At 61.6% G+C, this 57,671-nt stretch carries 53 protein-coding genes (1 of these 53 running past the window's edge); 28 read left to right on the top strand and 25 right to left on the bottom strand.

Features of this window, described 5'->3' with window-relative positions; translation table 11 throughout:
* Positions 1–391, bottom strand: the start of a protein-coding gene (locus EI969_RS11020) for a cytochrome P450 (protein WP_160387824.1). Its footprint begins 731 nt before the window's first position; 391 of the gene's 1,122 nt are visible here — the first part of the coding sequence; it begins with the start codon at positions 389–391; the stop codon falls past the left edge of the window.
* Between the two features lie 79 nt (positions 392–470).
* Between EI969_RS11020 and EI969_RS11015 the strand changes: the two genes are divergently transcribed.
* Positions 471–1,232, top strand: coding sequence for a helix-turn-helix transcriptional regulator (locus EI969_RS11015; protein ID WP_160387823.1), 762 nt, complete (start codon positions 471–473; stop codon positions 1,230–1,232).
* A gap of 169 nt (positions 1,233–1,401) precedes the next feature.
* On the opposite strand, the gene EI969_RS11010 is transcribed toward EI969_RS11015, so the two are convergent.
* The 5 genes from EI969_RS11010 to EI969_RS10990 form a co-directional block, all read right to left on the bottom strand.
* Positions 1,402–2,421 (bottom strand): branched-chain amino acid aminotransferase, encoded by a 1,020-nt coding sequence (locus EI969_RS11010; RefSeq protein ID WP_160387822.1) that lies wholly within the window; start codon positions 2,419–2,421, stop codon positions 1,402–1,404.
* A 201-nt stretch (positions 2,422–2,622) separates the two neighbouring features.
* On the bottom strand, positions 2,623–4,005 hold the full coding sequence (gene lpdA, locus EI969_RS11005) for a dihydrolipoyl dehydrogenase (RefSeq protein WP_160387821.1): 1,383 nt from the start codon (positions 4,003–4,005) through the stop codon (positions 2,623–2,625).
* Between the two features lie 3 nt (positions 4,006–4,008).
* Positions 4,009–5,280 carry a dihydrolipoamide acetyltransferase family protein gene (locus EI969_RS11000; protein WP_160387820.1) on the bottom strand — a complete coding sequence of 424 codons (1,272 nt, stop codon included), beginning with the start codon at positions 5,278–5,280 and terminating at the stop codon, positions 4,009–4,011.
* Positions 5,281–6,339 (bottom strand): alpha-ketoacid dehydrogenase subunit beta, encoded by a 1,059-nt coding sequence (locus tag EI969_RS10995; protein ID WP_015095444.1) that lies wholly within the window; start codon positions 6,337–6,339, stop codon positions 5,281–5,283.
* Between the two features lies 1 nt (position 6,340).
* A complete protein-coding gene (locus EI969_RS10990) occupies positions 6,341–7,576 on the bottom strand; it encodes a 3-methyl-2-oxobutanoate dehydrogenase (2-methylpropanoyl-transferring) subunit alpha (protein ID WP_160387819.1) in 1,236 nt (411 codons plus the stop codon).
* Between the two features lie 185 nt (positions 7,577–7,761).
* Here EI969_RS10990 and bkdR point away from each other — a divergent pair, with 185 nt between their 5' ends.
* A complete protein-coding gene (gene bkdR / locus EI969_RS10985; protein WP_150717686.1) occupies positions 7,762–8,250 on the top strand; it encodes a Bkd operon transcriptional regulator BkdR in 489 nt (162 codons plus the stop codon).
* 121 nt (positions 8,251–8,371) lie between these two features.
* Here the strand turns inward: bkdR and EI969_RS10980 are convergent, their stop codons facing one another.
* Entirely contained in the window at positions 8,372–9,235 is an 864-nt protein-coding gene (locus tag EI969_RS10980) for an MBL fold metallo-hydrolase (protein ID WP_160387818.1), read from the bottom strand.
* A gap of 103 nt (positions 9,236–9,338) precedes the next feature.
* Here EI969_RS10980 and EI969_RS10975 point away from each other — a divergent pair, with 103 nt between their 5' ends.
* The 6 genes from EI969_RS10975 to nahK all read left to right on the top strand — a co-directional run bounded on the left by EI969_RS10975 (position 9,339) and on the right by nahK (position 17,240).
* Positions 9,339–9,680, top strand: a complete 342-nt coding sequence (locus EI969_RS10975) for a helix-turn-helix transcriptional regulator (protein ID WP_160387817.1) — start codon at positions 9,339–9,341, stop codon at positions 9,678–9,680.
* A 189-nt stretch (positions 9,681–9,869) separates the two neighbouring features.
* The gene (locus EI969_RS10970; protein ID WP_160387816.1) at positions 9,870–11,114 is read left to right on the top strand and encodes an FAD/NAD(P)-binding oxidoreductase; all 1,245 of its coding nucleotides are present in this window, start codon (positions 9,870–9,872) and stop codon (positions 11,112–11,114) included.
* A gap of 9 nt (positions 11,115–11,123) precedes the next feature.
* Complete coding sequence (locus tag EI969_RS10965; protein ID WP_110659426.1) at positions 11,124–11,930, top strand: sulfite exporter TauE/SafE family protein; 807 nt, start codon at positions 11,124–11,126, stop codon at positions 11,928–11,930.
* Positions 11,931–12,180: 250 nt separating this feature from the next.
* Positions 12,181–13,365 carry a porin gene (locus tag EI969_RS10960; protein ID WP_160387815.1) on the top strand — a complete coding sequence of 395 codons (1,185 nt, stop codon included), beginning with the start codon at positions 12,181–12,183 and terminating at the stop codon, positions 13,363–13,365.
* 154 nt (positions 13,366–13,519) lie between these two features.
* Positions 13,520–14,677, top strand: a complete 1,158-nt coding sequence (nosP, locus tag EI969_RS10955; protein WP_160387813.1) for a nitric oxide-sensing protein NosP — start codon at positions 13,520–13,522, stop codon at positions 14,675–14,677.
* Complete coding sequence (gene nahK, locus EI969_RS10950) at positions 14,646–17,240, top strand: hybrid sensor histidine kinase/response regulator NahK/ErcS' (RefSeq protein WP_178120635.1); 2,595 nt, start codon at positions 14,646–14,648, stop codon at positions 17,238–17,240. The genes nosP and nahK overlap by 32 nt, the downstream gene beginning before the upstream one ends.
* Positions 17,241–17,352: 112 nt before the next feature.
* Here nahK and EI969_RS10945 read toward each other — a convergent pair whose 3' ends face one another.
* From EI969_RS10945 to EI969_RS10920, 6 genes are all read right to left on the bottom strand, one after another.
* Entirely contained in the window at positions 17,353–18,018 is a 666-nt protein-coding gene (locus tag EI969_RS10945; protein ID WP_110662661.1) for a response regulator transcription factor, read from the bottom strand.
* A 56-nt stretch (positions 18,019–18,074) separates the two neighbouring features.
* A complete protein-coding gene (locus EI969_RS10940) occupies positions 18,075–18,632 on the bottom strand; it encodes a PQQ-dependent catabolism-associated CXXCW motif protein (RefSeq protein WP_160387810.1) in 558 nt (185 codons plus the stop codon).
* Between the two features lie 185 nt (positions 18,633–18,817).
* Entirely contained in the window at positions 18,818–19,609 is a 792-nt protein-coding gene (locus tag EI969_RS10935) for an ABC transporter permease (RefSeq protein WP_160387808.1), read from the bottom strand.
* Complete coding sequence (locus tag EI969_RS10930; RefSeq protein ID WP_160387806.1) at positions 19,606–20,337, bottom strand: ABC transporter ATP-binding protein; 732 nt, start codon at positions 20,335–20,337, stop codon at positions 19,606–19,608. The genes EI969_RS10935 and EI969_RS10930 overlap by 4 nt, the downstream gene beginning before the upstream one ends.
* Positions 20,334–21,308 (bottom strand): YVTN family beta-propeller repeat protein, encoded by a 975-nt coding sequence (locus tag EI969_RS10925; protein ID WP_160387804.1) that lies wholly within the window; start codon positions 21,306–21,308, stop codon positions 20,334–20,336. Before EI969_RS10925 ends, EI969_RS10930 begins: the two co-directional genes overlap by 4 nt.
* A gap of 30 nt (positions 21,309–21,338) precedes the next feature.
* Positions 21,339–22,523: an ABC transporter substrate-binding protein gene (locus tag EI969_RS10920; RefSeq protein WP_160387802.1), complete on the bottom strand. Its 1,185-nt coding sequence runs from the start codon at positions 22,521–22,523 to the stop codon at positions 21,339–21,341.
* A 157-nt stretch (positions 22,524–22,680) separates the two neighbouring features.
* Between EI969_RS10920 and EI969_RS30255 the strand changes: the two genes are divergently transcribed.
* The 14 genes from EI969_RS30255 (at position 22,681) to EI969_RS10855 (ending at position 36,459) form a co-directional block, all read left to right on the top strand.
* On the top strand, positions 22,681–22,845 hold the full coding sequence (locus tag EI969_RS30255) for a hypothetical protein (RefSeq protein WP_178120627.1): 165 nt from the start codon (positions 22,681–22,683) through the stop codon (positions 22,843–22,845).
* Between the two features lie 56 nt (positions 22,846–22,901).
* Entirely contained in the window at positions 22,902–23,363 is a 462-nt protein-coding gene (gene pedF / locus EI969_RS10915) for a cytochrome c-550 PedF (RefSeq protein ID WP_057397446.1), read from the top strand.
* Positions 23,364–23,366: 3 nt separating this feature from the next.
* Positions 23,367–24,242, top strand: coding sequence for an ABC transporter substrate-binding protein (locus EI969_RS10910; protein ID WP_110661129.1), 876 nt, complete (start codon positions 23,367–23,369; stop codon positions 24,240–24,242).
* Positions 24,243–24,252: 10 nt separating this feature from the next.
* Positions 24,253–25,014, top strand: coding sequence for a quinoprotein dehydrogenase-associated SoxYZ-like carrier (locus tag EI969_RS10905; RefSeq protein WP_110661130.1), 762 nt, complete (start codon positions 24,253–24,255; stop codon positions 25,012–25,014).
* A gap of 16 nt (positions 25,015–25,030) precedes the next feature.
* Complete coding sequence (locus EI969_RS10900) at positions 25,031–25,969, top strand: quinoprotein relay system zinc metallohydrolase 1 (protein WP_110661131.1); 939 nt, start codon at positions 25,031–25,033, stop codon at positions 25,967–25,969.
* 275 nt (positions 25,970–26,244) lie between these two features.
* On the top strand, positions 26,245–28,020 hold the full coding sequence (locus EI969_RS10895; protein WP_110661132.1) for a PQQ-dependent methanol/ethanol family dehydrogenase: 1,776 nt from the start codon (positions 26,245–26,247) through the stop codon (positions 28,018–28,020).
* A gap of 259 nt (positions 28,021–28,279) precedes the next feature.
* Positions 28,280–29,800 (top strand): aldehyde dehydrogenase family protein, encoded by a 1,521-nt coding sequence (locus tag EI969_RS10890; protein WP_160387800.1) that lies wholly within the window; start codon positions 28,280–28,282, stop codon positions 29,798–29,800.
* 258 nt (positions 29,801–30,058) lie between these two features.
* On the top strand, positions 30,059–30,130 hold the full coding sequence (gene pqqA, locus EI969_RS10885) for a pyrroloquinoline quinone precursor peptide PqqA (RefSeq protein ID WP_110660746.1): 72 nt from the start codon (positions 30,059–30,061) through the stop codon (positions 30,128–30,130).
* Positions 30,131–30,185: 55 nt separating this feature from the next.
* Positions 30,186–31,100 (top strand): pyrroloquinoline quinone biosynthesis protein PqqB, encoded by a 915-nt coding sequence (pqqB, locus tag EI969_RS10880; RefSeq protein WP_160387798.1) that lies wholly within the window; start codon positions 30,186–30,188, stop codon positions 31,098–31,100.
* Positions 31,101–31,216: 116 nt separating this feature from the next.
* Positions 31,217–31,969 (top strand): pyrroloquinoline-quinone synthase PqqC, encoded by a 753-nt coding sequence (pqqC, locus tag EI969_RS10875; protein WP_160387796.1) that lies wholly within the window; start codon positions 31,217–31,219, stop codon positions 31,967–31,969.
* Positions 31,966–32,238, top strand: coding sequence for a pyrroloquinoline quinone biosynthesis peptide chaperone PqqD (gene pqqD / locus EI969_RS10870; RefSeq protein WP_160387794.1), 273 nt, complete (start codon positions 31,966–31,968; stop codon positions 32,236–32,238). The genes pqqC and pqqD overlap by 4 nt, the downstream gene beginning before the upstream one ends.
* A complete protein-coding gene (gene pqqE, locus EI969_RS10865; RefSeq protein WP_160387792.1) occupies positions 32,216–33,358 on the top strand; it encodes a pyrroloquinoline quinone biosynthesis protein PqqE in 1,143 nt (380 codons plus the stop codon). Before pqqD ends, pqqE begins: the two co-directional genes overlap by 23 nt.
* A gap of 217 nt (positions 33,359–33,575) precedes the next feature.
* Positions 33,576–34,739 (top strand): alcohol dehydrogenase-like regulatory protein ErcA, encoded by a 1,164-nt coding sequence (gene ercA, locus EI969_RS10860; protein ID WP_046037285.1) that lies wholly within the window; start codon positions 33,576–33,578, stop codon positions 34,737–34,739.
* Positions 34,723–36,459, top strand: coding sequence for a NahK/ErcS family hybrid sensor histidine kinase/response regulator (locus tag EI969_RS10855; RefSeq protein ID WP_110660740.1), 1,737 nt, complete (start codon positions 34,723–34,725; stop codon positions 36,457–36,459). The genes ercA and EI969_RS10855 overlap by 17 nt, the downstream gene beginning before the upstream one ends.
* Here EI969_RS10855 and EI969_RS10850 read toward each other — a convergent pair.
* The 9 genes from EI969_RS10850 to copC all read right to left on the bottom strand — a co-directional run bounded on the left by EI969_RS10850 (position 36,435) and on the right by copC (position 45,184).
* The gene (locus EI969_RS10850) at positions 36,435–37,325 is read right to left on the bottom strand and encodes an aldose 1-epimerase (RefSeq protein WP_160387790.1); all 891 of its coding nucleotides are present in this window, start codon (positions 37,323–37,325) and stop codon (positions 36,435–36,437) included. The two genes, EI969_RS10855 and EI969_RS10850, sit on opposite strands and share 25 nt — an antisense overlap.
* Before the next feature lie 218 nt (positions 37,326–37,543).
* On the bottom strand, positions 37,544–38,824 hold the full coding sequence (locus EI969_RS10845; RefSeq protein WP_160387788.1) for a TRAP transporter large permease: 1,281 nt from the start codon (positions 38,822–38,824) through the stop codon (positions 37,544–37,546).
* Complete coding sequence (locus EI969_RS10840; RefSeq protein WP_110662845.1) at positions 38,824–39,351, bottom strand: TRAP transporter small permease; 528 nt, start codon at positions 39,349–39,351, stop codon at positions 38,824–38,826. The genes EI969_RS10845 and EI969_RS10840 overlap by 1 nt, the downstream gene beginning before the upstream one ends.
* 78 nt (positions 39,352–39,429) lie before the next feature.
* The gene (locus tag EI969_RS10835; RefSeq protein ID WP_160387786.1) at positions 39,430–40,401 is read right to left on the bottom strand and encodes a TRAP transporter substrate-binding protein; all 972 of its coding nucleotides are present in this window, start codon (positions 40,399–40,401) and stop codon (positions 39,430–39,432) included.
* A 76-nt stretch (positions 40,402–40,477) separates the two neighbouring features.
* Positions 40,478–41,365, bottom strand: coding sequence for an SMP-30/gluconolactonase/LRE family protein (locus tag EI969_RS10830; RefSeq protein WP_160387783.1), 888 nt, complete (start codon positions 41,363–41,365; stop codon positions 40,478–40,480).
* Between the two features lie 51 nt (positions 41,366–41,416).
* Positions 41,417–42,241 (bottom strand): NAD(P)-dependent oxidoreductase, encoded by an 825-nt coding sequence (locus EI969_RS10825; RefSeq protein ID WP_160387781.1) that lies wholly within the window; start codon positions 42,239–42,241, stop codon positions 41,417–41,419.
* A 268-nt stretch (positions 42,242–42,509) separates the two neighbouring features.
* Positions 42,510–43,805 carry an OprD family porin gene (locus EI969_RS10820; RefSeq protein WP_160387779.1) on the bottom strand — a complete coding sequence of 432 codons (1,296 nt, stop codon included), beginning with the start codon at positions 43,803–43,805 and terminating at the stop codon, positions 42,510–42,512.
* A 152-nt stretch (positions 43,806–43,957) separates the two neighbouring features.
* Positions 43,958–44,815: a copper homeostasis membrane protein CopD gene (copD, locus tag EI969_RS10815; RefSeq protein ID WP_160387777.1), complete on the bottom strand. Its 858-nt coding sequence runs from the start codon at positions 44,813–44,815 to the stop codon at positions 43,958–43,960.
* Between the two features lie 3 nt (positions 44,816–44,818).
* Positions 44,819–45,184, bottom strand: coding sequence for a copper homeostasis periplasmic binding protein CopC (copC, locus tag EI969_RS10810; protein WP_160387776.1), 366 nt, complete (start codon positions 45,182–45,184; stop codon positions 44,819–44,821).
* 135 nt (positions 45,185–45,319) lie between these two features.
* On the opposite strand from copC, the gene EI969_RS10805 reads away from it, so the two are divergent.
* Complete coding sequence (locus EI969_RS10805; protein WP_110662020.1) at positions 45,320–45,940, top strand: TetR/AcrR family transcriptional regulator; 621 nt, start codon at positions 45,320–45,322, stop codon at positions 45,938–45,940.
* A gap of 141 nt (positions 45,941–46,081) precedes the next feature.
* Here the strand turns inward: EI969_RS10805 and preA are convergent, their stop codons facing one another.
* The 3 genes from preA to hydA form a co-directional block, all read right to left on the bottom strand.
* A complete protein-coding gene (preA, locus tag EI969_RS10800) occupies positions 46,082–47,356 on the bottom strand; it encodes an NAD-dependent dihydropyrimidine dehydrogenase subunit PreA (RefSeq protein ID WP_160387774.1) in 1,275 nt (424 codons plus the stop codon).
* Positions 47,357–48,724, bottom strand: coding sequence for an NAD(P)-dependent oxidoreductase (locus tag EI969_RS10795; RefSeq protein WP_160387772.1), 1,368 nt, complete (start codon positions 48,722–48,724; stop codon positions 47,357–47,359).
* 161 nt (positions 48,725–48,885) lie between these two features.
* The gene (hydA, locus tag EI969_RS10790; protein ID WP_160387770.1) at positions 48,886–50,325 is read right to left on the bottom strand and encodes a dihydropyrimidinase; all 1,440 of its coding nucleotides are present in this window, start codon (positions 50,323–50,325) and stop codon (positions 48,886–48,888) included.
* A 540-nt stretch (positions 50,326–50,865) separates the two neighbouring features.
* On the opposite strand from hydA, the gene EI969_RS10785 reads away from it, so the two are divergent.
* From EI969_RS10785 to EI969_RS10765, 5 genes are all read left to right on the top strand, one after another.
* Entirely contained in the window at positions 50,866–52,350 is a 1,485-nt protein-coding gene (locus EI969_RS10785) for an NCS1 family nucleobase:cation symporter-1 (protein ID WP_160387768.1), read from the top strand.
* Between the two features lie 148 nt (positions 52,351–52,498).
* Positions 52,499–53,779, top strand: a complete 1,281-nt coding sequence (locus EI969_RS10780; protein ID WP_160387766.1) for a Zn-dependent hydrolase — start codon at positions 52,499–52,501, stop codon at positions 53,777–53,779.
* Positions 53,780–54,039: 260 nt separating this feature from the next.
* Positions 54,040–54,765, top strand: coding sequence for a hypothetical protein (locus tag EI969_RS10775; protein ID WP_160387763.1), 726 nt, complete (start codon positions 54,040–54,042; stop codon positions 54,763–54,765).
* Positions 54,766–54,903: 138 nt separating this feature from the next.
* The gene (locus tag EI969_RS10770; protein WP_160387761.1) at positions 54,904–56,400 is read left to right on the top strand and encodes a helix-turn-helix transcriptional regulator; all 1,497 of its coding nucleotides are present in this window, start codon (positions 54,904–54,906) and stop codon (positions 56,398–56,400) included.
* Between the two features lie 180 nt (positions 56,401–56,580).
* Positions 56,581–56,832 carry a DUF1652 domain-containing protein gene (locus EI969_RS10765; protein ID WP_160387759.1) on the top strand — a complete coding sequence of 84 codons (252 nt, stop codon included), beginning with the start codon at positions 56,581–56,583 and terminating at the stop codon, positions 56,830–56,832.
* The last annotated feature ends 839 nt before the right edge of the window (positions 56,833–57,671 follow it).

Below are 57,671 nucleotides of genomic sequence, written 5' to 3'. Positions count from 1 at the left end.
CGCACACCGGTCCGCGGAACATGGCGTTGTACAGGCCAGCGGCGTCGGCGGTGATCAATCGGGCGCTGACCAGGCGCTCGACTTCCTGCGCATCGATCAATTCCAGCCCCGGTGCAATCGCCGACCGTGGGCAACGCTGGCGTTCGCCCTCATTCATGCGCATCAATTGACCGAACACCTGGCCGGCCATGCCATCGGCAATCGCCTTGGGGATTGGCTCCTGTGCGGGGCGAACGTGGCAATCGGGATGAGCCAGCACGGCGGCCACCGCCTGGGCGCTGCTGGCCAGCCACATGTTCAGCCCCGGATGAAAAATCAACTCACCCTCGGCACGCAGTTGTGCGTAGTAGGGATAGGGATCTGAATGGGTCGCAGCGATGATCGGGTCCATGGGTCACAGCCTTTTGTTGTTGGAAAGTGTTGCTACTATCTCCAGTCCGAAAGTGTGTTGATTCGTCCGGGAGCGAAATATGAGCGCAGCACAACACGACACTGGCGTCTCGCAGGTGGCGGCCGCCATCGCTGAGCCGGCGCGGACGAAAATCCTCTGTTCGCTGATGGACGGCCACGCCCGCACCAGCACCGAACTGGCGGCGGTGGCCGAAGTCAGCGCGTCGACCGCGAGTGCCCACCTGGCCAAACTCAAGGAGCTGGCGCTGGTGCGGCTGCACGTCCAGGGACGTCACCGCTATTACAGCTTGGCGGACAAACGCGTGGCCCAGGCCCTGGAGGCGCTGATGGTGATCGGCCAGAACACCGCGCCGGGCTTCCAATCGCGTACCCCGGATCGCCTGCAGTTTGCCCGCACCTGCTACGACCACATGGCAGGCACCCTGGCCGTGCTGTTGCATGACCGGATGCTTGAAGCGGGCTGGCTGGAGGAAACCGACGAACAGGCCTATCGCTTGAGTGACAGTGGTTCGGCAATGTTTCAGGGGCTTGGGATCGAGGTACAGGACTTGAGCACCTTGCGCCGCCGCTTTGCCTGCCCGTGCCTGGACTGGAGCATGCGCCGACCACATCTGGGAGGATCGCTGGGCGCGGCGTTGCTGCAAACGGCACTCAAGCGCAAGTGGGTGACGCAGGATCTGGACAGTCGGGCGTTGGCGTTGACGGCGTTGGGGCGCAAGGAGATGGGCGCCCGTTTTGCTGTCGAGTTGCCTGCGGGGATCGAAGGCAACCGATCGCAGTCTGCAGCAGCCCGAGGGGCATCGCTCAACCCGAACCTGTAGGAGCCGGCTTGCCGGCGATTGTGCCTTCAAGCATGGCGGTGAATTTGAGGAGGCCATCGCCGGCAAACCAGCTCCTACAGGGGAACGGGTGGCGGTTTTTGAAACGTGGCCATGAAAAAAGCCCCCCATCGATCGCTCGATGGGGGGCTTTTGTGCGTCTGGCGTCAGGTCAAACCTTGACGATCCAGCCTGCTGGCGCTTCGATGTCACCGGTCTGCACGCCGGTCAGCTCTTTGTAGAGCTTCTGGGTGATCGGGCCGACTTCGGTTTCGCTGTGGAACACGTGCAGGTGGTCGTTGTAGTTGATGCCGCCGATTGGCGTGATCACTGCAGCGGTGCCGCAAGCACCGGCTTCCTTGAAGTCCGACAGTTTGTCGATCAACACGTCGCCTTCGACCACGTCCAGGCCCAGGCGGGTCCTGGCCAGCTCGATCAGCGACAGACGGGTGATGCCCGGCAGCACCGACGGCGAGTTCGGGGTGACGAACTTGTTGTCGTGGGTGATCCCGAAGAAGTTGGCCGAGCCGACTTCCTCGATCTTGGTATGGGTCAATGGGTCCAGGTAGATGCAGTCGGCAAAATGCGCCTTCTTGGCCTGGGAGCCGGGCATCAGGCTGGCGGCGTAGTTGCCACCGACCTTGGCCGCACCGGTGCCTTGTGGCGCGGCGCGGTCGTAGCTGGAGATCAGGAAGTTGTGCGGGGTCAGGCCGCCCTTGAAGTAGGCGCCGACCGGGATGCAGAAGATCGAGAAGATGAACTCCGGCGCCGTGCGCACGCCGATGTTGTCACCCACGCCGATCACGAACGGGCGCAGGTACAGCGCGCCGCCGGTACCGTACGGCGGAATGAAACGCTCGTTGGCGCGAACCACTTCCTTGCAGGCTTCGATGAATTGCTCGGTGTCGACTTGCGGCATCAGCAGGCGGGCGCAGCTGCGCTGCATGCGCAGGGCGTTCTGGTCCGGGCGGAACAGGTTGATCGAGCCGTCCTTGCAACGATAGGCCTTCATGCCCTCGAAGCATTGCTGGCCATAGTGAAGGGCCGTGGAGCCTTCGCTGATGTGCAGCACGTTATCTTCGGTCAGGGTGCCTTTGTCCCATTCGCCATTGCGAAAGTACGACAGATAGCGCTTGTCGGTCTTGATGTAGTCAAAACCCAGCTTGTCCCAATTGATGCTTTCGTTACCCATGACACCCTCTATCACTTAACAACCGCCGAAACGGTTCAAGGCTTCTGACGTTTTTTGGATGGGGACAACAATACTTCATTCCGGGCCTGTTTCGCAGCCCGGATTACGATCCTTGTAGGAGCCGGCTTGCTGGCGATCAATACGGCGCGGTGTATCAGATTCACCGCCATCGCCGGCAAGCCGGCTCCTACAGGTCGCATTTTACATGTGTAAGGCGTGACCCAAAGCCCGCAACGCCGCTTCCTGCACCGCCTCACCCAGCGTCGGATGGGCATGGATGGTGCCGCCGATGTCTTCCAGCCGCGCGCCCATTTCCAGGCTCTGGGCAAACGCCGTGGACAACTCCGACACGCCGACACCCACCGCCTGCCAGCCGACGATCACATGATTGTCGCGGCGGGCGACCACGCGCACGAAGCCGCTTTTCGACTCCAGCGTCATGGCCCGGCCATTGGCGGCGAACGGGAAGCTCGAGACGATGCAGTCCAGACCTGCTGTCTTGGCGTCGTCCGGGGTCTGGCCGACCACCACCAGTTCCGGGTCGGTGAAGCACACGGCGGCGATGGCGGTGGGGTTGAACTCGCGGGTCTTGCCGCTGATCAGTTCGGCAACCATCTCGCCCTGGGCCATGGCCCGGTGCGCGAGCATCGGTTCGCCGCTCAGGTCGCCGATGGCATAGACGTTGCGCATGCTGGTCTGGCAGCGGTTGTCGATCTTGATCGACGAACCGTTCATGTCCAGGTTTAGCGCTTCGAGGTTCCAGCCCTGGGTATTCGGCTTGCGACCGACGGCCACCAGCACCTGGTCGGTTTCCAGATTCAGGGTCGCGCCGTTCGGTGCCAGTACTTGCAGGGTATTTTCTTGCGAATCAAAGCCTTGCACGCTGTGCTTCAAGTAAAGCTTCACGCCGAGTTTTCGCAGTTCGTCGTGTACTGGCTGGGTCAGTTCGGCGTCGTAGGCCGGCAGGATGCGTTCCTGCGCTTCCACCACGCAGACTTCGGCGCCGAGCTTGCGGTAGGCGATGCCCAGCTCCAGACCGATGTAACCACCGCCGACCACGATCAGCCGTTTAGGAACGGAGGTCGGCGCCAGGGCTTCGGTGGACGAGATGATCGGGCCGCCAATCGGCAGCATCGGCAGGTTCACGCTTTTCGAACCGGTGGCCAGCACCAGGTGCTCGCACTGGATGCGCGTGTCGCCGACGTCGACGGTTTTACCGTCAACCACTTTGGCCCAGCCTTGAACGACCTGGACCTTGTGCTTTTTCAGCAGCGCCGCGACGCCGGTGGTCAGGCGATCGACGATGCCGTCCTTCCACTCGACGCTCTTGCCGATGTCCAGAGTCGGCGCCGAAACGCTGATGCCCAGGGGCGAAAGCTGATGGTGGTGCCGGGTCTGGTGAAACTGCTCGGCGACGTGGATCAGTGCCTTGGACGGAATGCAGCCGATGTTCAGGCAGGTGCCGCCCAGGGATTGGCCTTCCACCAGGATGGTCGGGATGCCCAGTTGGCCGGCGCGGATCGCTGTCACATAACCGCCGGGGCCGCCGCCGATGATCAGCAGCTTGGTGTTCAAAGTCTGCATCACTTACTCCACAAACAGGGTTGCGGGTTGTTCGAGCAAGCCACGGATGGCCTGGATGAAGAGCGCCGCGTCCATGCCGTCGACCACGCGGTGATCGAAAGAGCTGGAGAGGTTCATCATCTTGCGAATCACGATCTGGCCTTTGATCACCATGGGCCGCTCGACGATCTTGTTGACGCCGACAATCGCCACTTCCGGCAGGTTCAGCACCGGCGTGCTGACGATGCCGCCCAGGGCGCCGAGGCTGGTCAGGGTGATGCTCGAGCCGGACAGCTCATCGCGGCTGGCCTTGCCGTTGCGCGCGGCAGTGGCCAAACGGGAGATTTCGGCCGCGTTGTCCCACAGGCTGCGGGCTTCGGCGTGACGCACCACCGGCACCATCAAACCGATATCGGCCTGGGTGGCGATACCGACATGCACCGCGCCGAGGCGGGTGATGACCTGGGCTTCGTCGTCGTAGCGGGCGTTGATCTGCGGGAAGTCGCGCAGGGCAACGACCAGGGCGCGGACCAGGAACGGCAGCAACGTCAGCTTGCCGCGGGTCGCGCCGTGTTTTTCGTTGAGGTGCGCGCGCAGTTCTTCCACGGCGGTGACGTCGATTTCTTCGACGTAGCTGAAGTGGGCGGCACGCTGGGTGGCGTCCTGCATGCGCTGGGCGATCTTGCGGCGCATGCCGATCACCGGGATCTGCTGTTCGTCGGTGCGCTGGATGTAGGCGCTGCTGACCGTCGAGGCATTCGACTGACCCTGGGCCAGGTAGGCGTCGAGGTCTTCGTGGAGCACGCGACCGGCGGGGCCGCTGCCACGCACCAGACGCAACTGGATGCCCAGGTCCAGGGCATGCTTGCGCACGGCCGGGGAGGCCAGTGGGCGCTCATCGGCTGCGCGAGCGACCATCGGGCCCTGGCAGACGGCAGCTTTCGGCGCCGGGGCGGCAACCGGTTTGCTTTCCACCACGGCTTCGACTTTCGGCGCTTCAACTGGCGCTTGTTTCACAGGGGCCGGTTGCGCCGACTCCTTAACGTTGCCCGCGCCTTCGACTTCAATGCTGATCAGCACACTGCCGACCGCCATGACTTCGCCCGGCTGGCCGCCAAGGGCGATGACCTTGCCATGCACCGGCGACGGAATATCCACCATCGCTTTATCGGTCATGACATCGGCCAGCACCTGATCCTCGACGACCATGTCGCCGACCTTGACGTGCCAAACCGACAATTCAACTTCTGCAATGCCTTCACCAATGTCCGGCATTTTAATGACGTGCGTGCCCATTCAGACCTCCATGACCCGTTTCAACGCCGCGCCCACTCGGGACGGGCCTGGGAAATACGCCCACTCTTGCGCGTGCGGGTAAGGGGTATCCCAACCGGTGACGCGTTCGATCGGCGCTTCCAGGTGGTGGAAGCAATGCTCTTGCACCAGCGACACCAGTTCGGCGCCGAAACCGCAGGTGCGGGTGGCTTCGTGAACCACCACGCAGCGGCCGGTTTTCTTCACGGATTTGACAATGGTTTCCAGGTCCAGCGGCCACAGGCTGCGCAGGTCGATGACTTCGGCATCGACGCCGCTTTCTTCAGCAGCGACTTGCGACACGTACACGGTGGTGCCGTAGGTCAGCACGGTGACGTCCTTGCCCGGACGGGTGATGGCGGCGACGTCCAGCGGCACGGTGTAGTAACCGTCCGGCACTTGTGCGGCAGGGTGCTTCGACCACGGGGTTACCGGGCGGTCGTGGTGGCCGTCGAACGGGCCGTTGTACAGGCGTTTTGGCTCGAGGAAGATCACCGGGTCATCGTTTTCGATGGAAGCGATCAACAGGCCTTTGGCGTCGTACGGGTTGGACGGCATCACCGTGCGCAAGCCGCAGACCTGGGTGAACATCGCTTCGATGCTCTGGCTGTGGGTCTGGCCGCCGTAGATGCCGCCACCGCAAGGCATGCGCAGGGTCATCGGGGCGGTGAACTCGCCGGCCGAGCGATAACGCAGACGGGCGGCTTCGGAAATGATCTGGTCCGACGCCGGGTACACGTAGTCGGCGAACTGGATCTCGGCCACCGGGCGCAGACCATAGGCGCCCATGCCCACGGCGACGCCGACGATGCCGCTTTCGGAGATCGGCGCGTCGAACACCCGCGAGGTGCCGTACTTGTTCTGCAGGCCTTCGGTGCAGCGGAACACGCCGCCGAAGTAGCCCACGTCCTGGCCGAAGACCACGACGTTGTCGTCCCGTTCAAGCATCACATCCATGGCCGAGCGCAGGGCCTGGATCATGGTCATGGTGGTCGTGGTCATGGCGGTTTCCAGCTCGATATTGTTGTTGTGATCGTTCATGTCAGATCCCCAACTCTTGGCGCTGGCGCTTCAAGTGCTCCGGCATCTCTTTGTAGACGTCTTCGAACATGGTCGCGGCGCTCGGAATCTGGCCGCCGGCGAGGGTGCCGTACTGCTCGGCTTCTTTCTGTGCGGCGATCACTTCGGCTTCCAGCTCGGCGCTGACGGCGGCGTGTTCCTCTTCGGACCACTGGCCGACCTTGATCAGGTGCTGCTTGAGACGCACGATCGGATCACCCAGCGGGAAGTGGCTCCAGTCATCGGCGGGCCGGTATTTCGATGGATCATCGGAGGTCGAGTGCGGGCCGGCGCGGTAGGTGACCCATTCGATCATGGTCGGGCCGAGACCGCGGCGCGCACGTTCGGCGGCCCAGGCGGAAGCGGCATAAACAGCGTAGAAGTCGTTGCCGTCGACCCGCAGGGAGGCAATACCGCAACCTACGCCACGACCGGCGAAGGTGGTGGCTTCACCGCCGGCAATCGCCTGGAACGTGGAGATCGCCCACTGGTTGTTGACCACGTTGAGGATCACCGGCGCGCGGTACACGTGGGCGAAGGTCAGGGCGGTGTGGAAGTCCGACTCGGCGGTGGCGCCGTCGCCGATCCACGCCGAGGCGATTTTGGTGTCGCCCTTGATCGCCGAGGCCATGCCCCAGCCCACGCCTTGAATGAACTGGGTGGCGAGGTTGCCGGAGATGGTGAAGAAACCGGATTCCTTGACCGAGTACATGATCGGCAACTGACGCCCCTTGAGCGGATCGCGCTCGTTGGACAGCAGTTGGCAGATCAGGTCGACCAGCGGTACGTCGCGGGCCATCAGGATGCTTTGCTGACGGTAGGTTGGGAAGCACATGTCGTCGATGTTCAGGGCCAGGGCCTGGGCGCTGCCGATGGCTTCTTCGCCGAGGCTCTGCATGTAGAACGACATCTTTTTCTGACGCTGGGCGACCACCATGCGGTTGTCGTAGATGCGGGTCTTGAGCATGGCGCGCATGCCCTTGCGCAGGATTTCCACCGGCACGTTTTCGGCCCATGGACCGAGGGCATTGCCCTGGTCGTCGAGCACGCGGATCAGGCCACGGGCCAGGTCAGCCGTGTCAGCCGGTTCAACGTCGATGGGAGGTTTGCGCACCGTGCCGGCATCGGTCAGATGCAGGTAGGAGAAGTCGGTTTTGCAGCCTGGACGGCCCGAGGGTTCGGGGACGTGCAGACGCAGCGGTTCATACGCTTGGGTCATGGCTTCTACGCTCGATCTTGTGAATTTCTTGTAGTGAGCTGACAGATTTCGTTCGATAAAAGAAATCTTGTCCTACAACAATCATAGGCCCGCCCAAGAAGAATATTTCTCTCTGTTTCGTTGCGCTAAAGATCATTTGCAGATAAAAAACCTGCATAAACATAAAAAACAGGTGGTTTTGTCTCATGCGTAAACTGGACCGTACCGATATCGGCATTCTCAACAGCCTTCAGGAGAACGCACGCATCACCAACGCCGACCTCGCGCGCTCGGTGAACCTGTCGCCGACACCGTGTTTCAACCGGGTCAAGGCCATGGAAGAACTGGGGGTGATTCGCGAGCAAGTGACGCTGCTCGATGCCGACCTGCTGGGGCTGCACGTGAACGTGTTCATTCACGTCAGCCTGGAGAAGCAGGTGGAAGAGGCGTTGCAGCATTTCGAAGAGGCGATTTCCGACCGCCCCGAGGTGATGGAGTGCTACCTGATGGCCGGCGACCCGGACTACTTGATCCGGGTGCTGGTGCCGACCATTCAGTCGCTGGAGCGTTTCATGATGGACTTCCTGACCAAGGTGCCGGGGGTGGCGAACATCCGTTCGAGCTTTGCGCTCAAGCAGGTGCGCTACAAGACCGCGCTGCCGTTGCCGGCGAATGGCTTGACCCTCGGCGGCTAGGCAGCGCAAATCCTGTAGGAGCTGGCTTGCCAGCGATAGGCCGAAGGCCGCTTTCAGCAATTCCTGTTTTTTTTGCGGGGACTGTACCGGCCCCTTCGCGGGCAAGCCCGCTCCCACAGGGTCAGAGTTGGTTCAGGGGGATCTTCAGGTAAGTGACGCCATTGTCCTCGGCCGGCGGCAAATTCCCCGCCCGCACGTTGACCTGAATCGCCGGCAACAGCAGCGTCGGCATGCCCAACCCGGCATCGCGTTGGGTGCGCATCTGAACGAAGGTTTTTTCGTCGATGCCGTCTCGTACGTGGATGTTGCCCTTGCGTTGCTCGCCCACCGTGGTCATGCAGCGCGGTTCGCGACCTTCGGGCGGATAGTCGTGGCAGACATGGAGACGCACGCTGGCGGGGAAGGCCAACAGTTTGCGGATCGAGGCGAACATCTGGTGGGCGTCGCCGCCGGGGAAATCACAGCGCGCGGTGCCCACATCGGGCATGAACAGGGTATCGCCCACCAGAATTACATCGCCGTCGATCAAGTAGGCCATGTCCGCCGGGGTATGACCGGGAACATGCAGTGCGACGGCCTTGAGGTTGCCGATATTGAACGATTCGTCCGGCGCGAACAGGTGGTCGAACTGCGAGCCGTCGCTGCGAAACTGTGGTTCCAGATTGAACAATGCCTTGAACACGTCCTGGACCTTGCAGATCGACTGACCGATGGCGATCTTGCCGCCCAGCTCGCGCCGCAGATAAGGCGCAGCGGACAGATGATCGGCGTGGGCATGGGTTTCCAGCAGCCATTGCACTTGCAGTCTGTGGGCACGGACGAAGGCGATGATTTTGTCAGCCTGGGTGGTCGCGGTGCGCCCGGCGGCACCGTCGTAATCGAGCACGGGGTCGACAATCGCACACTGCCCGCCATCAGCCTCGTAGACCACGTAGCTGTAGGTCGAGGAGGCGGGGTCGAGGAAAGCTTCAATCAGCGCGGGCATGGGCACGAACCTGGGCAGGAGTAGAAAAGTCAGCGATGGGTTGCAACAGTTTATGTAAAAACATAATGTTAGTAGCTTAAGTGACTTTGAAGGCATCCTGCAAATGCAATCCAGTCTGACCGAGGGTGAGGTCGCCCAACTGCGCGCCTCGGCTTCCAAGGCATGCGCGCTGCTCAAGGCCCTGGCCAATGAGGACCGCCTGTTGATCCTGTGCCAGCTCACCCAGGGTGAGCGCAACGTAGGCGAGCTGGAGAAAATGACCGGCGTGCGCCAACCGACCCTGTCCCAGCAGTTGGGCATCCTGCGCGATGAGGGATTGGTCGCGACCCGTCGTGAAGGCAAGTACATTTTTTACGGTCTCGCCAGTCATGAAGTGATCCAGGTGATGAAAACCCTCTCCGGGCTGTATTGCGGGGCGGTGCTTAAAAGCTGGGTACAACCTTGATGCCAGCTAACACACCGAACCTGTAGGAGCGAGCTTGCTCGCGATGGACGTAATGGCACCGCGTTTATACAGATAACACGCGTAATCGTTAGCGACCATCGTCGGAACGCCGCCCGGAGCAAGCTCGCTCCTACAGTCGTTTTGTGTCGCGGCTGGAAGAAAATTTGCGTACAGCAAAAGGAACAAGCAATGAACGATCAACACTGGGGCCCATCCATCAGTGCAGATATCGTGGTCATCGGCGGCGGCACGGCAGGCATCGGCTTTGTCGCCAGCCTGCTCAAGCGTAGCCCGCACCTGAACATCACTGTGATCGAGCCCAGCGCCCGGCATTTCTACCAACCGGCCTGGACGTTGGTCGGCGGAGGGGCCTACAACGTGGAAAACACCGTGCGGCCGATGGCGTCGGTGATGCCGCGCGGGGCCCACTGGCTGCAGGCTGCCGTGACGGGCATCGACCCCGACAAGCGCCAACTCACCCTCGCGGACGAACGCACGGTCAGCTATCAGAACCTGGTGGTCTGCCCCGGCTTGCGCCTGGCCTGGGAGAAAATCGAAGGCCTGGAGGAAACCCTCGGCCAGCACGGCGTGACCTCCAACTACAGCTACCGGCACGCGACCTACACCTGGGATCAGGTGCAGAAACTGCGCGGCGGCAAGGTGCTGTTCACCCAGCCGGCCATGCCGATCAAATGTGCGGGGGCTCCACAAAAGGCGCTGTACCTGTCCTGCGATCACTGGAACAAGAGCGGCGTGCTGAACAACATTGACGTCGAATTCAATCTTGCGGGCGCGGCACTGTTCGGTGTGGCGACCTTTGTCCCGCCGCTGATGAAGTACATCGAGAAATACAACGCCCGGTTGGCGTTCAACTCGAACCTGGTCAAGGTCGACGGCCCGGCAAAAACCGCATGGTTCGACGTCAGGGACGCGGATGGCAATGTCACCCGCCAGGCAAAAACCTTTGACCTGCTGCACGTCGTGCCGCCTCAGGTGGCCCCGGATTTCGTCGCCCGCAGTCTGCTGGCCGATGCCGCTGGCTGGTGCGAGGTCGACCCGCACAGCTTGCAGCATCCGCGTTATCCCGAGGTCTTCGCGCTGGGTGATATCTGCGGTACCAGCAATGCAAAAACCGCCGCGGCGGTGCGCAAGCAGATCGTGGTGGTGGCCGAGAACCTGCTGGCGTTGCGCACGCTGCAACCACTGCCGCTGAAGTACGACGGCTACGGCTCCTGCCCGCTGACGGTGGAGAAGGGCAAGGTGATCCTCGCCGAGTTTGGATATGCCGGCAAATTGCTGCCGACCTTTCCCCTTGACCCGACGACACCGCGCCGCTCGGCGTGGTGGCTGAAGGCGACACTGCTACCGTGGTTCTACTGGAACGGTATGCTCAAGGGCCGTGAGTGGCTGACGCGTTTGTCCAAGGTCGACTGAGAACTCCCTATGTTGCTGGCAAGTCTGTTTGGCGTAGTGATGGGGTTGGTGCTCGGCTTGACCGGTGCCGGCGGCGGTATCCTTGCGGTCCCGGCCCTGGTATTGGGGTTGGGCTGGAGCATGACCCAGGCTGCTCCGGTGGCGTTGTTTGCGGTGGGCAGTGCGGCAGCGGTCGGCGCCATCGATGGCTTGCGTCATGGCCTGGTGCGTTATCGCGCGGCGTTGTTGATCGCTGCGCTCGGTGCGGTGTTTTCGCCGGTGGGTATTTATTTCGCCCATCAGTTGCCGGAAAAGATCCTGATGATCCTGTTCAGCCTGCTGATGGTCATGGTGGCCTGGCGGATGTTGCGTCGTGAGCGCAAGGATGAAGGCCCGAGCGACCACGGCCACGCCAACTGGGGCCAGAAGAACTGCATGCTCGATCAGCAGACCGGACGCTTTTCCTGGACCGCCAAATGCACCGCGACCCTCGCCGCACTCGGGGCGGTGACCGGCGTGGTCTCTGGATTGCTGGGGGTGGGCGGCGGCTTTCTGATCGTCCCGGCATTCAAGCAACTGACCGATGTGCAGATGCGCGGGATCATCGCCACCTCGCTGATGGTGATCAGCCTGATTTCCGCCATCGGCGTGATCGGCGCATTCCATGCCGGGGTGCGCATCGATGGTTTGGGCATTGCCTTCATCGTCTCCAGCATCGTCGGCATGATCATCGGCCGCAAGCTCTGTGCCCGGGTGCCGGCACGGGCGTTGCAGGTCGGGTTCGCCAGCATTTGCTTCGTGGTCGCCGCCTACATGCTGATAAAAGCCAGCGATTGACCTGTAGGAGCCCGGCTTGCCGGCGAAGGGGGCTTCAAGTGCGCCTTCGCCGGCAAGCCGGATCCTACGAAAAGCGGTTCTTTACAACTTTAGTGGCTTGCCCTGCCAACAAACGGTCGTACGCCTTAGTTGTCGCGTACAGTCGTCCATTCCAAAGCACCTGAAAACCAGCTCCAAGGCAGCGTATGGCGCCGCCGGTCTGGTTTCGATAATCGCCTCCGACACTTAGTCCCCCGTTTCGGAGCGCGCCATGCACAACAATAAGAACGTCACGCATCGTTTTCTGCCTGCCTTGATCGCCAGCCTGTCTGCCCTTGGCCTGAGCCAGGTGGCCCGGGCGGATATCATGCTGTACGACAAGGACCAGACCACGTTCTCCACCGACGGCTACATCAACGCCTTCTACGTGAACAGCGATGTCGACCGCACCGGCGATCAGTTCGACCGTCGACAGGCGCGGGTCAAGATGGGCTTCTTGCCCAACTACCTGGGGTTCAACATGGGCAAGCAGGTAGACGATCTCAAGCTCGGCGCCCGTGCCTCGTTCTGGGTCACCATCAACGACAGCCAAACCAACGGCACCGACACCGCCATTGATGTGCGGCAGTTCTATGGCACCGTGGCCAACCCGGAATGGGGCGAAGTGCTGATCGGCAAGGACTTCGGCCTGTTCGCCCGTTCCAACATCCTGCTCGACGAAATGCTCGCCGGTTACGGTCAGGTCAGCGATACGCTGGGGTTGGTGGATGGGGGCGGGGTGTCGTTCGGCAACATCGGCACCGGTTACCCGTATCCGTTCCCGACCTCGCAGATCACCTATCGCACCCCGGTGATGGACGGTCTGCGCGTGGCGGTCGGCATCATGGACCCGGTGGACACCAACGACAGCAGCCCGACGGGCAAGGCCTATCAGGAAAACCCGCGTACCGAGAGCGAAGTGACCTATCAGTTCGACCTGGCCGGGGCCAAGATCTACAGCTGGGTCAACGGCAGCTACCAGAGCTCGGACAACACCGATTCCACGGTCGAGACCGTCACCTCCAAAGGGGTCGGTTACGGCGTGCAGGCGAAGATGGGCGGCTTGTCCCTGACCGGGTCCGGTTTCCAGGCCAAGGGCATCAACCCGTTTTTCACCAACAATGCCGGCGAGCCGACCCTGCGTAACGTCGACAGCGACGGCTACCTGTTGCAGGGCTCCTACAAGCTGGGCAAGAACCGTCTGGCCTTGTCCTACGGCAAGACCAATGACGATGGCAACGGTGTGGTCGGCAGCGGCGCAGACTACGAGACCCGCGGCATCGCGTTGTTCCATGACGTGAACGACAACCTCAAGCTGGTGGCCGAGTACAACCAGTTCGAAATCAACGGCCACGACACCGACGCACAGAACGAAGACACCGACACCTTTGCCGTGGGGGCGGTGCTGACCTGGTAACCCCGGGAGGTGGCCCTGGCCGTGCGCATCGCGGCGAGGGCCGGCACCGGTCTCATCCCATCGAAGCGGCTACCCGCTACCCAAGTAGCATTCGTCGCCCCCCACAGACTTCGTACACTCGTGCCTCATACACACGCACCAGCCGGAGACGATGATGCTGCAGAGCGAAGGTATCGTCAGTGCAATGTCCCAGGCCACCGATGCCCGGCAGGTCGCGCAGGAACTGGCGCGCCAGTTGTTGCATCCGCACCTGGGGTTCGTGCTGTTCTTCTGTTCCGCCGAGTACGACTTGCAGGCGCTGGGCCAGGCCTTGCAGCAAAGCTTCGGCGGTATTCGCCTGGTGGGCTGCACCAGCGCCGGGGAAATTACCCCGCTGGGCTACGGGCGCAATTGCGTGACGGCGGTGGGTTTCGATCACCGGCACTTTTCCATTGCGATCGAGCTGATCGACCAGATGGAGCACTTCAGCCTGATCGACGCCCAGCAAATGGTCGAGCGCCTGGTCAGTGGCTGTCGCAGCAATACCCTGGCCCCGATCAAGGGCAACAGCTTTGCCCTGACCCTGCTCGATGGCCTGTCCAGCCGCGAAGAAATGGTCCTGGCGGCCTTGAGCGCGGCATTGGGCGACATTCCGCATTTCGGCGGCTCGGCCGGCGACGACAACTACCTGACCCATACCCATGTGTACTTCGATGGCGAGTTCCACAGCGGCGCGGCCGTGGTGGTGCTGGTCAATACCTGGCTGGATTTCGAAGTGTTCACCACCCACCACGTGCTGCCCCGCGCCGAGAAGCTGGTGGTCACAGGGGCCGACAGCACCTTGCGCCGGGTCTTCGAACTCAATGCCGAGCCGGCTGCCGAGGAGTACGCCCGGCACATCGGCGTGCCGGTGGCGCAGCTCGATCACCGGGTCTTCGCCGCGCACCCGTTGGCGGTGCGGATCAACCAGCAGTACTACGTGCGGGCCATCCAGCAGGTGCATCCGGACCTGAGCCTGAGTTTCTACTGCGCCGTGGAAAACGGCATCGTCCTCACGGCCATGACCCCGGGGCCGATGCTGCCGAACCTGCAGAGCCTGTTCGAGGGGTTGCAGGAACGCCTGGGCGATTTGCTGCTGACCATCGGTTGCGACTGTTTCCTGCGGCGTCTGGAACTCGAAGACGACGGCAGTCTTGATCAGATCGGCAGGTTTTTGCGTGAGCAACGGGTGATGGGTTTCAACACCTACGGAGAACAGTTCAATGGCATGCACATCAACCAGACCTTCACCGGCGTTGCCATTGCCCGAGGCCGTGCCCCAGGACATCGCTGAGCTGCAGGCCGAACTGGCCAGGCTGCGCCTGGAAAACCATAAACTGCAGCGCATCAATGGCGCGCTGATCGAACGGGTCGAGTCCGGGGGAACCCGCGGCAACGATCCGTACGCGGCATTCCAGCATTCGGTGGTGCTGGCCGAGCAAGTGCGCGAACGCACCGATGCCCTTAACCAGGCCATGGCCGAACTCAAGGCCGGTAATAATCTGCTCAGCGAAGCCCGCCTGCGCGCGGAAACGGCGCATCAACACCTGATCGATGCCATCGAAAGCATTTCCGACGCCTTCGTGCTGTTCGACGCCGAGCAGCGAATCGTGCTGTTCAACAGTCGCTTCAAGGCGTTTTGGCGCAACAGCCGGGTGCGGATCAATGCCGGCATGCGCCTGACCGAGGTCAAGCGATTGATGATGAACAACGGCCTGTTCACCGAAGAGCCTTGGGGGCATGCCGACGAAAACCTGCTGTACCGCCTGCAGAACGGGCGCTGGCTGCAAGTCAGCGAGCGGCCCACCCAGGAGGGCGGGCGGGTGATCCTGTTCACCGACATTACCGACGTCAAACTCAGCGAAACCATGCGACGGGAGCAGGCGGTGGCGCAGAAGTCGCACCTGCTGCAACGGGCGGTCGACAACCTGTCCCAAGGGGTGGCAATGGTCAGCGCCGAGGGCATCCTGGAGTTGTGGAACCGGCGGTTCCTGGAGTTGAGCGGCCTGGCGCCGGTGGCGGCGCATCGCCCGTTTGCCGAAGTGATCGCCGACAGCGAGTTGAACCTGCTGACCCCGGCCAGTCGCGATGGCAACGGACGACCGGTACGCGAATGCGAACAGCGCCTGTACGATGGCCGGGTCCTGGAAATCCGCACCCATCCGTTGCCCACCGGGGGGTTCGTCAATACCTTCACCGACATCACCGAACGTTACCAGCACGCCGAGGCGCTGAGTGAAAGCGAACACTGGATTCGCCTGATCACCGATCACGTACCGGCATTGATTGCCTACCTCAATGCTGACCTGGTCTACGAGTTCACCAACAAGGTCTATGAAGAGTGGTACTGCTGGCCCCGCGGCGTGATGCTCGGCCAGAGCCTGCGCGAAGTGCACAGCGAACAGCATTATCAGCGGCTGGAGTCCTACGTGGCCAGGGCACTGGACGGCGAGAGCGTGACCTTCGAGTTCGCCGAAACCAACGTCAACAACCAGGAGCGCTACATGCTGCGCTCCTATGTGCCCAACCGTCTGGCCAGTGGCGAGGTGGTGGGGATTTTCGTGCTGATCCGCGACATCACCGAACGCCGCCGCACCGCCGAAGCGCTGCATCAGGCGTATCAGAACCTTGAGCTGCGGGTACGCGAGCGCACGGCGGAATTGACCACCCTCAACGACCAGCTGCTGCGCGAGATCGATGAGCGGCGCCTGGTCGAGTCACGCTTGCGCGAAGCCAAGCAGGAAGCCGAGCAGGCCAACCTGTCGAAGACCAAGTTCCTCGCCGCCGTCAGCCACGACCTGCTGCAACCGTTGAATGCCGCGCGCCTGTTTACCAGCGCCTTGTTGGAGCGGCGCGAGCCGATGTCCAGCGAGATTCTGGTGCGCAACGTGAGCAATTCCCTGGAAGACGTGGAGAACCTGCTCGGCACCCTGGTGGATATTTCCAAGCTCGATGCGGGGGTGATCAAGGCTGACATTGCGCCGTTCGCCCTCAGTGAGCTGCTGGAGAACCTGGCTGCTGAATACACCCAGGTGGCCCGCAGTGAAGGCCTGCAACTGCACTTCATTGGCTGTTCGGCGCTGGTGCGCAGCGACATCCAGTTGCTCGCGCGGATTCTGCGCAATCTGCTGAGCAATGCGATTCGCTATACCTACAGTGGTCGCGTGGTGCTCGGTTGCCGGCGGCATCATCAGTGCCTGACGATCGAAGTCTGGGACAGCGGCATGGGCATTGCCGAGCATCGCCTGGAGGAGATTTTCCAGGAGTTCAAGCGCGGTGATGTGCAGCGACCCGATCAGGATCGCGGCTTGGGCCTGGGCCTGGCGATTGTCGAGAAAATTGCCGGCATCCTCGGCCATCCCATACATGTGCGCTCGTGGCCGGGCCGGGGTTCGATGTTCTCGGTCGAAGTGCCCTTGAGCGCCACCGCGCCGACACCGCCGCCGGCGTTGCAGATGAGCGAGCCGATGCTCGAGCGCCTGCGGGGTGCGCGGATTTGGGTGCTGGACAACGACGCGACCATTTGTGCCGGCATGCGCACCTTGCTGGAGGGGTGGGGGTGTCGGGTGGTGACGGCGCTGTCGGAGGAGGACCTGGCGCGGCAAGTGGACAACTACCACGCCGAGGCCGACCTGCTGATCGCCGACTACCATCTGGACAACGATCAGAACGGTGTCGATGCGGTGGCAAGAATCAATGCCCGTCGTGCCTCACCGGTCCCGGCAATGATGATCACGGCCAACTACAGCAATGAACTCAAGCAACAGATCCGCGAGCTGGGCCACACCCTGATGCACAAGCCGGTGCGGCCGATGAAGCTGAAGACGGCGATGAGTCATTTGCTTGGCCGGCCTTGAAATCTACGGTGCATGGGACGGCCCCTTCGCGAGCAAGCCCGCTCCCACAGGTACATCGCTGTCCTTGTGGGAGCGGGCTTGCTCGCGAAAGGGGCGCCGCGGTCTTACTGACTCAACGCCGCAGATAAGACCCGAAATCAATATCCCCGGCACTCAGGATCGCCTGCACCCGGTTGTGCACGTTGAGCTTGCGCAGGATTGCCGAGACGTGGGCCTTGACCGTGGTCTCGGCGATTTCCAGGGTGTAGGCGATCTGCTTGTTCGATTCGCCCTTGGTCATGCGCTCCAGCACCTGCAGTTGCTTGCGGGTCAGGGCCTGGAGCAGTTCGGGCGGGAAACTCGGGGTGTCGTTCATCCGCCGGTGGCTGCTGCTTTTTCCGGTGCGGATGATGTCCGGGGGCAGGTAGACATTGCCATTGAGAATCTGCTGGATGGCATCGGTCATCTGGGTGCGGGGTGACGACTTGGTGATGAAGCCCACTGCACCGTAGGTGATGGCTTGCAGCACGATCTGTTTGTCCTGCTCGGCGGAGACAATCACCACCGGAATGGTCGGCGCTTCGTTACGCAGGTTGATCAGGCCATTGAGCCCGTGCATGCCGGGCATGTTCAGGTCGAGCAGGATCAGGTCCAGGTCATCGTGCTCCTGGGTCAGGGCCAGGGCGCTGTCCAGGTCGGCGGTTTCCATCACTTCGCTGCCGGCAAAACCGTCGCTGATGACGTTGTGGATGGCTTCGCGAAACAGTGGGTGATCGTCGGCAATCAGGATTTTGTACATGGCCTTTCACCTCATTATTTTGATTATGGTGTGGCAACTGCGTGCACGCGTAAAGCTCAGGGAAAGGGTTCGGGCCGGGCTGGCGAAACCGGCAGGTTGGCCGCTTGCCAGGCGTCCAGGCCATCGCGATACCAATACAGAGTCTTATAGCCCATGGTGGCTGCGCGCTTGACCGCATTCCAGCTCAACCAGCAGTCGGAGCGGCAGTAGAAGACCAGCGGTTGTGTCGGGTCGCCGGCGGTCAGCTTTTTCAGGTTGGCGGCGAAATAGTCCTGCCATTGCGGCGTCAGGTCGCCGTCCCCGGTATTGGCCAGCCAATGGCTGCCGGGCAGGTTTTCATGGGGCTGGTCTTCGATGAATTGCCCTTGCAGCCACTGCCGGCGGTAGACGTCAATCAGCACCGGGCGCGGGGTTTGGCCGAGCAGGGTTTGCAGGGCGGGGGTGTCGATGAGGGTTGCGCCTTGCAGTTGTTCCGGCGTCGGGCTGCGGTACAGGCCGATGCGATAGCCGTCGGTGGAGAACAGCGCAGTGTCGGCCTGCGCGGTGCTCAGCAGCAGGCTCAGCGACAGGACGGCGAGAGCAGGGCGCAACAGGCAACGTCGGGCACGTGGCATGGGTTCAGTCCTTATAGTTATGGACCTATTACATGCCAGTCGGGGGGCGTTGGGAATGCGACGATAGACAGGTAGAACCAGTACTAAAGTAGGAGCCGGCTTGCTGGCGATCCAGGCGACGCGGTGAAATTGATACACCGCGTCGTCTGGATCGCCAGCAAGCCGGCTCCTACAGGGGCGTGTTGTCAGGTGGATTTGCGCAGGGCGGCGTGCTGCGGATTGAAAGTGAGCACGGCGAGCAGGGCGAATAGCAGCGTCAGCCCCACGCACACCGCCAATGCCAGCGGATTGAAGCGTTCATACAGGGCAAAGCGCACCAACTCTACCGCATGGGTAAATGGATTCACCGCGCACAGCCAATACAACCACTCGCTGGCCTCACGCATCTTCCACAGCGGATACAGCGCCGAAGACAGGAAAAATAGCGGGAAGATCACGAAATTCATCACCCCGGCAAAGTTCTCCAGCTGGCGGATCGCGTTCGACAGCAACAGGCCCAGGGCGCTGAGCATCAACGCCACCAGCAGCAGGGCCGGCAATGCCAGCAACAGGCCCATCGCCGGCGGCCGCACGCCGTAGACCCAGGCAATCGCCAGAAACGCATAGACCTGCAACAGCGAAATCAGCGACGTGGCCAACAGTTTGCTGCACAGCAGAAAGGTTCGGGGCAGGGGGCTGGTCAGCAGCACGCGCATGCTGCCCATCTCGCGGTCGTAGACCATCGACAGTGACCCCTGCATGCCATTGAACAGCAGGATCATGCAGGCCAACCCGGGAATGATGTAGACCTCATAGGGGATGTAGGTGTCGTAGGGCTCGATGATCGCGATTCCCAGCGCTGCGCGAAAACCCGCGGCGAACACCAGCAGCCACAGCAGCGGCCGCACCAGGGCGCTGAGAAATCGCGTGCGTTGCAGCACAAAGCGCAGCCATTCGCGCAGCACGATACCGCTGAAGCATTGCCAGTAAGCGTTCATTGGGCAGCTCCTGATGTTGTCAGGCGGGTGAAGGCCGAACCGAGGTCACCGCCGTGTTCCAGGCTCAGGGCATCGGCTTGTCCGCTGGCCACCAGCCGGCCTTGATGCAGGATCAGCAAGTCATCGCTGGGCTGTACTTCATCGAGCAGGTGGGTGGTCCAGAGCACGCTGATGCGCTCCTCGCGACACAGACTGCGGATGTGCTGGTTGAGTGCCAGGCGACTCGCCGGGTCGAGGCCGACACTGGCTTCATCGAGCAGCAACAGGCGCGGCTCATGCAGCAGGGCGCGGGCAATTTCCACCCGGCGACGATGGCCGCCATTGAGTTCGCGCACCCGTTCGCGGCGGCGTTCGGTCAGTGTCTGGCGGGCCAGTTCGGCGTCGACCCGAAGGTCGCTCTGACGCCGGGACAAGCCATGCAATGCGGCGTGATAACGCAGGTTCTGTTCGACGCTGAGGTCCAGGTCCAGGGTGCTTTGCTGGAACACCACGCCCAATTGCCTGAGTGCCGGGCGTGGCGCGCTGCGCAATGAACAGCCACCGACGCGGATCTCGCCGTGCTGCAGATCATAGAGCCGGGTCAGCAGGGCAATCAGGGTCGACTTGCCCGCGCCGTTGGGTCCCAGCAGCGCGGCGAGGCGCCCGGGTTCCAGGCTGAAACTTACCTTGCGCAAGGCCTCTCGGGAGCCGTAGGCGAAACTCAGGTCGCTGACTTCAAGGGCGTTCATGGCGTCACCACCACGCCCCAGGGATAGCGCCCGACCTTCACCGATTTGCTCACCTTGAGGCTGTCGACATCGATCACCGAGACATCGCCGCTGACGCCGTTGGTGGCCAGCAATTGCTTCTGATCCGGGGTGAATGCCATCTGCCAGACCCGTCGACCCACCAGCAGGTAATCGAGAACCTCGAAGGTCTTGGCATCGATCACCGCCACATGATTGGCCGGGCCCAGTGCGACAAAACCGTATTTGCCATCGGCGCTGAGCTTGATGCCGACCGGCTGGACCTTGTCCGGGTGCACGCCCTTGATCTGGAAGTTCAGGGTCTTGAGCACGGTGCGGCTGGCTACATCGAGAATGGTCACGGTGCCGCCGATTTCCGCCGAGGCCCAGAGCTGGGCGCCATCGGGGGAGAACTCGACGAAGCGCGGGCGCTGGTCCACCAGGGTGCTGTCGGCCAGGGTCTGGGTGCTGGTGTCGATCCAGTGCAGCATGTTGGTGGTTTCGCTGGTGTTGACCGCCCACTTGCCGTCAGGACTGACGGCCATGCCTTCGGGTTCGACACCGACGTTGATCTGGCCGAGCACCTTGGAGGTCTCGGTGTCGATCACGGTGACCAGCGCATCGTCTTCGTTGGAGACGTACAACCAGCGATTGTTCGGGTGCAGGGCGAATTGTTCAGGGTCTTTGCCCGACGGCAATTCCTTGATGATCTTGCGCGTGGCCACGTCCATCACCTGGACCCGGTCCGAGTCACTGGCGCAGATGTACAGCAGCTTGTTGTCATGGGACAGCAGCAGGCCTCGGGGGCGCTGGCCGACGGGCAGGGTGTCGGTGACTTGCAGGGTCTGCAGGTCGATCAGGCTCAGGCTGTTGTCCTTTTCGTTGGAGACCCAGGCTGTGCTGGCAACGGCATGGCCTGCGGCGAGCAGCATGGCCCAAGAAAGTAGGGAGCGGCAGAGCAGGGTGCGGCGCATGGCGGATTCCTTGTTGTTGTGATTATCGGATCAGGGAAAGCGGCAGCTGACCTCGGGTTTGTCGTAGCCCAGGCTGTCCATCTCGTTGAACGGGTGCAGAAAGCCATCCTGGGGTGAGGTGCTGACCAGCGCTCGCGGCTGGACGATGGGAATCGGCTGGCGCAACTGACCGTTCCACGGCCGGTAGCTGAGCTTGCGGCCCTTGAAGCCATCGAGTGGCAACTGGTCGCTGATTTCCAGCGTACGGATCGCCATCGGCTCGGCCTGGCGCAGTTTGCTCACGGCGCTGGCGATACTGCGCACGGCCATCCACGCGGCGAAATCGCGGTCATTCATCCAGCGCCCGGTCAGGGCTTCGAAACGTTTTTGCAGCTGCGCGGCGCCATAAGTTTCCACGGTCTTGTGCCAGCCTACCGGGGTCAGGCCCTGGGTGCCGGCGACCGGGCGCGGGTACCAGGTCTGGTAGGGCACGTATTCACCGAAGTCGCCGCGTTCATCGGCCACCAGCACCACGTCGTACTCGGCGGTCTGGGTGAACAGCGGCATATCCGCCTGGGCGCTGCGGCGTTGGTCGTTATCGAAGCTCCAGGGTTTTTCCGCCACCAGTTGCAAGCCAAAGCGCTTGGCCCCGCGGCGCAGGGCGGCGGCATAGGCTTGATCGTCCGGCGTCGGGCCGACAATCAGCAGTGCCCGCTGCCATTTGCGCAGCACCAGAAACTGCGCCAGGGCATCGGCGAGCATCGCCCGGCTCGGCAAGGTGTGCAGCACGTTGGGCAGGCAATCGGTGGTGCGCAGGCTGTCATCGGGGCTACCGGCGTTGAACAGCAAACTGTCGGGCAGTGCTGCACTCAATTGGCGCAGGCTGGTCGCGGGGGCATTCACCACAAACAGGCGCAGGCCTTGTTCATGCTGCACCTTTGCCGCTTCGAGCAAGGCCTCGGGGCTGTCGACACTGGCGCTGACCAGGCTGTAGCCGTGGTTGAGAAAACGCCCGGTGCTGTTGCTGTCGGTGATCGCCAGTTCGGCGCCGCGCAATCCGGCATCGGTGGGCTCGGGGATGACGTTCGACAGCAGCGGCCCGGGGTCGGGGCGATAACCCAGGTAGCCGATCCGCACCTGCAAGGGCGCATCGGCGGCCTGGCTCTGGGTGGCCAGGCCGGCGGCGCAGGCAATTGCCAGCAGGTAGATCAGGGCGTAAGGGGCAAGCTGGCGCATAAGGCTCTCCATTACAGGTAGCGCCAGCATAGGAAGGCTGTGGTGCAGTGAAAATATGCAGAAAGTACCGAAGGGCCAGTACCAAGGTAGTAGACCGCCACGCGCGGCGCGGTTCTAGCATGGGCAACCACGGCCTTTGATCTGGAGGGGATTGACCATGCGTATCGTCAAAGCACTGCTCCTGCCATTTCTGCTGATCCTGACCCTGATCGGCGTCGACCGGCTCCACGGCCCGCGTCCCGTGTCCACCGATAGCCTTACGACCAAGGGAGGAGGCGGCGACCACCAAAGCAGCATGGGGTCTGGGCGCAGGGCTTTCTAAGATGGCTGCCATAGCCTCTGCCAAGAGGTTTTGCGTGCAATCCAGAGGGCATAACAATGACAACAAAACGCAACGCCTTGCTCGTGACCGGGCTATTGGCCAGTTTGATCAGTGCAGGTTCCGTCTGGGCCCACGGCAACGTGGTGCCACAGGCCGTCGCCACCCCGGGGCTGACCCCGATCAAGGACGCCGGTGTGCAACTCGATGCCGATGGCTGGGCCGCGGTGAACCCGTATCGCACCGCTGCGGAACACGACAAGGCAGTGGAAATCGGTGCCTCGGCCTACACCCAGAACTGCGCGGCCTGTCATGGCCTGGAAGCCAAGTCCGGCGGTATCGCCCCCGACTTGCGCATGCTCGATGTCGGTGAGTCGGGCGATGAGTGGTTCGCCGAGCGGGTGCGCCATGGCGCGGTGCGCGACGGTCGGGTGTACATGCCGAAGATGGCCGACTACCTGAGCCAGGAAGCCCTGTGGGCGGTGCGCACTTATCTGGATACTGTGCACGTCGAGGAGTGACCCATGCGCCTGCTCGCGGTGTTGATCAGCGCTCTGTGGCTGTGCTGCCAGGCGGCGCAGGCGCAGGTTCGCAACTACGACGAAATGATCGCCGCCGGGGAGCTGAAGGTGGCGGTCTACAAGGACTTCGCGCCCTACAGTTTTGAACGCGCCGGCAAACCCCAGGGTGTCGATGTCGAACTCGCCGAGGCCCTGGCCAAGGCGCTAGGCGTGCGCCTGACGCTGATCTGGGCGCCGGCCGGGGAAAAGCTCGATGACGACCTGCGCGATTACATCTGGCGTGCCAGTGCCTTGCACAACCAGCAACTGGCCGACCTGATGATGCGCGTGCCCTACGACCGTGACTACGCGCAGAAGCGTAACGAACTCGGCGAACTGGAAAATGGCCACGTGGTGATGTTCGGTCCGTACCAGAACGAGCAGTGGCAGGTGGCCTATGACCGCCGGCGGCTGGACAAGGTCGCCAGCGTCGCGGTGTTCGAGCAGCACCCGATTGGTGTCGAAGTCGACAGCGTGCCGTCGTTCTACCTGACCTCGGTGTTCAACGGCATGCTCGCCGGCAAGACCCATCACTATCCGGGCGTACCCCAGGCGTTTGCCGCGATGAAGGCCGGTGAGGTCGACGCGGTGATGGCCATGCGCGGTGAAATCGACTGGCAGGTCCATGAAGCGGCCGACCCGCAAGTGGCACTGGCAGAAAATGCCTATCCGAACATGGGCAAGCAACTCTGGGAAATCGGCATGGCGGTGCACGAAAGCAACCGTCAACTGGCCTATGCCGTGGAGGAGGCGCTGGAAGCGCTTATCCGCGAGGGTTCGGTGAAGACCATCTACGGCCATTACGGCCTGCAATACGACGTACCCGAGATGTATCAATAAGGAGCAGGCGATGAAATGGCGAGGGAGTTGTCTGTTGGCTTGCTGGTTAAGCCTGGCGGCACAGGCTGGCGCTATCGATCCCGGTAAAGACCCGGTGCCATCGGTGATGTGGGCCTTCTATCACCAGCAGTTCCTGGGCAATGCGCCGTTCGTTTTCGATGAGCGGGTCAAGCTGCTGGCGCCGCCGTTTGCCGAAGATGCCCGGCAGGTACCGCTGGAAATCGACGCCAGGGCGTTCAAGGGCGAGGTGGTGAAAATCCTCGCCTGGGCAGAACTTAACCCTTTGCCGAAAATCGTCGACTTCCAGCCGCTGAATTCGGTTTTGCCCTGGCTGTCGTTGCGCATTCGCATCGAACAGGCCACGCCCTTGCGCGCGGCGGTGTTGACCCGTGACGGGTTGTGGCATGTCGGCTCGACCCTGATTGACGCAGCGGGTGGCGGCTGCACCGCACCGAGCGTGGTTCGGAATCAACCGGGCTGGGAAGAGCGCATTGGCGAAGTGCTCGGCGGGCGCTATCCCCGGGGCGAATTCAGCCGTTTGCGATTGCAGGTGGCCCATCCCATGGACAACGGCATGGTCAGCGGCATCCCGGAATTCTTCATCAACCATGCCGAGCTGCGCGACCACAACGAGCAAGTGCTGGCCCGGCTGGAGCTGTTTCCCGCGGTCAGCGAAAACCCCAACCTGGCCTTCGACATCGAAGGGGCAGGGCAAACGCGCCTGCTGCTGCGGGACAACAGCGGCAATGAGTTCGATGCGTCGATCCCCTGACCCCAAGGAGCGTGGCATGCGCTGGATCCTGTTGATGGTGCTGAGCGTCAGTCTGCCGGCCCTGGCCGATCTCGAATATTCACTCAAGCCTCGGCAGATCGCCCAGGACACCTGGCTGCTGGAAGGCAGCACCGATAATTTCGCCAAGGCCAACGGCGGCAACATCGTCAACACCGCGTTCATCGTCACCGAACGCGGTGTGGTAGTGATCGACACCGGGCCGTCCCGGCGTTACGGCGAAGCGATGCGCAAGGCCATTGCCGCCACCACCGACAAGCCGGTGATCGAGGTCTTGCTGACCCATCACCACCCGGACCATGTGCTGGGCAACCAAGCCTTCAGCGACGTGCCGATCGGCGCCCTGGCCGGCACCACCGAGCTACTGCATCAGCAAGGCGATGCCATGGCCGAGAATATGTACCGCATGGTCGGCGACTGGATGCGTGGCACCGAAGTGGTGTTGCCGACCCAGGCGTTGGCACCCGGGGTGAAAAGTTTTGGGAATCACGATCTGCGTCTGCTGAGCCTGGGTGGGCATACGGGCGCGGATCTGGCTATTCTCGACCAGCAAACCGGCGTGTTGTTTGCCGGGGACCTGGTGTTTTATCAACGGGCGCTGACCACGCCCAACAGTCCAGGGCTGGCGGTGTGGCTGGCGGACATCGCGACCCTGCAAGGCTTGCCCTGGACGCAGGTCGTGCCGGGCCATGGACCGGTGTCGAGCGATCCACAACCGTTCGAGCAGATGCGCGATTACCTGACCTGGCTCGATCAGCTGATGCGCGACGGCGCGGCCAATGGCAGCGACATGGCCGAGATGATCCGCAGCCCCATCCCCGAACGCTTCGCCGGGATCAACCTGAGCCGCTATGAACTGATCCGCAGCGTCAGCCATCTGTACCCGCGTTACGAGCGTGAGCGGATGACGCGGGTGGATTCCAACGCAAATAACTGACCCACCCCGATCTAATGTGGGAGCGGGCTTGCTCGCGAAGAGGCCGACACATTCAACATCGATGTCGCCTGACACTCCGTCTTCGCGAGCAAGCCCGCTCCCACAAGGGATCTATGCCGGACACAAAATTCGCTGCTCATCTCCTCCCACCCTGTACGAAGGAACTAGCAATCTCCTCATTGCGGGCAATTGTTGCTAGGGCGGCGGCGCTCAAGAATCTGCACCAGACCGGGAAAATTTTCCGGAAATAACAAAAATCCGCAGAGGAAGCCGTCATGACCCAACCCGCACGTCGCCAGCCCTTCGTCTTGAGCCTGCTGCTCAGTGCCATGCTGTTGTCCGGCCAGGCATTGGCCGGGGTTTCCGACCAGGACATTCTCCAGGACCCGAAGAACCCGGAACAGGTCGTGACCAACGGCCTCGGCGTTCAGGGGCAGCGCTACAGCCCGCTGGATATTCTCAACGTCGACAACGTCAAGGAACTGCGCCCGGCGTGGGCGTTTTCCTTCGGCGGTGAAAAACAGCGTGGCCAGCAAGCGCAGCCGATGGTCAAGGACGGCGTGATGTACATGACCGGTTCCTACTCCCGGGTGTTCGCCGTGGATGCGCGCACCGGCAAGAAACTCTGGCAATACGATGCACGCCTGCCCGATGACATCCGCCCTTGCTGCGACGTGATCAACCGTGGCGTCGCTCTGTATGGCGATCTGGTGATTTTCGGCACTCTCGACGCCAAGCTCGTGGCGCTGAACAAAGACACCGGCAAGGTGGTGTGGAGCAAGAAAGTCGCCGACCACAAGGAAGGCTACTCGATCAGCGCCGCGCCGCTGGTGATCAACGGCAAGCTGATTACCGGCGTGGCCGGTGGCGAGTTCGGCGTGGTGGGCAAGATCGAGGCCTACGACCCGAAAAACGGTGATCTGCTGTGGACCCGGCCGACGGTCGAAGGCCATATGGGCTACGTCTACAAGGACGGCAAAGCGGTGGAGAACGGCATCTCCGGCGGCGAAGCGGGCAAGACCTGGCCGGGTGATCTGTGGAAAACCGGCGGCGCGGCCCCTTGGTTGGGCGGCTATTACGACCCGGAAACCAACCTGCTGCTGTTCGGTACCGGCAACCCGGCGCCGTGGAACTCGCACCTGCGCCCTGGCGACAACCTGTACTCGTCGTCGCGCCTGGCGCTCAACCCGGACGACGGCACCATCAAGTGGCACTTCCAGAGCACGCCCCACGACGGTTGGGACTACGATGGCGTGAACGAGCTGGTGTCGTTCAACTACAGCGAAGGTGGCAAGGAGATCAAGGCGGCGGCCACTGCCGACCGTAACGGTTTCTTCTACGTGCTGGATCGCACCAACGGCAAATTCATCCGTGGCTTCCCGTTCGTGGACAAGATCACCTGGGCCACCGGCCTGGATAAGAACGGCCGGCCGATCTACAACGAGGCCAGTCGTCCCGGTGCCCCGGGCTCCGAAGTCAAGGGCAGTTCGGTGTTTGTCGCGCCGGCGTTCCTCGGCGCGAAAAACTGGATGCCGATGGCTTACAACCAGGACACCGGGCTGTTCTATGTGCCGTCCAACGAATGGGGCATGGACATCTGGAACGAAGGCATCGCCTACAAGAAAGGCGCGGCATTCCTCGGCGCCGGCTTCACCATCAAGCCGTTGAACGAAGACTACATCGGCGTGCTGCGGGCCATCGATCCGAAAACCGGCAAGGAAGTCTGGCGCCACAAGAACTACGCGCCGCTGTGGGGCGGGGTGCTGACCACCAAGGGCAACCTGGTGTTCACCGGCACGCCAGAAGGCTTCCTGCAGGCCTTCAACGCCAAGACCGGCGAAAAGGTCTGGGAATTCCAGACCGGCTCCGGCGTGCTCGGCTCGCCCATCACCTGGGAAATGGACGGCGAACAGTACGTCTCGGTGCTCTCCGGCTGGGGCGGTGCGGTACCGCTGTGGGGCGGTGAAGTGGCCAAGCGCATCAAGGACTTCAACCAGGGCGGCATGCTCTGGACCTTCAAGCTGCCTAAGGACCTTGTCGCTAAGCACTGATCCCGACTCCACCGCATAACCCCTGTAGGAGCGAGCCTGCTCGCGATGGTCGTCAACGATAACGCTGGAAACCTGATACCCCGTGGCGTTCTCGGGCTCATCGCGAGCAAGCTCGCTCCTACAGTGATCAGTGTGAAATCTACGACCAAATAACGAGAGCCCCTCCTGCCAACGATGCATTCGTCTGGCACGCGGGGCTCTCTAGTATCGGCTCATCGCCTGTCAGTACGACAGGCATCGACCCAGACAGAGGCCCACCATGATCTACGCACAACCCGGAACCCCAGGCGCCCTCATTACCTTCAAGCCGCGCTACGGCAACTTCATCGGTGGCGAGTTCGTCGCTCCGATCAATGGCGAGTACTTCACCAACACCTCGCCGGTCAACGGTGAAGTGATCGCCGAATTCCCGCGCTCCAGCGCCGCCGACATCGACAAGGCCCTGGACGCCGCCCATGCCGCAGCGGATGCCTGGGGCAAGACCTCGGCCCAGGACCGCTCCCTGGTGCTGCTGAAAATCGCCGATCGCATCGAGCAGAACCTTGAAGTGCTGGCCGTCACCGAAACCTGGGACAACGGCAAGGCCGTGCGCGAAACCCTGAACGCCGACGTGCCGCTGGCCGCCGACCACTTCCGTTACTTCGCTGGCTGCATCCGCGCCCAGGAAGGCGGGGCTGCCGAGATCAACGAGCTGACCACGGCCTATCACTTCCATGAGCCCCTGGGTGTGGTCGGGCAGATCATTCCGTGGAACTTCCCGCTGCTGATGGCCGCCTGGAAACTCGCCCCGGCCCTGGCCGCCGGCAACTGCATCGTACTCAAGCCTGCCGAGCAAACGCCGCTGTCGATCATGGTCTTCGCCGAGCTCATCGCCGACCTGCTGCCGGCGGGCGTGCTGAACATCGTCCAGGGTTTCGGTCGCGAAGCCGGCGAGGCCCTGGCCACCAGCAAACGCATCGCCAAGATCGCCTTCACCGGCTCGACCCCGGTGGGCGCGCACATCATGCATTGCGCCGCCGAGAACATCATCCCGAGCACCGTCGAACTGGGCGGCAAATCGCCGAACATCTTCTTCGAAGACATCATGAACGCTGAACCGGCGTTCATCGAAAAAGCCGCCGAAGGCCTGGTGCTGGCGTTCTTCAACCAGGGCGAAGTCTGCACCTGTCCGTCCCGGGCGCTGGTGCAGGAGTCGATCTATGAGCCGTTCATGGCCGAGGTGATGAAGAAGATCGTCAAGATCAAGCGCGGCAATCCGCTGGACACCGAGACCATGGTCGGCGCCCAGGCGTCCGAGCAGCAATACGACAAGATCCTCTCGTACCTGACCATTGCCCAGGAGGAGGGCGCCGAGCTGCTCACCGGCGGCGCGGCAGAACGTCTGGAAGGCGACCTGTCCAGCGGCTATTACATCCAGCCGACCCTGCTCAAGGGCCACAACAAGATGCGCGTGTTCCAGGAAGAAATCTTCGGCCCGGTGGTGGGTATCACCACCTTCAAGGACGAAGCGGAAGCCCTGGCGATTGCCAACGACAGCGAGTTCGGCCTCGGCGCCGGCCTGTGGACCCGCGACATCAACCGCGCCTACCGCATGGGCCGGGCGATCAAGGCCGGGCGCGTGTGGACCAACTGCTACCACCTGTACCCGGCGCATGCGGCGTTTGGTGGCTACAAGAAGTCCGGAGTCGGTCGGGAAAACCACAAGATGATGCTCGATCACTACCAGCAGACCAAAAACCTGCTGGTGAGCTACGACATCAATCCGCTGGGGTTCTTCTGATTCCTTAAACACGCCGCATAACCTGTGGGAGCGGGCTTGCTCGCGAATGCGGAGTGTCATTCAGCAGAGATGTTGACTGGCACACCGCCTTCGCGAGCAAGCCCGCTCCCACATGGGGTTTGTGTGATGCCAATGACCATGCAACACCCCCTACCAAATCACCCCGCAAACTCCTTCGAAAGTAGCATTCGGGCGCTCATCGCCCCGTGCATTAATGGCTCTACCGGAATCACCCGGGCACAAGAAGAGGAATGACCCATGTGGACTAAACCCGCGTTTATCGATCTGCGCATTGGCTTCGAAGTGACGATGTATTTCGCCAACCGTTGATTGATCACCCGGCCAGCGGATACGTTGGCCGGGCCTGCCTTCTGGAGCATCCGCCATGCACATCCGCGTTCTCGGTTCCGCCGCTGGCGGTGGATTCCCTCAGTGGAATTGCAACTGCCGCCAGTGCGCCGGTGCGCGCAATGGCAACGTGCGGGCACAGCGCCGTACGCAGTCGTCGATTGCCCTGAGTGACGACGGTGTGGAGTGGGTGCTGTGCAATGCGTCACCGGACATTCGCGCGCAACTCGAGAGTTTTGCGCCACTGCAACCGGCGCGGCGCCTGCGTGACAGCGCCATCGCCGGCATCGTGCTGCTGGACAGCCAGATTGACCATTGCACCGGTTTGCTCAACCTGCGTGAAGGTTGCCCGCATGCGGTGTGGTGCACCGAGCGCGTGCATCAGGACCTGAGCAGCGGTTTCCCGTTGTTCAACATGCTGGAGCACTGGAACGGCGGGTTGCAATGGCAACCGGTCGGTCTCGATCGCCAGCCGTTCAGCATCCCGGCCTGCGGGCATTTGCAATTTCGAGCGATACCCCTGGTGAGCAACGCGCCACCGTATTCGCCCAATCGCGGCAATCCGCAACCGGGCGACACCATTGGCCTGTTCATTGAAGACCTGCGCAACGGCGCCTCGCTGTTCTATGCGCCGGGCCTTGGCCGAATCGACGGCGAAGTACTGGGCTGGATGCAGCGTGCCGATTGCCTGCTGCTGGACGGCACCCTGTGGCGCGACGACGAGATGCGCATCTGCGAAGTCGGCCAGAGCCTGGGCAGCGAAATGGGGCACCTCCCACAAAGCGGCCCCGACGGGATGCTTGAAGTGCTGGAGGGTTTCAACCGCCAGCGCAAGGTGCTGATCCACATCAACAACACCAATCCGATCCTCGATGAAGACTCGGCCGAGCGGGCGCTGCTGGAGCGGCGGGGTATTGAAGTGGCTTATGACGGCATGAGTATTGAGCTGTAGCGGCTGACCCCTTCGCGAGCAAGCCCGCTCCGACAGGAAACTGCATTCCAAATGTGGGAGCGGGCTTGCTCGCGAAGAGGCCAGTACAGGCACCGCAGAAGTTCCCGGAGAACAAAATGACTGACACCCCCATGTCCCCCACAGAATTCGAAGCCGCCCTGCGCGCCAAGGGCGCCTACTACCACATCCACCACCCCTTCCACCAAGCCATGTACGCCGGCCGCGCCAGCCGCGAGCAGATCCAGGGCTGGGTCGCCAATCGCTTCTACTATCAGGTCAACATCCCCCTGAAAGACGCCGCGATTCTCGCCAACTGCCCGGACCGCGACGTGCGCCGCGAATGGCTGCAACGGATTCTCGACCACGACGGCGTCCCCGGCAGCGAGGGCGGCATCGAAGCCTGGCTGCGCCTGGGCGAAGCGGTGGGGCTGGATCGCGAGCAGATTCTGTCCCAGGAACTGGTGCTGCCCGGCGTGCGTTTCGCAGTGGACGCCTACGTCAATTTTGCCCGTCGCGCCTGCTGGCAGGAAGCGGCCAGCAGTTCGTTGACCGAACTCTTTGCCCCACAGATCCATCAGTCGCGACTCGACGCCTGGCCGACCCATTACCCGTGGATCGACGTCGCCGGCTACGACTATTTCCGCACGCGCCTGAGCCAGGCGCGGCGCGATGTCGAGCATGGCTTGCGCATCACCCTGGCGCACTACGTCACGGCCGAGGGGCAACAACGCATGCTGGAGATTCTGCAATTCAAGCTCGACGTGCTGTGGAGCATGCTCGATGCCATGAGCATGGCCTATGAGCTCGAACGCCCGCCGTATCACACGGTCACCGGCGACAACGTCTGGCACCGGGGGATCGCCCTGTGAGCCTGATCGATCGCCAGCAGTCACCGGCCTTGCGCCGCGGTTTTCGTCTGCAATGGGAGCCCCGCCAGGACTGCCACGTGCTGCTGTACCCCGAAGGCATGATCAAGCTCAACGCCAGTGCCGGACAGATTCTCGGCCTGGTGGATGGCCAGCGTAGCGTGGCGGCGATCATTGATCGATTGAGCGCCAGTTTCCCCGGGTTACCCGGGATCGACGAAGATGTGCTGGCGTTTCTGGAGGTGGCCCATGCGCAATTCTGGATCGAGTGAGACGTTGCCTGGACCGCCGTTGTGGCTGCTCGCCGAGCTGACCTACCGCTGTCCGCTGCAGTGCCCGTATTGCTCCAATCCATTGGATTTTGCCCGGCACGGCGAGGAACTCAGCACGCAAGAATGGATTCGTGTATTCCGTGAAGCGCGGGACATGGGCGCCGCGCAATTGGGCTTTTCCGGTGGCGAGCCGCTGGTCCGCCAGGACCTCGCCGAACTGATCAAGGCCGCCCGGGACATGGGCTACTACACCAACCTGATCACCTCCGGCATCGGCCTGACCGAGCAGAAGGTGCGCGACTTCAAGGTGGCCGGGCTGGACCATATCCAGATCAGCTTCCAGGCCGCCGACGAAGCGGTGAACAACATGCTCGCCGGCTCGCGCAAGGCCTTCGCCCAGAAACTCGCCATGGCCCGAGCGGTGAAAGCCCAGGGTTATCCGATGGTGCTGAACTTCGTCACCCACCGGCACAACATCGACCGGATCGCGCAGATCATCGAGCTGTGCCTGGAGTTGGAGGCGGACTTTGTCGAACTGGCCACCTGCCAATTCTATGGCTGGGCCGAACTCAACCGCGTCGGCCTGTTGCCCACTCGTGAGCAATTGCAGCGTGCCGAGCGTATCACCAATGAATACCGCGATCGCCTTGAAGCCCAGGGCCACCCGTGCAAGCTGATCTTCGTCACCCCGGACTACTACGAAGAGCGTCCCAAGACCTGCATGAACGGCTGGGCCAACCTGTTTCTCGACATCACCCCCGACGGCACGGCCTTGCCTTGCCACAGCGCCCGGCAGTTGCCGGTGCAGTTTCCCAACGTGCGCGAGCACAGCCTCTCGCACATCTGGAACGACTCGTTCGGCTTCAATCGCTTTCGCGGCGATGACTGGATGAAGGAGCCGTGCCGCTCCTGCGATGAAAAGCACAAGGACCTGGGGGGATGTCGCTGCCAGGCTTTCATGCTGACCGGCGATGCCAGCAATGCCGACCCGGTGTGCAGCAAGTCGCCCCACCATGGGGTGATCCTCAAGGCCCGTGAAGAAGCTGAGGCTCCGGGGTTGGGGATGGAGCATCTGACGTTGCGTAACGCGAAGGCTTCGCAGCTGATCTATCGCGGATAAGCCTGGCGGCACAGATCTCCTGTGGGAGCGGGCTTGCTCGCGAAGGCGGAGTGTCAGTCACCATCAATATTGACTGACAGGGCCTCTTCGCGAGCAAGCCCGCTCCCACAGGGTTCTGTTACAGCCCGGGCAGCGCTGTTCTTTGGTCTGATTGCATTCACAGCTGGATGGTTTAGTGTGGTTTCTACCTTCCAAAACAATAAAAACAGGCTTTCCAATGAGCCAGAGTCTCAACCAGCTGCGCAAGTTCGTTTCCCCTGAAATCATCTTCGGTGCCGGTAGCCGGCACAGTGTCGGCAATTACGCCAAGACCTTTGGCGCACGCAAGGTCCTGGTGGTCAGTGACCCCGGTGTGATTGCTGCCGGTTGGGTCGCCGATGTCGAGGCCAGCCTGCAAGCGCTGGGCATCCAGTATTGCCTGTACTCCGATGTCTCGCCGAACCCACGGGTCGAAGAGGTGATGCTCGGCGCCGAGATGTACCGGGAAAACCACTGCGACGTGATCGTCGCCGTCGGTGGCGGCAGTCCGATGGACTGCGGCAAAGGCATCGGCATTGTCGTCGCCCATGGCCGCAGCATTCTCGATTTCGAGGGTGTGGACACCATCCGCGTGCCCAGCCCGCCGCTGATCCTGATTCCGACCACCGCCGGCACCTCGGCCGATGTCTCGCAATTCGTGATCATTTCCAATCAGCAGGAGCGCATGAAGTTCTCCATCGTCAGCAAGGCCGTGGTGCCGGACGTTTCGCTGATCGACCCGGAAACCACCCTGAGCATGGACCCGTTCCTGTCGGCCTGTACCGGCATCGATGCCTTGGTGCATGCCATCGAAGCCTTCGTATCCACCGGCCACGGGCCGCTGACCGATCCCCATGCACTGGAGGCGATGCGCCTGATCAATGGCAACCTGGTGCAAATGATCGCCAACCCGACGGACATCGCGTTGCGCGAAAAAATCATGCTCGGCAGCATGCAGGCCGGGCTGGCGTTTTCCAATGCGATCCTGGGTGCTGTGCATGCCATGTCCCACAGCCTCGGCGGCTTTCTCGATCTGCCCCATGGGCTGTGCAACGCGGTGCTGGTCGAGCACGTGGTGGCTTTCAATTACAACTCGGCGCCTGATCGCTTCAAGGTGATCGCCGAGACGTTGGGCATCGACTGTCGAGGCCTGAATCACCGGCAGATCTGCGGGCGCCTGGTCGAACACCTGATCGCCCTCAAGCACGCCATCGGCTTTCATGAAACCCTCGGTTTGCATGGCGTCAGGACCTCGGACATTCCGTTCCTGTCGCAGCATGCGATGCACGATCCGTGCATCCTGACCAACCCGCGCGAATCCAGCCAGCGTGATGTCGAGGTCGTCTATGGCGAAGCCCTCTGACGAGCAGCAACGGGCCCTGGCCGGGTTGTTGGGGCTGGGCAGCCATTCGGCGCGCAAGAGTCACTATCCGGAGCTGGCCGCGCGCCTGGATGATCTGGAAGCCGAGCGTAACCGCTACAAGTGGCTGTTCGAAAACGCGGTGCACGGGATCTTCCAGGCCAGCCTGCACGATGGCATGCGCGCCGCCAACCCGGCGCTGGCACGCATGCTTGGCTACCAGGACCCGCAGGAGGTGCTGTTCTCCCTGACCGACCTGGGCAGCACCCTGTTCGTCGACGGCGCGCAGGAGCTGGAAACCATCGGCGAAATCCTCCGGCACCAGAGCAGCCTGCACGGCTATGAAACCCGCTTGCGGCGCAAGGACGGCAGTCACCTGGATGTGTTGATGAACCTGCTGCTCAAGCCCGGCCAGGAAGGCTTGGTGGAAGGCTTCGTCTCCGATATCACCGAGCGCAAGCTGGCCCAGCGACGCCTGCAGCAACTCAATGACGAACTGGAGCAGCGCGTCGTCGCGCGCACCGATGAGTTGCTCGAGGCTAACCGTAACCTCCAGCAGCAGATCACCCAGCGTAAACAGATCGCCAAGGCCTTGCGCGACGCCCGCGATGCCGCCGAGGCCGCCAATCACAGCAAGGACAAATACCTCGCCGCCGCCAGCCATGACCTGCTGCAACCGCTGAACGCCGCGCGGTTGCTGATTTCGACCTTGCGCGAACGCAAATTGCCGGAAGCCGAACAGGTGCTGGTGGAGCGCACTCACCAGGCCCTGGAAGGGGCCGAGGATTTGCTGACGGATCTGCTCGACATTTCCCGGCTCGACCAGGCCGCGGTCAAGCCGGACGTTGCCACGTACCGCCTCGACGAACTGCTCGGGCCGCTGGTGTCGGAGTTCCAGTCCGTCACCCAGGCGGCCGGCTTGAACCTGCGGGTGCGCATGGCCGATTACGCCATCAACACCGACTTGCGCCTGATGACGCGGATCCTGCGCAACTTCCTCAGCAATGCTTGCCGCTACACCGATGAAGGCAGCATCCTGCTGGCGGCAAGGCGTCGGGGCGAGATGTTGCGCCTGGAGGTCTGGGACACCGGGCGTGGCATCGCCGCCGACCGGCTCGATTCGATCTTCCTCGAGTTCAACCAGTTGGACGTCGGCCGCGCCGCCGACCGCAAGGGCGTGGGCCTGGGGCTGGCGATTGTCGAGCGCATCGCCAAGATCCTTGGCTACAGGATCGGTGTGTACTCGATGCCGGGGCGGGGTTCGATGTTCAGCATCGAGGTGCCGATATCCGACGAAGTTCCGCTGCCCGTGAGCCAGGCGGTGTCACAACCGGGCACCGGCAACCCGCTACCGGGACGTCGTTTACTGGTGATCGACAACGAAGTGAGCATTCTCGATAGCATGAGCGCGTTGCTCGGGCAGTGGGGCTGCGACGTTCTGGTCGCCACCGATGAAGAGGCTGCTCTGGCGGCGCTACGCGGGCAGGCACCGGAACTGATTCTTGCCGACTATCACCTCGATCACGGGGTGGTCGGCTGTGATGTGGTGCGACATCTGCGCGAGCATTTCCACCAGGACATTCCAGCGGTGATCATTACCGCCGACCGCACCGACCATTGTCGGCGTGCGTTGCAGCGACTCAACGCACCCTTGCTGAACAAACCGGTGAAGCCCGGCAAGTTGCGAGCGGTGTTGAGTCAATTGTTGGGGGCACCAGCCTGAAACGGCCGATACTGCAGGGTGAAGCCCAGTTCGGTGGATTGACCCTGTTCCAGCAAACGCAGGCCCGGTCGACCGGGCAAGTGGTGCGCGTTGACCGGGTGGCTCACCGGTTCGATACAGAAAAACCCCAGGCCCACGGGGCAGTAGAGAAGGTAGTAATCGCTGCCAGTGGCCTGGCAGTCCAACTCGTATCCGAGGTCGGGCTGTTGGATCAGGCAATGGCCGTCCCATTCGCAGAAGCCGTTGTCGACCAGCGTTTCGGGTAATGGCTTGAGTTGCTGAAAATCCCACTCGACCGGCAACGCGCCAAGTGCTGTCGGCAGTTTCGCCCCGTCGCACAACCACACCTGCCGTGCCGGTGCCTGCAGTCGGGTGTTTGGTGTCCGTGGCAGGTACGGATGCAATCCCAGACCATGCCATGCAGCGTGCTCAGCCAGGTGCGTGACATGCATTTCGATGCTCAGCTTGCCTGCGCTCAAATGGAAGCGTTGCCGGGCGCGATAGGCGAAGGGCGTTGTGCTATCGAGTTGCAGGACCACTTCATCTTCAGTTCGGGAAATCACCTGCCATGCCTGCTGCCAGGCGCTGCCGTGGATCGGCAGGGGATCGGTGAGGCTGTTGGGTGTCAGTGCCAGCCAGCCATCGGGACAATCGAAACCGCCATCGGCGATGCGGTTGGACCAGGGGATCAAGGGAAAGCAGCCGAGCTTGCCGGGCAGACCGGTGTTCAGGGCATGCTCATCGGCGTGTCGCAGCAAGGGTTGCCCGGTGCTGCGCACGGTCCAGTTGACGATGCTGGCGCCCAGCTCCGGGGCGAGGGTGAGGTGGGTGAGTTCGTCTTCGAGTTCGAGCAGTGTGAGTGACATGTAGACCTGCTATGTGATTTTTATGTAGCTGCACTGTTCCCTGTGGCGAGGGGGCTTGCCCCCGTTGGGCTGCGAAGCGGCCCCCTGCAATTTTTGAGGAGCACCGAGTCGCTTGTATTTGCGACTGCTGCGCAGCCGAACGGGGGCAAGCCCCCTCGCCACAAAAGCCCCCTGACCAGCAAGCTCCCTGGTTACAGGGAGCTTTCTGACAAGGTGTTTTACAACACCAGATGCGGCAACCACAGCGAAATGGCAGGAATGTAGGTCACGGCCATCAACACCAGGAACAGCACCGCGTAGAACGGCAGCAGCGCCTTGACGGTTGATTCGATACTGACTTTACCCACGGCCGACCCCACGAACAGTACCGCGCCCACCGGCGGTGTGATCAAACCGATGCCCAGGTTGACCAGCATGATCATGCCGAACTGTACCGGGTCCACGCCAATGCCGAGGATCACCGGCATCAGGATCGGCGTGAGGATCAGGATCAGCGGCGCCATGTCCATGACCGTACCGAGCAACAGCAGCATGACGTTGATGCACATCAGGATCACGTAGCGGTTGTCCGACAGGGTCAGGAACAGCGTGGTGATCTTCGCCGGGATCTGCATCAGGGTCATGATGTAGCCGAAGCTGGCGGCGAAACCGATCAGGATCATCACGATCGAGATCGTGCGCACGGTGCGGTGCATCAGTTTTGGCAGTTCGCTCCATTTGTAGTCGCGGTAGATGAACATGGTCACGAAGAACGACCACAGCACGGCAATCGCCGCCGACTCGGTGGCGGTGAAAATGCCGGACAGGATGCCGCCGAGGATGATCACCATCGCCATCAGGCCCCACAGCGCTTCGCCGCAGATCTTCAGCGCTTCGCGCATCGGGATGACTTCACCCTTGGGGTAGTCGCGCTTCTTGGCGAAGATCAGGCACAGCACCATCAGGCACGCGCTCATCAACAGGCCCGGCACCACGCCGGCCATGAACAGCGAGGCAATCGACACCGTGCCGCCGGCGGCCAGCGAGTAGAGCACAGAGTTGTGGCTGGGCGGTGTCAGCAGTGCTTGCACCGAACCGCTGACGGTCACCGCCGTGGCGAATTCACGGGGGTAGCCGCGACGCTCCATTTCCGGAATCAGCACCGAACCGACCGAGGCGGTGTCCGCCACCGAGGAGCCGGAGATCGCGCCGAAAAAGGTCGAGGCCATGATGTTGACCAGCGACAAGCCGCCACGCACGAAACCGACCAGCACCCCGGCGAACGCCACCAGGCGTCGGGACATGCCGCCCTCGGCCATGATCGCACCGGCCAGCACGAAGAACGGGATGGCCAGCAGGGAGAACTTGTTCACGCCCCCGGCGACCTGAATCATCAGGGCCTGGAACGGGATGTCGATCCACCACGCGCCGATCAGTGCGGCAAAGCCCAGGGCGTAGGCGACCGGCATGCCGATCAGGATCAATGCGATAAAACTGCCGAGCAGTATCAGAGCGTCCATTAAGCGGCACCTTCGTTTTCTTCAACGAGGTCGAAACGCACGACCCGGCGGTTGCTCTGGTCGCCGAGCAAGAGTTTTTCCAGGACAAAGATCAGCGTCAGCACGCCGCCCACCGGAATCGGCATGTAGGTGATGCCCACACGCAGGGTCGGCAGGGCGCTCATGTACTGGTTCCAGGTCGACAGGCACAGCTTGCTGCCCCAGATGGCCATGAACAGGCAGATCGTAGCCATCAGCAGTTGCGCGAACACGGCCATGGCCTTGCGCAGGTGCGGCGGCATGCGGTCGGTGAGCATGGCCACTGCCATGTGCGAGCCGGACCGGTAGCTGGCGGCGGCGCCGATGAAGGTGAACACCATCATCAGCAGAATCGCCGTGGGCTCCGGCCAACTGGAGCCGGTGCCGAGGACGTAGCGGGCGAACACGCCCCAGGGAATGATTAACGCAATGGCCAGAACGGAGAGCCCGGCGACCCAGATACAGGTCATGTAGAGCTTGTCATTGATGCCTAGCAGCAGATTCTTCATCGGGTTCCACCGTAACCGGGCGCGCACTGACGTTCACCAACGTCAGCGGCGCCGGGCCTTTCTTGAATGCAGGGAGGGTTACTGAACGGCTTCGATGCGCTTGATCAGGTCGGCGTAAGGCGCGCCGTATTTCTCGCGGATCGAGGCGGTTGCCTCATAGAAAGGTTTCTTGTCGACGGTGATGAACTCGACGCCGGCGGCCTTGAGTTTCTCTTCACTGCTGGCCGATTTCGCATCCCACAGGGTGCGTTCCTGGGCCTGGGCCGCCTTGGCGGTTTTCTTCACCAGGGCTTGTTGCTCGGGCGTGAGTTTTTCCCAGGTGATTTTCGACATCACGATCGGCTCGGGCAGGATCAGGTGGCCGGTCAGGCTGTAGAACTTGGCGTTCTGGTAGTGGTTGTGTTCGAGCATGGTTGGCGGGTTGTTTTCCGCGCCGTCGATCACGCCGGTCTGCAGGGCGCTGAAGATTTCGCCAGTGTCCATCGCGATGCCGTTGCCGCCCATGGCGTTGATGGTTTCGATGAACATCGGGTTGCCTTGCACGCGGATCTTCATGCCCTTGAGGTCTTCAAGGCTGCGTACCGGTTTTTTGGTGTAGAGGTTGCGCGTGCCGCCGTCCATCCAGGCCAGCGCGACCAGGTTGAATTCGGAGTTGGTGATCTTGTCGAGGATCTCGTCGCCGACTGCACCGTCGATGACCTTGCGCATGTGCGCCTGGTCGCGGAACACGAACGGCATGTTGAACACGTTCACGTCCGGCACCACCGGGCCGACGATGCCAAGGCTGACCCGGGCCATCTGGATGGCGCCGACCTGAGCCTGTTCGACCACTTCTTTTTCCGAGCCGAGTACGCCACCGGCGAACATCTTGAAGGTCAGCGCGCCGTTGCTGTCGGCCACCAGGGTTTTACCCAGTTGCTCTTCAGCCACCACGGTCGGGTAACCGGCGGGGTGGATGTCGGCGAATTTGATTTCCAGCGCCTGGGCGGCGCTGCTGAGGGAGAAGGCGAACGGGAGTGCAGCGGCGAGCAAGGTGCGTTTGAAGTCCATGGGGGTGTCTCCAGTTTTATTGTTTTTTTATTCAAGGCACAGCGATGCAGCGGGAGCGCTTTTGTGTCGAGGTTGCTCAATCGTTGAAACGGGGTTCGGGTAAACCTTGGACGCCGGGATCGAGGGCGAACACGCCCCCGGCCAGTGATTGCGGATCATGGTCGTCGCCGGGGCGGATCGAGGTCACGAACAGCGTGTCCAGTCGAGGGCCACCGAAGGCGCACATGGTGGGTTTTTTCACCGGTACCGCGAGGGAGCGGTCAAGTCGGCCGTCGGGAGTGAAGCGGTGGATCAGGCCGGCGTCGTTGGCGCAAATCCAGTAGCAGCCGTCGGCATCCACCGCAGCGCCATCGGGGCGACCGCAGTATTGGTTCATGTCGACGAACACCCGGCGATTGGAGGGGGTGCCGGTGTCGATGTCGTAGTCGAAGGCCCAGATCTGTTGGACCAGCGGGTGAGAGTCGGACAGGTACATCGTGCGCCCGTCCGGGCTGAAGCCAAGGCCGTTGGGCACGATGAACCCGCTCAACTGAGCGTCGAGCGGTCCGTGCTGCCCGGCGCTGTAGCGATACAAGGTTCCGTTGGCGGCGTTGGCGCCCATGTTCAACACCATGCTGCCGGCCCAGAAACGCCCCTGGCGATCGCAACGGCCGTCGTTCAGGCGCATGTCGTCGCGGGCATGATCGACATGGGCCAAGGGTTCTGTATCGAGGCTGCCGTCATTGCGCGGATGCAGGCGGAAAAACCCGCTTTCCATCCCCGCGACCCAGCCACCGTCAGCATGGCGTGCGATGCATGCAAGCATCTGCGGGGTTTTCCAGGCGTCCACCTGGCCAGAGTCGGCACTCCAGCGCTGTAAAACGCCGGCGGGGATATCCACCCAGTACAGGGCGCTTTCCTCAGGTACCCAGACCGGGCTTTCACCGACCGCGTTGCGGGCGTCGACAATCAATTCGGCTTGCATGGCAACTCATTCCCTTGGTTTTTGTTGTGGGATCAAGTGAGCGGTGAAGGTTCAGTCGCCGAACGGCCCGGCTGCGCAGAAAGCACCGCCCTGATACAGGCGTGCCGGATCATCGGCGGCGGGCATCGGTTGGGCTTCGACTTTTTCGCGGAACTGTTCGGAGCTGTCCTGCGGGACAAAACCCAGGGCCGTGGCAAAGCGGTTGTCCCACCAGATGTCTTTGTTGTCGGACATGCCGTAGACCACGGTGTGGCCGACGTTCGGGGTGTACAGGGCGCGTTCGAGCAGTTGGGTCAGGTCGCCGAAGCTCAGCCAGGTGCTCATCATCCGGCGGTTGTGCGGCTCCGGGAACGAGGAGCCGATGCGCACGCTGACGGTCTCGATGCCATAGCGGTCGAAGTAGAAGGTGGCCATGTCTTCGCCGTAGGACTTGGACAGGCCGTAGTAGCTGTCCGGGCGGCGAGGGGAGTGGGCGTCGATGACTTCGTCTTGCCCGTAGAAGCCGATCACATGGTTGGAACTGGCGAAGATCACCCGCTTCACACCGTGGCGGCGCGCGGCTTCGTAGATGTGGAATACGCCGCAGATGTTGGCGCCGAGGATTTCTTCGAACGAACGCTCGGTCGACACGCCGCCGAAATGCAGGATCGCGTCCACGCCTTCGACCAGTTGATGCACCGCCTGCTTGTCGGCCAGATCGCAAGGCACGACTTCTTCGCGGTCATCGATGGCCGGCGCGATGTCGGCGATGTCCGACAGGCGAATGACATTGGCGTAGGGGCGCAGGCTTTCGCGCAGGACTTTACCGAGGCCACCGGCGGCGCCGGTCAGCAGCAGGCGATTGAAAGGGAGGCGGGCGGTTGCAGTGGTCGTCATGGGAATCCTGGGCGCGCGGTTATTGTTATTGATTCGTTGTAGGTTGTCGTACGACTTATGCGAAGTATCGTTAGGGTTTCCGGGTCTTGTCAACGCGACATTGGTGGTAATTGACGGAGGGTCGCCTGATACCTGCTGGCGTTAATCACCAGACTGGCGTGGAACCTGTGGGAGCGAGCTTGCTCGCGATGGCGGTCTTCCAGCCTGAGTTTGAGTTGGTTGACCCACCGCTATCGCGAGCAAGCTCGCTCCCACAGTGGTTCTGTGTTTACAGCAGGCTGATCGGATAGCTGATGAAAATCCGGTTCTCATCGAACTCGTTGGTGCTGAAGTCCTTGCGAATGCTCGCGTTGCGCCATTTCACGTTGAGGTTCTTCAGCGCACCGCTCTGCACGGTGTAGGCCAGTTCGGATTCGCGGCCCCATTCCTTGCCGTCGGTGATGGCGCCGGTGTGCACGTTGTCGCCGCTGATGTAGCGGTTCATCAGGGTCAGGCCGGGGATGCCGAGGGCAGCGAAGTTGTAGTCGTGGCGCACCTGCCAGGATTTCTCCCGGGCGTTGTCATAGCTGGAGTTGTAACTGTCGTTGGCCAGGGTGCCGCCGCTGGTGCCGTTGACCCGCATCCACACGTCGTCGCCGGTGAGTTTTTGCAGGCCGACGTAGAAGGTGTTGCCGCCGTATTTGGCCGAGAGCAGGGCGAACGCCGTCTTGTTGTCGAGGTCGCCGGCCTTGGCGCTGCCGTCTTCCTTGCCGATGAAGTAGCCCAGGTTGGCGCCCAGGGTCCAGTCGCCGACGGGCTGGCTGTGGGTCAGGTTGAAGTATTGCTGCTGGTAGATGTCACTGAGTTCGGAGTACCAGACGCCGACCTGCGTGCGCTTGTCATTGAACGCGTATTCACCGCCGCCGAAGTTGAACCGGTCCGAGGTGAACGCCGTTTTGCCGTTCATGAACATGTCTTCCATGCTCGCGTCGTTGCGTGGGCTGTTTTTCTGGAATTGACCGCCGTACAGCGTCAGGCCGCTGATTTCGCTGGAGGTCACCTGGGCGCCCTGGAAGGTCTGCGGCAGCGAGCGGCCATCGTCGGAGCGCAGGACCGGCAGCACCGGCATCCATTCGCCGACTTTCAGTTCGGTTTTCGAGATCTTGCCTTTGAGCGCCACGCCCAGCCGGCCGAAATTGTCGGCGGGGCGGCCGTCGTCGTGGATCGGCAACAGCTGCGTGCCACCGGTGCCTTTGCCGCCATCGAGCTTCTGCGAGTACAGGCCCAGTACATCCACACCGAAACCCACCGGGCCCTGGGTGAAACCGGACCGGGCATCGAGAATGAAGTTTTGCGTCCACTCTTCAGCCTTGCCCTGGGGGTAGGCCGGGTTGGTGTAGTTGCGGTTGAAGTAGGCGTTACGCAAATTCAGCGTGGCCTTGGCGTCGTCGCTGAAACCTTCGGCCTGGCTGATCATGGGCAGGGCGAAGGCCAGGCCGCTGCAGCCGATCAGGCTGAGGGTATGGCGACGGGAAAAGTTTGCGCGCGAAGAACGGGCGGAGGAATTGCGGACGAGCTTGCTCACTGTGACGCTCCCTTGTTTCTTGTTTTTATTGTTGTCATACGTCGTCGTACAACATTAGGGGCGATATTTACGGGATTTTCGGGGGTTGTCAATCGGAAGTTATACGATGACTTGAGGTGTTGTGAGTTGAAATGGATAACCGTGTGGGATTATTAGCTGGAAATCATGGGGGGCAGGGTGCCGAGCAATGAAACTGCTGCTACCGCGCCGATCCCGAGCAACCATTCGAGCACCACGCTGGCGCGCAGTGTTTGCAGACGCTGCTCGCAGTCATCGATGCGCAACCGATTGAACAACGCCAGGCCCAGCATCGCCGTCACCAGCAACGCCTTGACCAACAGGATCAAGGCAAACCCGGTGAACAACGGTGTCGGCCAGAAAGCGCCGGTGAGTACCCGCACATTGATCAGCCCGGTGATCAGCAATCCGCCGACCAGGCCGTAGCCGACGCCGCTGAAGCGCTGCAACATCAACCGGATCGAATGCCCCGCAGGCTGGCGCAGAATCATCACCAGCAACATCAGGCCGCCGAGCCAGGCACCGACGCAGATCAAGTGGATGAGTTGATTGAGGATCAGCAAGTGGCCTGCGGTGCCATCGAGCATGGCGCCGTGGCCGACCGGGGCCAGCGTGGTCAGCAGCAGGCCGCTGAGGATCAGGCGCAGCGCAAGGCTGGCGCGTAGTGGGGTCAGCAGCAACGCCAGCAACAGCAGGTTGATCAGCAAATGCCAGCGCCAGACCTGACCGAAAAAGGTATTACTCAGCACCAGCCCCAGGGTCGGCGGATCGAAGGCCGCGTCCCAGGCCCCGGCCATGCTCGCGGTAATCAGCAATAACCAGCAGACCCCGCTGACCAGCGCCACCACCGCCAGCCAACGGCAAGTGCGTGCCAGGCGTTGATCCAGTGCGCTTTCGCCACTTGAAAGCAAAGGCCTGAACAGCCAGGCGCCGAACAGCGTCAACACCACGACAAAATGCAGGAAGCGGCACAGCACCAGCGCGCTCGCCATGAATTACTGGCCAACCTTGAAGGCGTAGGCACCTTCGCTTTTGTGGGTGTCGACGGACACGGCGTGCCATTCGACTTTGTAGGCGCCGGCGCTCAACGGTGCGGCCGGGGTGACGATCAGGGTCTTTTTATCGCTGCCATCGGTGGTCAGGGCTTTGACCGCTACCGGCGCGCCATCGCGGGTCAGGGTGACTTTGGTGAAACTGGCCTCGACTCCCTCGGAGAACTCCAGGCGCAATTGTGTTGGCGCGGTCACGGTGCTGTCGGCGGCCGGTGTCTGGCTTTTCAGGTGGGCGTGGGCAAACACTGAAGAAGCGGCGAGCAGCGAGCCGAGCAGGGCCGTGATGGTCAGGGTTTTCTTGAGCAGCATCGTGAGTACCTTTGGCAGTTTCCAAGTGCGCTGAGTTTAGCGTTACGACAGCGGCTGTACGAAGTTTCGTTTTACCCTGTCGCCGCAGTCCAGAGCGGATGCTAGTCTTGTCCAACGTTGTTGTCGGGGATCCGCATGGGCAATCACAAGATCGAGATTCGTCGCAGTAACGTCGAAAAAATTCTTCTGGGGGCGGAAAAAGTCTTCGCTGAAAAGGGCTTCGGCAGCACCGCCATGGCCGACATCGCCGCCGAAGTGCAACTGCCGCGTTCCAACCTGCACTACTACTTCAGCACCAAGACCGAACTGTACAGCGCGGTGCTGTTCGATTTGCTGGAAGTCTGGAAGCAGGACGCGCTGTGTTTCGAGATGTTCGACGACCCGCGTGTGGTGCTCAGCAGCTACATCCGCGCCAAGATGAACCACTCCCGCAGCCGGCCTTACGGTTCGAAAGTCTGGGCCAACGAAATCATCCACGGCGCGCCGACCCTCGGCACAGCGCTGGATGTAAGCCTGTACGACTGGGCCAAGATGAAGGAAGCGAAAATCCGCCAGTGGGTGGACGACAAACGCATCCTGCCGGTCGAGCCGTCGAGCCTGCTGTACATGATCTGGGCCTCGACCCAGCACTACGCCGACTTCGATCACCAGGTGAATATTCTCAACGACCACCAGCCGCTGTCGGACATGCAGTTTGAAAGGGCGGTGCAGACGGTGACCAGCGTGATTTTGCGGGGGATTGGGTTGGAGCCTTGAGGTTGGGTGGTGTTGCTGCTGGCCTCTTCGCGGGCAAGCCCGCTCCCACAGTGTTTTATGTCGTACACAAATACTGTGTACACAGAGAAACCTGTGGGAGCGGGCTTGCCCGCGATGAGGCCCGATCAGACACCCCACAACTCAGACGGCAACGTGATACGGATTCCTCGGATCATGATTCCAGTCCAGGAACGGCTTGCCGGTCTCCACCGGCACCATCTCGATACAGTCCTGCACCGGGCAGGTGATCTGGCACAGGTTGCAGCCCACGCACTCCTCATCGATCACCTGGTACTTGTGCGTGCCGTCCGCCTGCTTGAGGCTGGCCACGGCCTGGTGCGAGGTGTCCTCACACGCGATATGGCAACGACCACAACCTATGCACGCCTCCTGGTCGATTTTGGCGATCACCTGGTAGTTGATGTCCAGGTACTTCCAGTCCGTGGTGTTGCCCACCGCGCGACCGGAAAATTCCGACACGCTGGCGTAGCCCTGACTGTCCATCCAGCGTGACAAACCGTCCTTCATGTCTTCGACAATCCGGAAGCCATGCAGCATCGCCGCCGTGCACACCTGCACCGAACCGCAGCCCAAGGCAATGAATTCCGCGGCGTCACGCCAATTGCCGATGCCACCGATGCCGCTGATGGGCAAGCCCCGGGTCTGTGGATCACGGGCGATTTCGGCGACCATGTTCAAGGCAATCGGCTTGACCGCCGAGCCGCAATAACCGCCATGGGTGCTTTGGCTGCCGACCATGGGGTTGGCGACCATGCGTTCGAGGTTGACGCTGGTGATCGAGTTGATGGTGTTGATCAACGACACCGCATCGGCGCCGCCACGGTGGGCCGCACGGGCGGCGACGCGGATGTCGGTGATGTTCGGCGTGAGCTTGACGATCACCGGCAGCGAGCAATAGGTCTTGCACCATCGCGTGACCTGTTCCACGTATTCCGGCACCTGGCCGACCGCAGCGCCCATACCGCGTTCCGGCATGCCGTGGGGGCAACCGAAATTCAACTCGATGCCATCGGCGCCGGTGGCTTCCACCAGTGGCAGGATGTGTTTCCAGGATTCTTCGACGCAGGGCACCATCAACGACACGATCAGCGCCCGGTCTGGCCAATCCTTTTTGACCTGGGTGATTTCCCGCAGGTTGATCTCCAGCGAGCGGTCGGTGATCAGCTCGATGTTGTTAAAACCGAGTACCTCCCGGTTAGCCCCGAAGTGCGCCGAGTAGCGCGACGACACGTTCACCGCCGCCGGGTCTTCACCCAGGGTTTTCCAGACCACGCCGCCCCAACCGGCCTCGAAGGCGCGCACTACGTTGTAGGCCTTGTCGGTGGGCGGCGCAGAGGCCAGCCAGAACGGGTTGGGGGATTTGATGCCAGCGAAGACAATCGACAGATCGGCCATTTACGCAGCCTCCACGTTGAGCATCAGTTGAGCGTTGATCGCTTCGGCGGCGCGCTTGCCATGCTGCACGGCTTGCACGGTGAGGTCCTGATCGAGGCTGGTGCAGTCGCCGCCGGCGTACACGCCGGGGATGCTGGTGCGCAGGTTTTCATCGACGTCAATCCGTTCGCCCTGGCGCTTGAGCTCACGGGCCAGCGGATCGGCGAGGGCGCTGCCGTCGAAGGCCTGGCCGATGGCCTTGAAGATCGCGTCGGCGGCCAGTTCGAAGGTTTCGCCGGTGCTTTGCAGGCGACCTTCGACCAGATGGGTGCGGGCGAAACGCATGCCGCGCACGCGGCCTTGGTCATCGAGCAAAACTTCCTCGGGTTGCGCCCAGGTCATCAGCCGCACCTGATTCGCCTTGGCAATCTCCTGTTCGTGATGGGTGGCGCCCATTTCTTCGGTCCCGCGCCGATACACCAGATTCACGTCACGGGCGCCGAGGCGGGCCATTTGCACGGCCATGTCGATGGCGGTGTTGCCTGCGCCGAGGACAATGCAGTGATCGGCCAGGGGCAGTTGGCTCAGGTCATCGGCCTGGCGCAGTTCGCGGATGTAGTCGGTGGCGGCGAGCAGGCCGGGCGCGTCTTCGTGGGCCAGGCCCAGCTGTTTGCTGGCGTTGAGCCCGAGGCCGAGAAACACCGCGTCGAACTGTTGATGCAGTTCGCTGAGGGTCAGGTTGTCCCCGAGTTTCTGCCCGTGGCGGATTTCGATGCCGCCGATTTCCAAAAGGAAGTCGAGTTCCTTTTGTGCGTAGTCATCCACCAGTTTGTATTTGGCGATCCCGTATTCGTTGAGGCCGCCAGCCTTTTCCCGCGCCTCGAAGATCACCACCTCATGCCCGTGCATGGCACTGCGGTGGGCGCAGGACAAACCGGCCGGGCCGGCACCGACCACGGCGATGCGTTTGCCGGTGGCGGCGGCACGCTGGAACGGGTGCGTGCTGAAATGCGCATTGTCCACGGCGTAGCGTTGCAACAGGCCGATCAGGACCGGCGCGCATTCGTGGGCGTTGTTGCGCACGCAGGCTTGCTGGCAAAGGATTTCCGTCGGACACACCCGGGCGCAACTGCCACCGAGGATGTTGGCCGAGAGGATTTTCTGCGCGGCGCCTTGCACGTTGTCCTGCGCAATGTTGCGGATGAACGAGGGAATGTCGATCTCGCTCGGGCAGGCATTGACGCAGGGCGCGTCGTAGCAATACAGGCAGCGCGAGGCTTCCAGGTGCGCCTGGCGCTCGTTGAGCGGTGGCGCCAGGTCGGTGAAGTGGCCGGCGAGGGCGGCCGCATTCTCAACGGGATGGGGGAGGTGGTCCAGGGTCTTGATCACGGTTTTGGCCTCACGGTTATTTGAGGTGCTGCCTCTGAATGGGCATTGTTTTTTGTGTTGTCTGGGCGGGCCTCATCGCTGGCAAGCCAGCTCCCACAGGATCTCGGGCGTTCACAAAACCTGTGGGAGCTGGCTTGCCAGCGATAGGCCGAAGGCCGCTCTCAGCGCTTGACGGCAACCGGCTGATTCAACTCAGCCCGCTTGCTCAGCAAATCAAACACCGCCGGATACGCCGGCCTTTCGATATAGCGCCCGGCACCGCGCTCGGCCCGTAGGTCGCCGTCGGCCCAGACCACGCGGCCCTGGCTGATGGTGTGGCTGGGCACGCCGCGCACGGTCTTGCCTTCGAAGATGTTGAAATCCACCTGCTGATGGTGGGTCTTGGCGGAAATGGTCCGTGTGCCTTGCGGATCCCACAGCACCAGGTCGGCATCGGCACCGACGCGGATCGCGCCTTTGCGCGGGTAGAGGTTGAAGATCTTCGCCGTGTTGGTGGACGTCAGCGCGACGAATTGCTGCATCGATAAGCGTCCGCTGTTGACGCCTTCATCCCACAACACCGCCATGCGGTCTTCGATGCCGGCAGTGCCATTGGGGATCTTGCTGAAGTCGTCGCGGCCAGCGGCTTTTTGCTCGGCGCAAAAGCAGCAGTGGTCGGTGGCGGTGGTGTGCAGGTTGCCCGATTGCAGGCCATGCCAGAGCGCTTCCTGATGGCCGCGAGGACGGAACGGCGGGCTCATCACATAACCGGCGGCGGTCTGCCAGTCGGGGTGACGATAGACGCTGTCGTCCAGCAGCAGATGGCCGGCCAGCACTTCGCCGTACACCGGCTGGCCCTTGGCCCGGGCGTAGGTGATTTCGTCCAGCGCTTCCTTGGTCGAGACGTGCACCAGATACAACGGCGTACCCAGGGTCTCGGCGATGCGGATCGCCCGGCTCGCGGCCTCGCCTTCAACCTGTGACGGCCGCGACAGCGGATGCGCCTCCGGACCGGTCATGCCCTGGGCCATCAGCTTGCGTTGCAGGTGATACACCAGCTCACCGTTTTCCGCGTGCACGGTCGGCACCGCGCCCAGTTCCAGGCAGCGTTCGAAACTCGCCACCAGGGTGTCATCGGCGGCCATGATCGCGTTCTTGTAGGCCATGAAATGCTTGAAGCTGTTGACGCCGTGCTGGCTGACGAGTTCGGCCATTTCCTCGCGAACCTGCTCGCTCCACCAGGTGATGGCGACGTGAAAACCGTAGTCCGATGCCGACTTCTCGGCCCAGCCGCGCCACTGATGGAAGGCTTCCATCAAGGATTGCTGCGGATTGGGGATCACGAAGTCGATGATCGAGGTGTTGCCGCCGGCCAGTCCCGCCGCCGTGCCGCTGTAGAAGTCTTCGCTGGCCACGGTGCCCATGAACGGCAGTTGCATGTGGGTGTGCGGGTCGATGCCGCCGGGCATCAGGTATTGGCCGCTGCCGTCGAGCACTTCGGCCTCTGCGGGAACATCGAGGTTTTCGCCGATGGCCTTGATCACGCCGTCTGCGCAATACACATCGGCGCGATAACTTTCATCATGGGTAACAACGGTGGCGCCACGGATCAACAGAGACATTCCGAGTTCCTCGCAGGCAATGACCGGCTTGTGCCGGTTCTAGATGTTTTATTCAAGACAACCGGCGCAGAACTAATCCTGTCAACGCTGTCAGGATTAAACGCTAGCTGCACTTATCCGAATCGGCAAGAATATTTTTTATAAGCTTATGCGGTATTTAAGTAATTGATATTCAAGTAATAAAATCTTAAATCACCAAAATGGTGAGGCCGTTCACCATTTTGACGCACTTGACAGGATCTCAAAATGGTCAAGATTTCTTATGTGAAATCAGCTGTTTGAGTATGGTCTATGGTTGATGCGCAGCCATCGGAAAAAAGATCGACGCACCAGTTTGAGTCCTGACTGTTTCGACAACTTGCCTGGCATTCGGCCTGAGGGGCCTGACAAATAGTCGAATCAGCGATTAAACCTGATGAACATCAGTTGGTTGCAATGTGTTTATGGAACTGCCCGATGCGTAGTCGGGGTACTCGGCACGTTTATTGAAGTCGCCGATCCCTGATGAGCAACAATAATCAAAAGAACAGTGGAGCGGCCATGCAACAGATCAGATCGCAAGTGACCGAGCGCGACGGCTTGTTCGAGCTCGAAGCCGGCAGCGATGTCCTCGACAGTCCCCGTTACAACCACGACATTGCACCGACCAAGGTGCACGAACGCACCTGGAACAAGTGGCACATCACCGCGCTGTGGGTGGGCATGGCGATCTGCGTGCCGACCTACACCCTCGGCGGGGTGTTGACCGCCTACTTCGGCCTGAGCGTCGGTGAAGCGCTGCTGGCGATTCTGTTCGCCAACATCATCGTGCTGATTCCACTGACGCTTAATGCCTTTCCCGGCACCAAGTACGGCATTCCCTTTCCGGTGCTGCTGCGCTCGTCCTTTGGCGTGCTCGGTTCCAACATTCCGTGCCTGATCCGCGCCCTGGTGGCGTGCGGCTGGTTCGGTATCCAGACCATGTTCGGCGGGCTGGCGATTCACCTGTTCCTCGGTTCTGTGTTCGAGGGCTGGAAATCCCTGGGAGGCACCGGCGAGGTCATCGGCTTCATGGTGTTCTGGGCGCTGAACCTGTGGGTGGTGATTCGCGGCGCCGAGTCGATCAAATGGCTGGAAACCCTGTCGGCGCCGCTATTGGTGCTGGTGGGCGCAGGCCTGCTGGTCTGGGCCATGCCCAACGTGTCGATGACCGAACTGCTGGCGATTCCGGCCAAGCGTCCCGAAGGCGCCGGCGTGGCCAGCTACTTCGCGGCCGGGCTGACGGCGATGGTCGGCTTCTGGGCCACGCTGTCGCTGAACATTCCGGACTTCAGCCGCTACGCAAAAAGCCAGAAGGACCAGATCGTCGGGCAGATCATCGGCCTGCCGCTGACCATGTTCCTGTTCGCCTCCCTTGGCGTGGTGATGACGGCCGCGTCGGTGAAACTGGTGGGGGTGACGGTGTCCGATCCGGTGACCCTGATCGGCCATATCCAGAGCCCGGTCTGGGTCGCACTGGCGATGGCGCTGATCATCATCGCCACGCTGTCGACCAACACGGCGGCCAACATCGTGTCGCCGACCAATGACTTCCAGAACATCGCGCCCAAGGCGATCAACCGCACCAAGGCGGTGTTGCTCACCGGCTTGGTCGGCCTGGCATTGATGGCCCATGAGCTGCTGAAAAAACTCGGCCTGATTGTCTCGGACGTCAGTCTGGAAACCGTTTATTCCAACTGGCTGCTCGGCTACTCCAGCCTGCTGGGGCCGATCGCCGGGATCATGGTGGTGGACTATTTCCTGATCAAGAAACAGCAACTGGACCTTGCCGGCCTGTACCGCGATGACGTGTACCCGGCGTGGAACTGGAGCGGGTTCATCGCGTTTGGCGTGCCGGTGGTGCTGACGCTGCTGTCCCTGGGCAGCGATGCGTTCAGTTGGTTCTACAGCTATGGCTGGTTCACCGGCTCGGTGCTGGGTGGGGTTATTTATTACGGGTTGAGTGTGATGCGGCCCAGCCCGTCAATCGCTAAATCTGCGGTGTAAGGGAGGGCCTCATCGCTGGCAAGCCAGCTCCCACAGGGTTCTCGGGTGTTCACAAAACCTGTGGGAGCGGGCTTGCCCGCGATGGCGGCCTCAAGCTCACCAACCAATTGCCTGAAGAAATCCATAAGAACAGCCTGAGGAGATCATCATGAACGCGGCCGTCGACGTTCTGCAATCCAGCCATCAGCACATCAACCGCGACCGCCTATGGCAATCGCTCATGGAGCTGGCCAGGCTCGGCGCCACGGTCAAGGGCGGGGTATGTCGCCTGGCCCTGACCGATCTCGACCGCCAGGCCCGGGACATCTTCGTCAAGTGGTGCACGGATGCCGGCTGCACCGTCAGCATCGACGCCGTCGGCAATATCTTCGCCCGCCGCCCCGGGCGCAACCCCGACCTGCCACCGGTGATGACCGGCAGCCACATCGACACCCAGCCCACCGGCGGCAAGTTCGATGGCTGCTTCGGTGTGCTGGCCGGCGTCGAAGTGCTGCGCACCCTCAATGACCTGAATATCGAAACCGAAGCGCCGCTGGAAGTGGTGGTCTGGACCAACGAAGAAGGCTCGCGTTTCGCCCCGTGCATGATGGGCTCCGGCGTGTTCGCGGAAAAATTCACCCTCGAGGAAACCCTGGCCAAGGTCGATGCCGATGGCGTGACGGTCGGTGAAGCGCTGAATGCCATAGGCTACGCCGGCCCGCGAAAAGTCAGCGGCCACAAAGTCGGCGCCTATTTCGAAGCGCACATCGAGCAAGGCCCGATCCTGGAAGACGAACGCAAGACCATCGGCGTGGTGATGGGGGCTCTCGGGCAGAAATGGTTCGACCTGAAACTGCGCGGCGTCGAAGCCCACGCCGGCCCGACGCCGATGCACCTGCGCAAGGACGCCCTGGTCGGCGCCGCGGTGATCGTCGGTGCGCTCAACCGCGCCGCCCTCGGTCATCAACCCCATGCCTGCGGCACCGTCGGATGCCTGCAAGCCTATCCGGGCTCGCGCAACGTCATCCCCGGCGAGGTGCGCATGACCCTGGACTTCCGCCATCTGGAACCGGCACGCCTGGACTCGATGATCGCCGAAGTGCGCGAAGTCATCGAAACCACCTGCGACGAACACGGCCTGACCTTCGAGCTCACCCCGACGGCCGACTTCCCGCCGCTGTACTTCGACAAGGGCTGCGTCGAAGCCGTGCGCGGCGCCGCCCAGGGCCTGGGCTTGTCGCACATGGACATCGTCAGTGGCGCCGGGCATGACGCGATCTTCCTCGCCGAACTCGGCCCGGCCGGGATGATTTTCGTGCCGTGCGAAGGCGGCATCAGCCACAACGAAATCGAAAACGCCGCGCCCGATGACCTCGCCGCCGGGTGTGCGGTGCTGCTGCGCGCGATGCTGGCGGCTTCGGCGGCGATTGCAGAGGGGCCGTTGGCGTAGACGTTAGTGTTTTCAGTTGCGCGCAACTCCTGCAGGAGCCGGGCTTACTCGCGAAGACGTCGGATCAGGCGGCGAAGATGTTGCATTTGATCGACTCTTCGCTAAAGCTTCTCTATTACATAGGTTTGTGGATATTAAAATAGTTTTTATCTGCGTTTGGTTCTAAGTGACTGTCATATTTGACAGTTGTGCTGTGGCGCGTTTTCTCCAATAGTAGAAACTCATGTGTTCGCGAGTTATTAAGTAGAGGGGATTGTGTCATGGCAAGTGGTGCAGATAGCAAATCTGGAAGTGATCCGTTTAAAAATGTTCTCATGTTCGTTGATGCGTATAGGTATACCCGGGGCGCGCCAATGTTGTTACAGGGTTCTATTGCAAGTGAGTTAAGTTTTAGTTCGGTCGACTGGGCGGGTAAATCTCTTGAGTTTCGTCTTGGGATAGTCTCTGATACACCGTCCAACTATGATTTAACTCCGGACGCTGAGACATGGGTAAAGGCAGATGCTGGCAAGGTAAAGTGGTCGATAACACCTAAAAGTACAGATGGCAATCTCACGTTGGTACTGTACTCTCGGAGTTTTACTGAAACCATGGAATTTCGCTGCGAGTTCTTTACGGCGGATCACCCTTGGTATCCAAATTCAAAATTTTATATTTTTACGCCAACCGATAATGGTTTTTTTGCTCACAAGGGGAATATGTTCATTTCTCAATCTGACTACCAGTATAACATCCAGTTGTATCCCGAGGGGCGCGAGTTGATTGGTAAAGAAATCAAGTTGACCTTGGAGGGGGGTGATGGGGTGCCCGAAGTTACGCCTTCCGGGTCTCGGCCTATGGGTGCAGGAGGATTGAAATGGTATTTTAGCTTCGATCAATTCGCTAAAATAGTGCCAATAACTGCGCGGGTTGAAGGTGACGGTGTTCCGTCAACGACCACGTTCAACTTTTTTCCCTCTGAAGGCGCTACGGCTAAAATCGTATAGCAAGTTGGAGCATTCAGGGCCAATTGATAGTTTGAGAGATTCAGCCGAAGAGCAGAAGCAATGCACGATCACACACCCTTGCGGTCGTAATCTTCACAGAGCGCCCTACATTGGCGCTCCCGTCACTGTGGAGATCCAATGAGCCAGGGCGTCCTGACCACCGACACCAATCGCCGCCAGTTGCAGCAGATCATCGCCGGCCTGTCCGACGGGGTGATCCTGCTCGACCCCGACCAGAGCATTCTGTGGGCCAACGAAGCCGCGCTGGTGATGCACGGCGTCGAGCAGGTCAGCGACCTCGGTGCCAACGCCAAGGCCTATACCAAACGCTTCGCCCTGCGCTACCGCAACAACCATGGGGTGCCGGCCGAAGGCTACCCGATCAACCGGGTCGCGCGTGGCGAGACGTTCAGCGATGTGCTGGTGGAATTGACCCCGGCAACGGACGCAGAGCGTAGCTGGGTCCATCGCGTGCGCAGCCTGGTGTTGGCCGATAGCCGTGGCGAGCCGGAATCACTGGTGTTGATCATGGACGATGTCACCGAGTGGGCCAGCGCCGAGCAGCGCTTCGAAAAAACCTTCGCCGCCAACCCGGCACCGGCGGTGATTTGTCGACTCAGTGATCTGCGCTACATCAAGGTCAATCCTGGCTTCCTCGAAATGACCGGTTATGCCCGTGACCAGGTGATCGGCACGTCGACCTATGAGCTGGACGTTCTGGACCGGGCCGAAAACCGCGAACTGGCCAAGCAGCGCCTGCGCGAAGGGGCGACCATTCCACAGATGCAGGCCGAGTTGCGTTTGCCCGATGGCGGCAGCAAACAGGTGATCGTCGCCGGCCAGCCGCTGGAGCTCAACGACGAACCCTGCATGCTGTTTTCCTTTGTCGACATGGAGCCCCGGCACAAGGCCGAAATCGCCCTGCGCCAGAGTGAAGAGCGCTTCGCCAAGGCCTTCCGGCTGTCTCCGGTGCCGATACTGGTGTGCGCTGCGGCGGATCAGCTGGTGCTGGATGTCAACGAAGCGTTCCTCGACACCCTGGGTTATCCCAGTGAAGAGGTGCTCGGGATCAGCATTGCGCAGATCGATTTCATCGATGACAAAAGCGCGCGCATCCGCCTCTTCGCCGCGCTGGAGAAAACCGGCAGCCTGGACCGCGTCGATGTGCGTATGCGCAGAAAAAACGCCGGGTTGATCGATTGCGCGGTGTCGGCGGACACCGTGAACATTCAGGACATGCCCTGTTATCTGCTGGTGTTGATGGACATCACCGAGCGCAAGCGCACAGAACAGGAACTGGTGTCGGCCATCGAGGAAGTGATGAAGGACGCCTCATGGTTCAGCCGCACGCTGATCGAAAAACTGGCCAACGTGAAGAGCATCAACTCACAGAAGTTGCCCGGCGTATCCTTCACCGACCTGACCGCCCGTGAGCGCGATGTGCTGAGCCTGATATGCGAAGGCCTGGCCGACAAGGAAATCGCCGCGCGCCTGAAGCTGGCGCCGAACACGGTGCGCAACCATGTGGCGGCGGTGTATTTGAAACTCGATGTGCATAGCCGCAGCGAGGCGATTGTCTGGGCACGGGAGCGCGGACTGTTCTCGAACGAGTGGCGGCCGAAGGCACAGCGATAAGGTGCAAATGCACCAGCTCGCAGGGTGCAAATTGATGTGTCGACTCCGGGTGGTGACTCTTAGGCTGAGGACGTGCTGCAGCTGACTACAAGTCAGCTGCGCACCCCCTTCGTAAACCGCCAAAAGGACTCGCCCCATGAGCCGGCTACACGATGCATCAAACCGTCAGGGCCCGTTGCAATGACTACCCTGGCACAGTTGCGGATGCTGATTGAACGCAATTTTTCACCCCTGGCCTGCGAATGCAGTGTCACCGGCGACCATTCGCTGACTGTGAAGCTCTATCATCCGGTGTCGGGGCAGGTGGACCTGGTGGTCAGCGGTCTGACCCTGCACACGCTGCAAACCGCAGAATCGGTCGCGGCATTGATCGAAGAACTGCGGTACGAACTCGACAGCAATTCCCTGCAAAGACCTGATCCGGTGATGTAAGAACTGCCAGCTTTTACTGGCATTGGCCACCGGCTGGGCTATAAATGATTCGCAGATATTTATTTTTGTGACAGGTGTGAGGATTTTGCGCACCAATTCTGTTGTCACAAAAATGTGTCGATCACTTATCGCGGGTCAACCTATGAAAACTCTTGGGAAACGCGTTATCTCACCCTTGTCGCTGGCATTGTGCGTGGCGATTCTCGGCGGCTGCTCCAGCCCGCCACCCCCTCCAGTTGTCACTCCACCCCCTCCTGAACGCACTTGCCAGGCCATGGATAAAACCGATGTGCTGGGTGATGTTCGGGCCGAAGACGGGCAGGTGACGCGGGTCACCACCACGACGCGCTGCGTCACGCAGTAAATCCGGGGGCGGTGTACGTTGAAACCCCGGGTCGAGAGCATCGTACTGATCGCAGGGCGGTAGCCTCATTGAAGGCGCGATCAGCGCGATGCGCAGCAAGTTCGATCTGCTTGGGGTGATGGTGATTTCTTTCTTTCTCGACGTTTGTGGTAAGTCTGATGGGTACCACCTGCGTTGTTGGCGCGGGCGGTCTATTTATTGTTTCTGCTGTTGTCAGTTCATTTTGGCTGGCAGTTGCGAGATTTATGTGTTTGAAGTTCTTTTTTATCACCATTTGTTCTAATTGAACTGTCAATTCTGCCAGTTACTCTGGCTGCGTTTTTACCCGATAGTTGAGCGACCAGCCTGTTATTCCCAGTCGACTATCGAGACAACATCATGAGTATTGAATTGAAAGCCGGAGCAACTGAAATCGTTCCCGTGTATATCTGTCACGGTGCAGAGCATGATTTCAAAATTGCGGCTGCAGAAGACA

The sequence above is a fragment of the Pseudomonas sp. PB101 genome, from assembly GCF_009764265.1.
GTDB lineage: Bacteria > Pseudomonadota > Gammaproteobacteria > Pseudomonadales > Pseudomonadaceae > Aquipseudomonas.
The sequence above is the reverse complement of the archived record's forward strand: the minus strand, read 5'-3'. Positions and strand labels throughout refer to the sequence as shown.

Coding starts and splice junctions, on each gene's coding strand:
- EI969_RS10995 (WP_015095444.1), bottom strand. CDS start 6,339: ATGAACGATCACAACAACAATATCGAGCTGGAAACCGCCATGACCACG.
- hydA (WP_160387770.1), bottom strand. CDS start 50,325: ATGTCTCTGTTGATCCGTGGCGCCACCGTTGTTACCCATGATGAAAGT.
- pqqE (WP_160387792.1), top strand. CDS start 32,216: ATGCGCAATTCTGGATCGAGTGAGACGTTGCCTGGACCGCCGTTGTGG.
- EI969_RS10945 (WP_110662661.1), bottom strand. CDS start 18,018: ATGTACAAAATCCTGATTGCCGACGATCACCCACTGTTTCGCGAAGCC.
- pqqB (WP_160387798.1), top strand. CDS start 30,186: ATGCACATCCGCGTTCTCGGTTCCGCCGCTGGCGGTGGATTCCCTCAG.
- bkdR (WP_150717686.1), top strand. CDS start 7,762: ATGCGTAAACTGGACCGTACCGATATCGGCATTCTCAACAGCCTTCAG.
- EI969_RS10835 (WP_160387786.1), bottom strand. CDS start 40,401: ATGGACTTCAAACGCACCTTGCTCGCCGCTGCACTCCCGTTCGCCTTC.
- lpdA (WP_160387821.1), bottom strand. CDS start 4,005: ATGCAGACTTTGAACACCAAGCTGCTGATCATCGGCGGCGGCCCCGGC.
- EI969_RS10770 (WP_160387761.1), top strand. CDS start 54,904: ATGAGCCAGGGCGTCCTGACCACCGACACCAATCGCCGCCAGTTGCAG.
- EI969_RS10980 (WP_160387818.1), bottom strand. CDS start 9,235: ATGCCCGCGCTGATTGAAGCTTTCCTCGACCCCGCCTCCTCGACCTAC.
- EI969_RS11000 (WP_160387820.1), bottom strand. CDS start 5,280: ATGGGCACGCACGTCATTAAAATGCCGGACATTGGTGAAGGCATTGCA.
- EI969_RS11015 (WP_160387823.1), top strand. CDS start 471: ATGAGCGCAGCACAACACGACACTGGCGTCTCGCAGGTGGCGGCCGCC.
- EI969_RS10895 (WP_110661132.1), top strand. CDS start 26,245: ATGACCCAACCCGCACGTCGCCAGCCCTTCGTCTTGAGCCTGCTGCTC.
- EI969_RS10765 (WP_160387759.1), top strand. CDS start 56,581: ATGACTACCCTGGCACAGTTGCGGATGCTGATTGAACGCAATTTTTCA.
- EI969_RS10990 (WP_160387819.1), bottom strand. CDS start 7,576: ATGACCCAAGCGTATGAACCGCTGCGTCTGCACGTCCCCGAACCCTCG.
- EI969_RS10805 (WP_110662020.1), top strand. CDS start 45,320: ATGGGCAATCACAAGATCGAGATTCGTCGCAGTAACGTCGAAAAAATT.
- EI969_RS10780 (WP_160387766.1), top strand. CDS start 52,499: ATGAACGCGGCCGTCGACGTTCTGCAATCCAGCCATCAGCACATCAAC.
- EI969_RS10830 (WP_160387783.1), bottom strand. CDS start 41,365: ATGCAAGCCGAATTGATTGTCGACGCCCGCAACGCGGTCGGTGAAAGC.
- EI969_RS10970 (WP_160387816.1), top strand. CDS start 9,870: ATGAACGATCAACACTGGGGCCCATCCATCAGTGCAGATATCGTGGTC.
- preA (WP_160387774.1), bottom strand. CDS start 47,356: ATGGCCGATCTGTCGATTGTCTTCGCTGGCATCAAATCCCCCAACCCG.
- EI969_RS10890 (WP_160387800.1), top strand. CDS start 28,280: ATGATCTACGCACAACCCGGAACCCCAGGCGCCCTCATTACCTTCAAG.
- EI969_RS10845 (WP_160387788.1), bottom strand. CDS start 38,824: ATGGACGCTCTGATACTGCTCGGCAGTTTTATCGCATTGATCCTGATC.
- EI969_RS10825 (WP_160387781.1), bottom strand. CDS start 42,241: ATGACGACCACTGCAACCGCCCGCCTCCCTTTCAATCGCCTGCTGCTG.
- EI969_RS10855 (WP_110660740.1), top strand. CDS start 34,723: ATGGCGAAGCCCTCTGACGAGCAGCAACGGGCCCTGGCCGGGTTGTTG.
- EI969_RS11010 (WP_160387822.1), bottom strand. CDS start 2,421: ATGGGTAACGAAAGCATCAATTGGGACAAGCTGGGTTTTGACTACATC.
- EI969_RS30255 (WP_178120627.1), top strand. CDS start 22,681: ATGCGTATCGTCAAAGCACTGCTCCTGCCATTTCTGCTGATCCTGACC.
- pedF (WP_057397446.1), top strand. CDS start 22,902: ATGACAACAAAACGCAACGCCTTGCTCGTGACCGGGCTATTGGCCAGT.
- ercA (WP_046037285.1), top strand. CDS start 33,576: ATGAGCCAGAGTCTCAACCAGCTGCGCAAGTTCGTTTCCCCTGAAATC.
- EI969_RS10775 (WP_160387763.1), top strand. CDS start 54,040: ATGGCAAGTGGTGCAGATAGCAAATCTGGAAGTGATCCGTTTAAAAAT.
- EI969_RS10850 (WP_160387790.1), bottom strand. CDS start 37,325: ATGTCACTCACACTGCTCGAACTCGAAGACGAACTCACCCACCTCACC.
- EI969_RS10900 (WP_110661131.1), top strand. CDS start 25,031: ATGCGCTGGATCCTGTTGATGGTGCTGAGCGTCAGTCTGCCGGCCCTG.
- EI969_RS10975 (WP_160387817.1), top strand. CDS start 9,339: ATGCAATCCAGTCTGACCGAGGGTGAGGTCGCCCAACTGCGCGCCTCG.
- copD (WP_160387777.1), bottom strand. CDS start 44,815: ATGGCGAGCGCGCTGGTGCTGTGCCGCTTCCTGCATTTTGTCGTGGTG.
- pqqC (WP_160387796.1), top strand. CDS start 31,217: ATGACTGACACCCCCATGTCCCCCACAGAATTCGAAGCCGCCCTGCGC.
- copC (WP_160387776.1), bottom strand. CDS start 45,184: ATGCTGCTCAAGAAAACCCTGACCATCACGGCCCTGCTCGGCTCGCTG.
- EI969_RS10785 (WP_160387768.1), top strand. CDS start 50,866: ATGCAACAGATCAGATCGCAAGTGACCGAGCGCGACGGCTTGTTCGAG.
- EI969_RS10925 (WP_160387804.1), bottom strand. CDS start 21,308: ATGCGCCGCACCCTGCTCTGCCGCTCCCTACTTTCTTGGGCCATGCTG.
- EI969_RS10940 (WP_160387810.1), bottom strand. CDS start 18,632: ATGCCACGTGCCCGACGTTGCCTGTTGCGCCCTGCTCTCGCCGTCCTG.
- EI969_RS10960 (WP_160387815.1), top strand. CDS start 12,181: ATGCACAACAATAAGAACGTCACGCATCGTTTTCTGCCTGCCTTGATC.
- EI969_RS10910 (WP_110661129.1), top strand. CDS start 23,367: ATGCGCCTGCTCGCGGTGTTGATCAGCGCTCTGTGGCTGTGCTGCCAG.
- EI969_RS10905 (WP_110661130.1), top strand. CDS start 24,253: ATGAAATGGCGAGGGAGTTGTCTGTTGGCTTGCTGGTTAAGCCTGGCG.
- nosP (WP_160387813.1), top strand. CDS start 13,520: ATGCTGCAGAGCGAAGGTATCGTCAGTGCAATGTCCCAGGCCACCGAT.
- EI969_RS10965 (WP_110659426.1), top strand. CDS start 11,124: ATGTTGCTGGCAAGTCTGTTTGGCGTAGTGATGGGGTTGGTGCTCGGC.
- EI969_RS10935 (WP_160387808.1), bottom strand. CDS start 19,609: ATGAACGCTTACTGGCAATGCTTCAGCGGTATCGTGCTGCGCGAATGG.
- EI969_RS10930 (WP_160387806.1), bottom strand. CDS start 20,337: ATGAACGCCCTTGAAGTCAGCGACCTGAGTTTCGCCTACGGCTCCCGA.
- EI969_RS10840 (WP_110662845.1), bottom strand. CDS start 39,351: ATGAAGAATCTGCTGCTAGGCATCAATGACAAGCTCTACATGACCTGT.
- EI969_RS10920 (WP_160387802.1), bottom strand. CDS start 22,523: ATGCGCCAGCTTGCCCCTTACGCCCTGATCTACCTGCTGGCAATTGCC.